Source organism: Chitinimonas sp., from assembly GCF_036568685.1.
Lineage (GTDB): Bacteria > Pseudomonadota > Gammaproteobacteria > Burkholderiales > Chitinimonadaceae > Chitinimonas.
In genome coordinates this window covers 1-55390 of sequence record NZ_DATCSC010000144.1, presented here as the reverse complement: position 1 = coordinate 55390, position 55390 = coordinate 1, and the positions used below count along the sequence as shown (strand labels likewise).

Sequence of the window (55390 nt, the reverse complement as noted above, 5' to 3'; positions counted from 1 at the left end):
GGATGCGCAACGCTCTTGCACACCAAGCTCATGCACAAAGTGGGTGGGTTGCAGCCCAGGCCCGTCCGGCGAATGACGGCCTGAGGCAGAACAAAACCAAAACTAGCTATGCAGGAAGAGGGAGAATATGGACATCACTTGCCCCAAGTGCGCCTACGTGCGCCTGCCGACGGATACCAACCCGGCCTGGCAATGCCCCGGCTGCGGCGTGGCCTACAACAAGGTGCCGGCAAAATCCGAGGGCGCGGCCGCCGAACCCGAGCTCCAATACACCGTGGTCGATGATGGTACCGACAACGGCAAGCGCCGCATCTGGCTGCTACTGGGGCTGCTGCTGATACTGACCGGCATACTGGCCTACCGCCACTTTACCGCCGACCAAGCCACAGAACCGGTCACCAAGGCCGCCAAGGCGCCCTCCGGCAAAGTAGGCGGCACAGCCGCTGCCAATACCAAGCGTGTCGTCCAGAACGACTACGACGCCGACTTTCACACCCTGCAGGTCTTTCTGGATAGCTGGGAAGCCGCACTTGAAGGCGCCTATAAAGCCAGCCGCACCCTACCTCCGTCTGGCCTTGATACCCCAGAATACAAGGCCGCCATGGCGCGGCTGGACGAGCTGCAGCGCGGTTGGCGCACACTGCAATTTCGCAGCCAGTGCTACCGCAATAACCAGGCGCTGTTCTCCGACGTACTGCTGACAGGTAGATCCCATATCAACACCTACGCCACCGCTGCCGTCATCCCCGAGGATGTCGCGTCCGCCCGCATGGTGCAGCACTTCCGCGACAACATAAACGCCTGCCTGCCCAAGAACCAGCAGCTGACGGAATAAGCGCCACCCATCCCTACTACCCAAGCCGGGCCTAGCGCCCAGCCTTGGCCTGGGCGGCCAGCGCATCGATGGCGGCCACCACCGCCTCCGGTTTGTCCCGCTGGATATAGTGGCCGGAGCCCGCTACCGGCTCAACCTGGCGCGCGCCGGTCAGGCGCAGCCAGTCCTGCTCGTCCACCTTCACCATGCGCTCAAAGGCACCGCGCTCGTAGAGGTCGTAGTCGGTGCGGGTCAACACCTTGGCCGGCAGGGCCAGCGGTGCCTGCGCCATCAGCTTGTCGGTGCACTCGGCCTGCTGGTCAAACTCGCGCCGCATCACCGCAGAGAAACGCGTGGCTCGCAGTACCTCCACCATATGCGCACTGGTCGGTACCTCGGCCTGCATATGCTGCCAGTGGCGTGGGTGGGTGGCATCCACCAGCACCAGGCCGGCCACCTCCTGCGGGTAGAGCTGGGCGTAGGCATACTGGTAGAGCCCGCCTAAGGAGTGCCCCACCAGCACATAGGGTGGTGACAAGCCTTCCGCGTGCAGCAGCGCGTGCAGCGCCACCGCCACGCTGCAGGGGTCGCGCGGCAGGGTGCTGTCGGCACTGTCGCCATAGCCGGGCCGGTCGTAGGCCAGCACGGTGTAGCGCGGCGAGAGGCGCGATACCAGCGGCGCCCAGGCCGCCTTGCCATCCCCCAACCCGGCCTGCAGCACCACCGTGGGCTGGCCGCTGCCTATGCGGGTATAGGCCACCGAACCGGTGGTGCTGCGGTAGACGTGGGTGGTGGGGACGCTGGCACAACCAGCGAGCAGGAGGCCAGCCAGCAGCAAGGTGGTTGCCGTTCCGCGCTGTTCGGCGATGGTCGTTTTCCAAGTCATGGCTGCCGATCCAATCAAGTGGGGCTAACAGCGTAGTTGAGGCTGTCCTAAGAGCAGCTTAAGCACCTCGCCACCCTGTATCCCATCAAAGCCGCCGCAGCAGCTCGCGGAACAAATCCTGGTTCAAGCCATACTGCAGGCTCAGCTTGTCGGCTTCGTACCAGTCCTCGTCGGCCTCCAGGTGCGGGCCGACCAGCACCACCTTGCCCTGGCCAAAACGGCTGGCCTGGGCAGCAATGCGGCCACTCTTGCTATAGCGCGCCAGCACTTCAACGCCCTTGCCGGCCTGCTTGCCAAACTGCGGGCCGCTCTGGTTGTAGACCATGCGGCTCAGCTTGCCCCATTGCAGCTTCAGGAGCGAAGGCGCGGCACTGGCCGATTCGGACGACAGCTCGGCATTGTTGATCAGCCCGTAGGCCGGCTTCTTGTCGGCGGCCGAGCTATAGCGCGCCGCGAGGTAGGCCCCTGCGCAGATGCCCAGGTAGCTGCCGCCCTCCTGCACAAACTCGCGTATAGCCTTCACCTGCTCGGTCGAGAGTGCATCCAGGGTCTCGTCGATATCGTCCGAGCCGCCGGGCTGCACATAGACCTCCATATGGGCCAGCTTGTTGGCGGTGAGGGTGTGCTCGTTCAGGTAGACGACCTTATCGCCCTGCGCCGAGAAGAAGGTGGCGACCGTCTCTGCACAGCCATCACAGGTCCCCGCGCCGTTGAAGATGCCTACCGTCCTGGCGTGGGCCAGGCCGGTGGTGAACAGAAGCATGCAAAACAAGCGGCGGAGCATCATGGGGCGCAATCTCATGGAAAGGTATGGTGAAAAGATAGACAGCCCGCAACGCAGGCCCTGGCTATGGATCATGCCGGCCACGCTACGTTCCCGACACATTCACCTTCCAGCACCTTATCGCACCTACCCCAAGGCCAGCTTAAGCACCTGTCTGGTATCCCAGCACTACCTTTACACCCCCAGCCCGCTTCTTTACCCCGTCTTTACCCCGCCCTCCCTAGCATGCAGGCCTTTCCCGAACGCAATACCCGAAAGGTTCTCTCCCCATGCGTACCACCGTCCTCGCCACCCTCGTCACCAGCGCCCTGTTTGCCATACCCACCCTGGCTGCCGATGCACCGGCGCCGGAATACACCTTCAGCGGCAATGTGGCCGTGACCTCGGACTATGTCTTCCGTGGCATTACCCAGACCAACCACCACGCAGCCATCCAGGGCGGGCTGGACTATGCCCACCAGAGTGGCTTCTACGCCGGCCTGTGGGGCTCCAGCATCAGCTGGCTCGCCGATCAGGGCAGCGGCAGCTACCCGACCGAGGTGGATGTCTACGGCGGCTACAAGGGCAGCATTGTGGATGGCGTGGGCTATGACGTGGGCGTGCTGAGCTACTACTACCCCGGCACCCGCAACCCCGGCGTGAGCAGCCCCAACACCACCGAGCTGTACGCGGGTCTGAGCTACCAGTGGGCCTCGTTCAAGTATTCGCGCTCCACCGGCAACCTGTTTGGCTGGGCCGGTAGCAACGGTGCCAACACCCACGGCAGCAGCTACTACGACCTGACTCTGGCCCCGACCATTGCCGAGGACTGGACCCTGCAAGCCCACCTGGGCCGCCAGACCGTGGCACACCGCAAGAGTGCCAGCTACACCGATTGGCGCCTGGGTGTAAGCAAGGACGTGGGCTTTGGCACCCTGAGCCTGAGCTACACCGATACCAATGCCGAAGGCGACGTGGGTCAGGACTACCGCAATGCCTTTGGCAAGGACATGGGCAAGCAACAGGTAGCCGTGACCTTCAGCAAGACCCTTTGATCACTGGCGCACACGCTGTGATCAGCGCAAACGATTAACCGAGTGGCGAAAACCAGACGCCGGCGGCCGGGGCGCCCAAACCCGGGCCGCACTCCCATGGGCCGATCTCACAGGATCGGCCTATTTTTTGTCTCGATCCACGGCCTTGCACAAGCGATATGTCATTCCGGGGCATAAGGCTGCAAGCGCGCATCCAGCAAGCTCCCGGCGGTCTCGTCGGCATGTTGCTCAGCCCAGAAAACGGTGAGCCGGTGCTTCTCCACCACCTCGTCCAGCGCCCTGCCCCGCTCCAGCAGGCTGTAGACCTCCACCCCATCGCCCGGTGCACCGTCCAGTCGAACCAGGTCGTACAGCCCTACAAAGCGCCAGTTCACCTCGGCACCATCGGCGTTCAAATAGCTCGCGTGCTGCGCCTCACCCAAGGTCAGTGCCTTCTGGTAGGCGTCTTCGGCCGTTTCCGCCTCGATCAGCCGTATCTGCCGGTCGAATAGACGCTTGCCCGCAGCCAGGCCCGCCACTTCGCATGCCACCACCAGTACCGCCACATACCAGGCCACGTTTCCCCCTTTAGGGTCATCCCTGCCAAGCTGCTTTCTGCTCAAATCGTCAATTGGCGACAAACCCGTGGCCCACGCATAGGCGCGGGCGCCAGCTTGCACTATGCTGGCTATCGGCCAGGAGCAACAAATCCTTTAGCGCCGTTTCCCACCCGAGGTCCCCGCATGCATTCTCGCCGCTACCTGGCCGTCATGGCCTCCGCCCTGGTCCTCATTGGCGCGCTGGCGCTGGCCATCATCGGTCCCTTCCACTGGCTGTGGATACTGCCGGCCGCGGCGCTCACCCTGCTGGGTACCTACGATCTGCTGCAAACCCGCCACGCAGTGCTGCGCAACTACCCTATCTGGGGCCATCTACGCTATTTCTTCGAGTTTATCCGGCCCGAGATCCGCCAGTACTTCGTCGAGGACGAGAACGAGCAGACGCCCTTCTCGCGCAAGCAGCGCAGCATTGTCTACCAGCGCGCCAAGGGTGAGAACGAAAGCCGCCCCTTCGGTACCGACCTAGACGTGATGGCCGACAACTACGAATGGGTGGGCCACTCGCTCGCGCCCACCAAGCTGGCCGGCTCAGACTTCCGTGTCACCGTTGGCGCCGGTCGGGACCAGCCTTACGCTATTTCGGTCTACAACATCTCGGCCATGAGCTTTGGTTCGCTCTCTGCCAATGCCATCCAGGCGCTCAACCAGGGCGCCGCCATGGGCAAGTTCGCGCACGACACCGGCGAAGGCTCGATCTCGCCCTACCACCGTGCCGGCGGCGGCGATCTGATCTGGGAGCTGGGCTCGGGCTACTTCGGCTGCCGCAACGAGGATGGCAGCTTCAGCCCAGAGCGCTTCGTAGAGCAGGCCTGCACCGAGCAGGTCAAGATGATCGAGATCAAACTCTCGCAAGGCGCCAAGCCTGGCCACGGGGGCGTGCTGCCCAAGGCCAAGATCAGCCGCGAGATCGCCCTTACCCGCGGCGTCAGCATGGGGCAGGACTGTATCTCGCCGGCCAGCCATAGCGAGTTCAGCACCCCGGTGGGGCTGCTCGAGTTCGTCGAGCGGCTGCGTACGCTCTCCGGCGGCAAGCCCACTGGCTTCAAGCTCTGCGTGGGCCACCCCTGGGAATTTTTTGCCATCGCCAAGGCCATGCTGCAGACCGGCATCACCCCCGACTTTATCGTGGTGGATGGCGCAGAGGGCGGTACCGGTGCCGCACCCATGGAGTTCAGCGACCATGTGGGCACGCCGCTGCAGGAAGGCCTCCTGCTGGTACACAACACCCTGGTCGGCATCGGCCTGCGTGATCGCATCCGCATCGGTGCATCGGGCAAGGTCATCACCGCCTTCGACATTGCCCGTACCCTGGCGCTGGGGGCCGACTGGTGCAACGCGGCGCGCGGCTTCATGTTCGCCGTGGGCTGCATCCAGGCGCAGAAGTGCCATACCGACCGCTGCCCTACCGGCGTGGCCACCCAGGACGCCGCCCGGCAGAAGGCCCTGGTGGTGCCCGACAAGGCCGAGCGGGTCTACCGCTTCCACCACAACACCCTGCACGCCCTGCAGGAGCTGGTCCAGGCCGCCGGCCTGCAGCACCCTTGCGACCTGGGCCCGCAGCACATCGTGCGGCGCGTCTCCAGCCACGAGGTCAAGCGTCTTTCCGAGCTGCTGGGCTACCTGGAGCCAGGCGAGCTGCTGACCGACGGCCCCTGCCGGCTGGAGGTCTTCAACCGCTACTGGCCGCTGGCGAGCGCGGAGAGTTTCCAGCAGGTTTACAGCCAGCCCCAGGCCGCGTAACGGAAAGTTCATCACCCCGGCTATCAAGCCGGCTTGCACTTTGACTCCCTGGCAACTAAACCGATCAGCAAACAAGAATGCTGTTCGGTCCAGGGAGGAATCATGCCGCAGCCCATCGCGCGCCCAGGTGTGCGCCCCGCTCTGCCTCCAGGCGGCTAGACCCGTGCCGCCGCTCCATAGCTTGCTGCTCAACAGCCTGCTGCTCATCTACGCCGCCATGCTGGGCGTGGTGCTGTTCCGGCTGTTCAACGGCCGCATCAACCTGCGCGGCATGCTGGGCAGTGGCGATACCGCCATCGACCCCGAGCGCGTGCAATTGCTGATTGTCTGGCTCGCTGGCGTCGCCACCTATGCCGCCAAGGCGCTCGCCACCTTGCACAGCGCACAGCCCCAGCTACCCGACGTCCCCCAGGAACTGATCGCCCTCACCGCCGCCAGCCAAGGCATCTACCTGGTCGGCAAATACACCCGCAACCGGAGGAAGTAGCCTCATGAATACGCCTGCCCATGCAGAGAGCATCCTGCTCTATACCCTGGCCATCAGCTACCTCGCCATTGTGCTGGTGGCGTTGTACAAGGTGCTCTATGTCCCCAACCTCAGCAAGCTCCTGTGCGAGCCGGACGGCAAGGCCTCCATCTCGCGCTTTCAGCTCTTTGTCTTCACCCTGGTGATCTCCGGCCTCTACCTCGCGCTCAGCATCGAGGCCGGCCAATTGATCGACGTGCCCAATGGTGCGCTCACCCTGCTGGGCATCAGCGGCGGCAGCTTTCTGATCTCCAAGGGCATCAAGCCCGGTGACGGCGGCAACACCGGCGGGAATGACCAGGCGGGCGGCCAAGGCGGCAACCCGCAGGGCGGCCAGGGCGGCGCGGCCCAATAGCCTGCAACTTGACTGCTGCTGATCCCCTAGGAGCCTTCCATGAGAATCTGGCTGATCTCACTCCTCCTCTTGCTGGGGGGCGCCGCTACCGCGGCAGATTGCAGCAGCATGTTGCAGGCCATTGGCGAGCCCGTGATCAAAGGCGACCGGGACGAGCTGACCGGGCTGCTATGCCGCGAGGGCTATGTGCTGGTGCACGACAACGCACTCAGAACCCCGGTCTGGGTGGTTGAGCACCTCACCCCGGCGCGCTTTGCCGGCACGGCCGACCGCAAAAAGCTGGGGGAGCCCTTTGCAGCAGACAGCGAGCTGCCCGAGGGCAAGCGCGCCGAGAAGCCGGACTACGTCAACAGCGGCTACGACCGCGGCCACATGGCCCCGGCAGCCGACATGAAGTGGAGCGACAACGCCATGGTGCAGAGCTTTCTACTCTCGAACATGGCTCCCCAGCAGGGGCAGGACCTCAACCGCCATATCTGGGCCGACCTGGAAGAAATGGTGCGTAACTGGACCTGCGAGCGCGGTGACCTGTACGCCATCACCGGCCCCATCTACGACCAGCCGGGCAAGACCATCGGCGCCGACAAGGTGGCCGTACCCAGCGCCTTCTTCAAGATGGTGGTGGACCTGGGCCGACGGCGCGTGATCAGCTTTATCCTGCCCAATGCGCGCGTACCCAAGCAGGGCAAACCGCCGGCCGAGGTACTGCAGCCCTATATCGTCACCGTGCGGGAGGTGGAAGAGCGTAGCGGCATGCACCTCTTGAGCGCCCTGGCCCCACGCGAGCAGCGCCGGCTGGCGACGCTGCGCTCGGTCATGTGGCCTGTACGACAGCCTTGCGCCAGCTAAGGTGCCGCCTGGTGAATAAGGCTGCAGCCCCGTGCCGGCTGAGGCCTTAGCTAGCGAACAGGGTATCCAGGCGCGCAGCACTCTCTGCGCTCACCGGCAGCATGGGTGGCCGTAGCGCGTTCTGGATCAAGCCCTCGCGGGCGAGCACATACTTCACCGGCGCCGGGTTGGGCTCCATAAAGGCGGCCTGTATCCATGGCACCAGCCGCAGGTAGGCGGCGCGGCCTTCTGCCAGCCTACCGGCCTGAATGGCCCGCCAGGCGGCCACAAACTCCTCGGTGCGCACATGGGCGGTGGCGGCAATGGCGCCCTGCCCGCCCAGGCACCAGTTGTTGAACATCTGCAGGTCGTCCCCTGCCAGCACCGCCAATCGCCCGTCGCGCACCAGCGCCAGGGTGCTATCCAGCGATCCGGCGCAGTCCTTCACCGCCTTGATATTGGGGTGGGCCGCCAGCGCCAGCAGGGTGGGTATCTCCAGCCGTACGCCAGTGCGGTAGGGGATGTCATAGATCACCAGCGGGTGGGGGCTGGCATCGGCCAGGGTGGTGAAGAACTGCAGGATGCCGGCCTGGCTGGGGCGCACATAGTAGGGGGCCGGCACCAGTATGCCCGCCAGCGGCAGCGTGCCCAGTTGGCGCAGGCGCGGCAGCATGGCGGCCGGGTCGTTGCCGGAGAGCCCTGCCACCACCGGCAGCCCTTCGGCCGCCGCCAGCACGGTGGCCAGCACGGCATCCTGTTCCACTTCGCTCAGGGTCGAGGGCTCGCCCGTGGTGCCCAGTGCCACCAGGCCGGCCACGCCAGCCTGCCGGTAGCGCGCCACCAGCCGGCGCAAGGCCGCGTGGTCCACCTCGCCTTGGGCGAAGGGCGTGATAAGAGGTACCCAGATACCGGTAAAGACTGCCATGCCATGTACTCCATAAAGACCGCGTAGAACCGGTCAGCGGGACGGCAGGCAAGGCGGGAGAAGGGCGACCTGGTCTGTTCCGTCACATCTGACGGAACAGCGCTCCGGTCAGATGAGCCGCTGTTTTTTCGCTTTTTTTGCTGCGACGCAAGGCCGTGCCAAGCCCGCGCCGAGGGTGGCGCTGGCAAAGAAGAAGGTGGCGTGGGCGGCTTGCATGCATACTACCCTAGCGCAAATTGCTGCAGCGTGCACGCGCTGCCATGCGGTAGCGGTCCCAATCGCAGATCGGCATACACTTTGCTCAAGGTCAGCCCTATGCCAGCCGCGCTCACGCCCGAGGCGCGGCTGCGCAACCGAGTGGAGGCACATCATGCCTGTTCTCCCCCTGCGCGCACTCGCGCTTGCGACCACCCTGCCCCTGCTGAGCGCCTGCAGCAGCCTGCTGCCAGAATCCAAAAGCGTGGAAAAATCTGCCTGGCAAAGTTACGAAGATGCAGAGGCAGCGATGAACCGCATCCAGCCCCGCCGCACAAAGTTGGACGACCTGCGACGCATGGGCTTCGACCCACAGACCGGTACCAATATCGCCACCCTCAGCTATGCAGACATCCTGCGCCGCTTCTCGGCCGGCGACGGCAGCAATGTGCAACTCGACAAGGGGGTACGCAGCTGCCTGGCGCTGCCAGCCGAGTGCAGCGGCATCGAGGTCAACGCCAGCGGCGAGTACCGTGAGCGGATAGGCAGCTTCTGGCCGGACTTCCTCAACTTCCGTCGCGAGTGGCGCACCACCGGCTGGCGCTTCAACGCCATCATCCTGCTCAAGAGCAATGTGGTGGTCTACCGCACCTGGGGCGGTAAGCCCAATATCGACAAGCTGGACAAGACCAACAACCCGCTGGGGCCACTGCAGGGCATGGGGGAACACGCAGCGGAGATCCGGTAGCACAGCGCGTATACACAGTGGTGATTTCCATGCACAATATACACATTGTGTATTGGAGCCCCACCATGTCCCAGCAGATCACCCTGCGCGATGCCATGCGCACCCTCAACCTCACCCGTGATGGCCTAGCCGATCGGCTGGGCGTGAGCAAGCGCGCCATGGATAGCTGGTTGCTACCGGACGATTCCAACGAGCACCGCAGCATGCCCACCGTGGTGGAGCGCTTTATTGCCGAGATCCTGCACAGCGGCCCAAAATCTACACAGAGCGTACAGTCACGCAGCAGCGTCGCCGGCTCGGCCCATTTGCTCTCGGTCGAACAGTTCTCGCGCGATTCGCTCGAAGACCTCTTCCGCCTGGCCGACCAGATGCAGCCCATCGCCCGCCGGCAGAAGATCTGCCGCGTGCTGGAAGGCGCCGTGCTGGCCAACCTGTTCTTCGAGGCCAGTACCCGCACCCGCATCAGCTTTGGTTCGGCCTTTTGCCGGTTGGGTGGCTCGGTGTGCGATACCACCGGCTTTACCTTCAGCAGCATGGCCAAGGGCGAATCGATCTACGACACCAGCCGCGTGGTGAGCGGCTATGTGGACGCCATGGTGGTACGTCACCCGGACCTGGGCGCGGTGGCCGAGTTCGCCCAGGCTACCCACATACCAGTGGTGAACGGCGGCGACGGCCCCGGCGAGCACCCCACCCAGGCCCTGCTGGACCTCTACACCATCGAGCAGGAATTCTCGCGGCTCAACAAGCTGATCGACGGCAGCCATATCGCCCTGGTGGGCGACCTCAAGCATGGTCGCGCGGTGCACTCGCTGGCCAAGCTGCTGGGCCAGTACCGTGGGCTCAAGATATCCCTGGTCGCCCCCGCTGCCCTGGCCCTGCCAGACACCATTGCCAACCTGGCGGCGCGCAACGGCAACGTGATCGAGTCGTTCGACAGCCTCGCCGATGGCCTCGCCGGTGCCGACGTGGTCTACGCCACCCGGGTGCAGAAGGAACGCATGGGTGGCGAGGTGATCGAGGGCTATAGCGCCGACTTCCAGCTCAACCTGGCGGCCGTAGAAGCCTGGTGCAAGCCCGACGTGGTGCTCATGCACCCGCTGCCGCGCGACAGCCGCCCCGGTGCCAACGACCTCTCTACCGACCTCAACCACGACCCGCGCCTGGCCATCTTCCGCCAGACCGACAACGGCATACCGGTGCGCATGGCCATCTTCGCCCAGCTCATGGGCGTAGCCGACCAGATCCCCCACAGCCTGCGCGAGCCGGCCTGGCGCCACCCGCACCAGGTGGGGCCGGATGATGCGGGGTTCCATACGCTGGACTGAGGCCGCGCACCGGGCCGATATACGGCGGAACGGACGCCGAACGGTTGGCTGCCGGGCTGCAAGGCCAGGCCGGCGGCGTCAGTTCACCGGGCTATCGCCACCAAAGGTCGCCTTGATCTGCGCCACCATATCGGCCACCTCATCGTCAGTGCGCCCGTCCAGGCCCTTGTTCCAGGCGTCCAGGATGTTTTGCTGGGCGGCCTGGGCGTGGGCACCACCGGGCATCGGTGCCCCCAATGCGCCATTCTTCAGCTGGGTGCTGGCCTGGGCATGCAGGCCGGCAACCAGGTTGGGGAGTGCACTATTGAGGGCGTCCGAAATGGTTTCGTCTGCAACCGCCGGTGGCAGGGGGCTGATCAGCGTCTTGGGCGTATCGGTCCGCGGTGCATCCAGCCAGATGTCCGCAGTGCCAAAATGCAAGGCCTTGGCAACGCGCTGGCCCAGCAAGGGCTTTTTCTGACTCTGTCCGAATTTGTCGCACAGGAAGGCCAGCAAGGAGGTGTGGTCGTAGACCGGCTTGCCGCCTCCCATCTTGAGCACGCCCGGCTTGATCCAGGGTGAAACCAGCACCGCGGGTACGCGCACGCCCAGCCGCTTGAAGTCAAAGTTCACATCGGCCTGGTCGCTATCGGGCGGGCGGGTCGAACCTGGTTGCACGTGATCGTAAAAGCCGCCGTGTTCGTCATACAGCACCACCAACAGGCTGTTTTTCCATACCTGCTCGTTGGCACGCAGGGTGTTGTAGACATCCGCGATCAAGGCATCGCCACGGCGGGCATCCTCTGGCGGGTGCTGCGAATTCGCCTTGGCGAGGTTGCTGCTGTAGTTGGGCTCGACCCAGCTGAACGCCGGTAGCTTGTTGGCCGCAACATCCGACTTGAATTGGTTCATGGATGCGCGTGGGCTGGCACCCTTCAAGAGCACGCTGAGCGGTACCAGATAGTCGCTGTAGATCTGGTGCATGCCGGCAGGCAGCACCGAGAAGATGCTGTTCTTGCCCAGCTGCGCACCAATCGAGCGTACGGCGGTTAGCCCGCCCAAGGGGCCATCGGGCATCAGCATACGGCCGTGGCAGCTCCCCATCATGGCAAAGAACCGGTTAGGCCAGGTCGGCCCAGGTACCGAAGCATGCCAGCGATCGCACACCGTAAAGGCCTGGGCCAAGCCATGCAGCCCGGGCAGATCGCCCCAGCAGAAGTAGTCCATGACCGTCTGAACCAAGGCCTGTTGCTGCTCGGGGGACTGATCGGAAAACCCCTCCAGCGACCTCGCGGTGGTCAGCGCATCGTGTGCAAATCCGCTCATGTCGATTGCCGCCCCCAACTGGGTCTGGACGTTGGCAAATTCATGCTTGGGGTCGAACGCCAAGGGCAAACGGAAATTGCTGCGGGCGGTCTGTGGGTAAGGTCGACCGCCGGGTTCGATCACATTGCTACGCGCAGGCCCCGCACCATCACAGTCCGCATAGCCCTGCTGCGCCGGCAGCGCGCCCAGCATATGGTCGAACGACCGGTTTTCCAGCATCAGCACAACCACATGCTGAATCTGCTGCACGCTTGGGTGCATCTCCATCATCTTCCTCCTGAAATTTCGCCTCGCCGGCCGCGTACCACGCAGATGCGTGATCGCGGGCGGTCAAAGCAACCAGCCCTGTTTAGCCGCTTTATAGATAGGTACCCAAGCCCATACAACTCACTTCAGGCACAGGGTACCCAGCGTTCGCCATGCAGATCAGCGGTAAGCGGTGCTGGCGGACCGAAGGCGCAGCGCGCTATCGCCAGCGGCCAACGGAGGCGACGCTCAAACCGCCCCTTGCCCAAGGCGCTGGGTCATGGCCTCACCCCAGGCCCGCATGTGCCGGCGGAAACGGGCATCAACCACTGCCACAAGGGCCAGTCATAAGAAGACAGCCCCCTGGTTCTGGTTGGCATACCCGCCTATGCTGGCAGCGTTAAACCGCAGGGCAGACCAACAATGACCAGGCAACAAACCACTACCCGCATCGCCACCCCGCTCCTGCTTGGCCTGGTGCTCTCCCTTGGTGCCGGCCAGCCAACCTTGGCCGATACCGCCACCAGGCCCAGCGCCGGCCTCGATTCGTCCCGCTATAAAAGTAATCCCATCTTTGTCTTCTTCGAGAACTACATCCTCGACGTGATCGGCCAACTGCCGCCCGAGAAGTCCAAGGCCATCCAGGGCATGAATCTGCAGAAGGTCTTCAAGACCAAGGCGAGCGAATGGCACCAGGTCATGCACGAGACCCTGGGCCTCTCCGGCACCATCGATATCGCCATCCTCGACCTCTGGTACCGCAACAAGGAAGCCCTGGCAGCCAAGGGCACGGACTATGCGCCCCAGCAGTTTGCCGTGGAGTTCACCGACGCCTACCTCAAGCCCGGCAGCCAGGTCGATGTATGGCCGCCCGGCGCACTGGACGCAGCCAAGCAGCGCATCGCCGCCTACCGCGCCGCACACTGAGGCAAGCAGGTCCAGCCCACCGCCAGCGGCGCAGGCCACCATTGCCCACTATGCTGCCTACGGTAAACCGCACAACACGAAAGCGAAGTCGCCATGCATGCCGATGAACAAGCTGTCCGCGCCCTGCTGGCCACCTGGATCGGCGCCGTCAACGCCGGCGACCTCAACCACCTGCTCACCCTGATGACCGACGACGCGGTCTTCCTCTGCCCCGGCCAACCGCCCTTTGGCAAGGAAGGCTTCCCCAAGGGCTTCACCGAAGGCCATCGGCTCTACCAATTGCGATGCACCAGCGAGATTGAAGAGCTCTACCTGATCGACGACCTCGCCTACACCGTCTGCCGCGATACCCTCACCCTTACCCCGCGCGAGGGTGGCGAGACCATGATCCTGGCCGGCAACCGCCTTACCATCTACCGCAAGCAGGCAGACGGCCGTTGGCTGCTGGCGCGCGATGCCCATACGCTGACCTGAGCGGCCCTCCTCTACCCCTGCAGCAACAGGCCCCCAGTTCAAAACCGACGAACGGTTAAATATTTAGCTTGCTAATCGTTATCGTCGTAAGTATATTGCAGCCCATGGAAGCGCAACGCAGCAAACAGGGCCACTAACAAAACCCAGCGAAGCGATTCTGGCTAGGCGTGCAAGCGAAGACAGTACAGGTGGTACGGCAAGCTTGCACAACAACGCCAGAAGGGTTTTGTTAGTGGCCGGAGCGAAGCGCGGACTGCTCGGCAGGCTGGACAACAGGAAACGGTAAGCAGAGCGCAGTGCGAGTTAAGAACCAACTTTAAAGTTAGCGCGCAAATAGTTAACGCAGCTGCAAAGTTGGCAACGTGATCCAAGAATTCCACCAGTTACCCACATTGAAAGGAAACATCATGAAAACCATCGCCAAGCTCATCGCCGCTACCGTTGTTGGCCTGACCGCTACCTACGCCACCGCAGCAGAAACCACCTACACCGACACCGTCCGCCACAGCTCGGTCGCCTTCTACGGCGCCGAACAAGTGGGCAACGTGTCGCCGGACAATACCGATGCCTACCGCCGTACTGCTGCCAAACCACGCAGCGGCGAATACATCCTGGTGGCCGGCAAGGCCAAGCACATCAGCCCGGACAACACCGATGCCTTCCGCCGTGCCGGCTACGTGCCCGAGCAAGGCCGCAGCAACAACCTGATCAAGCTGGCCGCTGTTGAACTTCGTTGAGTCACCAGCGCCTGAAGTAAGTTGATTTACCCCTCGGCGGGTCTCACCACCCGCCACCGCTTGGCCCTGCCAGGCATGCTGTCTCACTCCTCCCTGATTCCCCGGCTAACGGCAACGCTAGCCGGGCTTTTTTTGTGCCATTGGCGGATCAATAGAACTGCTCAGCACCAATGAAATACACCTCGGGATACTTGGCCTTCTGTGCCTGCAGGACCAGTAGCACGTCTGCAACCGCTTTGAACGAGGCATCCTTATTTGGTCTGAGGTGGATTGGGTACGCATGACCTTCGGCCGCCATTTTTCTGAGCTTGGCGCTAAAGGCACCAACACCATCCAGCTGCACCCCGTCAAAAAAGATTGAGTCGTCAAAGTGGACGTCAACCTTGTGTACGGGAACACCAAACATGTTCGCCTTCGCCTTGGCAGTTAGCTTCAGTGGCATAAAGACTTGGTCTTTATCAAGGATAAAGTTAATGCCGCGCGCGCCGACGCGTTGCAGTCTCTCAACCACCCTGCCGCTTACTTCATAAGGTATCGCACCAGCAACGCGCAGATTGAACGTGCGTGCAGGTGCCTCCGCTGCCAGCTGCTTTAGCTGCGCATACCATGCCGCCTCGTTCTGCATCGCACTCCCGTTGATAGATACGCCTTCTTGAGCGTCGATATCGATCGTTACGGCGGGTCCGTCTGTGGTGAGCGAAACACCATCAGTAAGGGCCGGCTCGTCATCGAGCATGCTGAAAACTAAAGGGTAGTTCTTGAGCACTCTCACGCCGTTGCCCGTACAAGCCAAACCATATAGTGACTGCGTTATCAGGTTAGTCAGCAGGCGACTCCTAGGGAATTGCTGCAGGACTTCGACATACTCAATCTGCCCGTTGGTACCGATAGTCACCTGAGCCAGAGCAGCAGCCTTTTCAATCTCATCCTTTGCAGCAACGACGAGAAAACGATCTGATAATTTGCTGCCCATCTGGCTGATATTGGTACATGGCACATTTGGGCTCGTTTGCGCGACAAGGCGCGGGGCCTGGGCCGGTTGCGATGCCGGTAGTTTCCTAGCGCTCTCTTTTTGGGCTAGTTGCGCCTTGCTCAGGATGGCGTCACAAGATTTGTTAGCGCTTGGAGGAGCCAGCTGCGAAAGCGTGACTCGCATCTCAGCAGATAGAGACTCTCTTTGCTTCGCGCGCTCGTAATAACAGGTCGCAACCTCGGGGTTACGCACGACCCCCACACCAAATTCATGCAGCATACCTAGCCGGAACAAGGCACCAGCGTGCCCGTTGTCGGCTAAAGCACTATAGCTCGACAGTGCAGCAGCCAGTTGCACATCCGTGCCACGCCCTATCTCCTGCATCTGGGCGACCTGGAATTGCCCATAAATGCTGCCCGCACTGGCCGCCTTCTGATACCAACGGTAAGCAAGCGCAAGGTCGCGTGACCCCGTCTCGTCATAATGCACACCGAGCCAAGCCATAGCGCGAACATCACCCTGCTCGGCCGCGGCCGTAAACCACTTTTCTGCCAGGGCAAGATCAGCCGGCATCTGCTTGCTTAGATAGTAATTGCCTAACCAAGCTTGAGCCTTCATATCTCCCGCTTCGGCGCGCTGGCGATTGTCTTCCAGCAGCTTGGTAGCCGCAGCATCATCTACTGCATCGACAGCAGAGGCTGCCTGGAGAAGCGATGGTGAGATAAAGAGCAAAAGGGCGATGGACAGTATTTTCATATCAGAAGTGATCGTAAACAGGGATGTAAACCAGAACTGGCGAGGATAATATCAAGCTGCTGCCCCGCCGGGGGCTGGCTACCCTATCGTCGTCTCACAGCTGATCTATTCCCGCGAATACGGCCCCGCCGCCAGTGCCGCCTCGCGCATCTGCTCCAGCAAGGTAGCGGTACCCGGCGGCAGCTCGCCGCGCTCGCAGAAGTCCACCAGGCTGCGGAAGGGGCCGTACTGTTCGCGGCTGGCCACCAGCTTGGCGGCGGTGGCCGGGCCCACGCCCGGCAGAGTGCGCAGGTGCTCGGCCTCGGCGGTGTTCAGGTCCAGGGTGAGCGGCAGCTTGTCCTTGCCGGCCTCGATGGGGCTGGCTGCATTGAGCAGCCAGATACTCTCGGCCAGGCCCGCGGTCAGCCGTGCCGGGTCATCGGCGGCTTGGTCCGCCAGCTTGGCTAGCTCGCTGCGCAGGGGTTTCAACCCCGCCACAAACGCTTCCATATCTCCCAGTTGGCCGCGCTCGGCGAGCTGGGCCACCTGTTGGCTCAGGGTCGGCCGTACCGTGGCACCGTAGCTCAGGTTCACCAGCCAATGCGCCAGCGATTTACGCAAGGCGGCGTCCGGCGTGGCCTGTACCAGGGCAGGCAGCAGGTGAGTGCTGGGCTTGAGCGGCTGGCCGTTGAGCTGGCGCAGGGCATCGAAGAGCGGCTGGTAGCGCGCCGGCAGGGTGCTCTCGCCCTCGGCGCCGGTGAGCTGGGCCTGGTAGAAAACCGTGGCGATAAAACCCTCGGAAGCCAGCATCTGGTTGCCATTCTTGAGCCGGCTACGGTCGAACATACTGCTCAGGTCGCGCCGCAGTCGCAGTGCGTCGGTCCCGGTAATCGGCAACTGCGCATGCACAAACAGGTTCTGGCGCATGCCCTGCAGCCGCAGCTCGCGGTCGGTATTGCTCTGCCACAGCGAGGTCAGGGGCTTCCAGCGCAGGCCTTGGTCGAACGCCCGCAACCTGGCGTTGTGGGTGTAGCGCCGTACCAGGCCCTGCATATGGGTGGCAAAGCCTTCGTCGAAGGCAGTGGCTTCGTCGGTCACCACCGGGCTGCCGTGCGGCGTGCGGGAATAGCCCTCGGGCAGATGGGGCAGCAGGCGGCGCAAAAACACGTGGCCCAGCTCGTGGGCAAATATCTCCTCAAAACCGCCGTCCTCCACGCTGGCCTCGTCGACCGGCAGGTCCACATAGGGCTCGGCCTGCCACTGCTCGCCACCCTTGCCACGCAGCCAGAAGCCGCGCCGGGCAAAGCCTCCGTCCTCTTCAGCATTCAACAGCCAGGTGGGCTGGATATTCTGTACCCCGGCCGTGCGCTGTGCGGCGGCATCCATGGCCAAAAGGGTGCGCAGCAGACCTTCATTGCTCTCGCGCTGCAAGCGCTGGTAGAGGGCCCCGCCTGTCACCTCACGTAGCACCGGCGCCGGCTTACCGCCGCCGGGTGGCAGCTTGTAGACCAATTGGCCATCGAGCTGCACGGCCTCCAGCAGACCCAAACGCTGCGCCTGTGCCGGCATACCCACCAGCGCCATGCCCGTTGCCAGCGTCCAAGCTGCCAGCCCTCCCCTGCCTTGCCACCGCATCAACACTGCCTGACCTCCTCTGAATGGATGGCCCATGGTGCCGCTGGCCGCTACCTTGCGCCGCAGGCATGCGACCTTCTGCAATATGGGTGGTACAGACTGCAACTAGCGGCGCCATGCCGTTTACTTATAGACAGGGCTAAACATTAGCGCCCACCTGAGCGCTGGCTATACTCACGCACGCCGTGCCAAGAAGCCGGCCACAACATAAATAGACTAGGAGAAAGCGATGCTTGACCACATTGGCCTGACCGTCAGCGATATCGACCGTAGCAAGGCCTTCTTCGGCCCTGCCCTGGCCCCGCTGGGCATTACCCTGCAGATGGAAGTGACCGCAGAGCAGACCGGCCACCACGCCCACGTGGGCTATGGCGTAGTGGGCAAGCCCTTCTTCTGGGTCGGTGGCGGCCAGCACATCAGCAGCGGTGTGCACGTGGCTTTCAGCGCCAAGACCCGCGCCGAAGTCAACGCCTTCTACCAAGCCGCCATGGCCGCCGGCGGCCGCGACAACGGCGGGCCCGGCCTGCGCCCGCACTACCACCCCAATTACTATGGCGCCTTCGTGCTGTGCCCGGATGGCAATAATGTGGAAGCCGTCTGCCACCTGCCCGAGTAAGCGTTACCTGCTCACCTGACCAAGCCAGTCTGGCGACGTGGACCCGCGCCAGCAGCAGGATTCAACACAGCAAAAGTTGGCCCCAGGATGGCCGCCCCTGTAGCCTTTGGCTCAGGGGCGGCCATCCTGGTTTTCACCGACGAACGGCATATTAATTAGCTTGCTAATTGTTATTGTCGTACCTATATTATCTCCAAGGCAGTGCGCTGCGGAGCAAGCTCCCACAGCGCCCAGCCAAACCGCTCCCACCACCCGTACTTGGTGATGATGAGCTGAAGCATCGCGTGGACCAGCTTAAAAGTTAGCGCATTAATAATTTGCGCAGCAAAGCGATCCAAAACCAGGGGTTAGGCCCAAGGACAAGGAAACCCGCCATGAACACGACCGCCAAACTGCTCGCCACCGCCCTGCTGGGCCTGACCATGGCCCAGGCGCTGGCCGACCCGGTGATCGACGAATACCGCCGCGCCACCCGCGGCGACTTCGCCCGCGTGTTGGAAGTGAAGCAGAACCTGAACCCTGACTACAGCGACGCCCAACGGCGCGGGGTCGAAAACGCCTCGGTCGGTCCCTATATCCGCGTTACCGGCCCTGCCCGCCCCAAGCAGGTCGTGGCGGCGGACTACAGCGGGGCTTATCGCCGCGCAGCACGGTTGAATGAAGACACTGAGGCGGCTGCCCAGCAGCTGGTCCTGAACACAGGCAATAGCGGCGACAGCACAAGCTGGTTGCAACAAGTGCGCGACTAGTCGCCCGCCGCAGCAATGCGGCTTGCCTCCCTAGCAACTCTCCCCTGACTCTCTCCCGGCCTCGCGCCGGGATTTTTTTGTCCGGGCTTACCGGCCCTCGGCAGCCGCCTTCATCTGCGCGAGCCCCCGCTCAAAGTCCTTGCCCACCATCTTGTCCATGCTGGCCACGAGGCTCATGAGCTTGGAGATGAACGGGCTCGGACCATACATGGCCCAGCTCACCTGGGTACCGCCAGTGGCCGGCTCCAGCTGAAATTCGGCCTTGTTGCTGGCTTTGAAGGGACGGAAGAAGTCGAGCTGGATCAGCACCTTGCCGGGCAAGGCTTCGATGATCTCCATGCGGCCCTGCCCCACTTTGTTGTTGCCATTCCACTCGTAGATCGCACCCAGTCCCAGCGGCTGACCGCTGTACTGGCGCTGCAAGGCCGGGTCCAGTTTCTCCCACGGTGACCAGTCCACCCAGCGGTGAAAATCCTCGATCAGCGCCTGCACGGTTTCCTGCGGCGCCGCGACGATAATGCTGCGCTCAACGCGGAAGGTATCGGGCCGGCTGGCGGCCACGCTCAGTACGCCCACCAGGGCGACGACAATAACGATGACCAGCATGGTGACCATGGTGCTATCCCTCTATGTATTTAATGCGTGGCAGACAGCCTAGCGTATCTGGCGCCTTATAGCGGTTTACTTACCCAGACGCTGCCGTCGCCATCGTCACGCTCCTGCGTAAAGCCGGCAGCCAGATACATGGCCAAGGGGCCAAAGTGATTGGCTGCCGGGTTGTCGGTACCGACCCGCGGGTTGGCCTCCACCCGCTGCAAGCCCTGTGCCCGCAAGCCGTCGCAGGCCGCCGTCAACAGCGCTTTGGCAACGCCCTGGCCGCGCCGGCTGGGGGCGACCAGAAAGCACAGAATGGTGCCGCGCTGAGCAGCGTCCGGCAGTGGCTCTTCATCCAGCGCATGCAGCATGGGACGCGGGGCAGCATTGCACCAGCCCACCACCTCATCTCCCAGGTAGGCGAGGTAGCCCTGCATCTCACCGCTTGCCGCGCGCCGCTCGGCGCAGGCACGGTTGTCGGCGCCGCTGCGGTCATTCCAGCGTACCTGGCGGTGATCCTCATAGAAACACTGGCAGTAGCAGGAGGCCCACTTCGGATTGTCGGCAAAGGCCTCGCCTTCAAAGAAACGCAAAAAGTCCGGCCATCGGGCTGGGCTCAGGGCCTGGATATGCAGGGCGGTATCGGGCACGCGGGTCACCAGAACGGAAAAGCTCCAGTCTAGGCGGCCTGCGTGCCTTCTGCCCGGCCAGTCGCTCTAAACCGCTACCGCTCGTTGCCGGGCCATGGCCCGCACGCCGGCACGTTCAGCGCACCAGGAGCCCAGGTCCAGGGCGCCCCGGCAGGGCAGCAACATAGGGTTGCCAGCACCTGCGAGGCGGAAATCCGCCTAGTGCGAGGACCGCCGGCCCGGTTAAGGCGTGAGCGCGAGGCTCCGCGCTGGCCATCCATCAGCCAGCGCGGCGAGCGAAGAGTGGACGCTAGAAAAGACCATGCCCGACCAAGGGCCGGGCATGCGGACAAGCAAGCAAAGACGGTTTACCGTTGCGGTAGGCCATCCAAAAAGGCTGTGCCGGCACCGCTGAAGCGTGCCGCATTGGTGTCTATGCGCTTGGCGCGCAGCAAGGGGCCCTTGATACAGCCAAAGATGGCGGTGATCAGCAAGGCCAGCATGCTCAGGGCGAACAGGCCGGCGCTGTCTTCAACACCACCCACCACCGCCAGCCCCACCGACAAGGCAACCCCAGCCCAAATGCCGAGGATGATGCGGTTACGCCCTGCCTGGTGCGTTTTGCACAGGGCGGGTGACACCTTGACCTTGCGGCGCACGATCATGGCGATGATGGCGTAGATCAGCAGGTTGATCAGCGCGATCAGCAGCAGCCAGGGGCTATGCCAATAGTAGGTGCGCTGCTTGGACGGCGTCGCCACGTCGGCATTGCAGCGCACGCAGCGGTGCGGGAAGTCTGACCCGGCCGCCACCACCACCATCTTGCCCTCGCGCCAGACCATCGCTTCCGAGCGCGGTGTGGTCACGCTCTTTGGGGGGGCATAGGGCTGGTAGTCGTCCTTCGCCACCTTGGCCGCGGCCTTGGGCTGCGGCTTGGCACCAAAGCTGGGGGCGGGGGTAAAGATCGGCGCAGCGGGCTTCTCCTGCTCGCCGGCGGTGGCCTGAACCGACATTACCGGCTCAATCGCAGCAGGCTTGGCCGCTGGCACCGGGGCGGTCAGCTCATCGGCCAGTTGCTTGGCCAGGGCCATGGGGTAGTGCTTGGCCAGCAGGGCTGCGCACAAGGCGGCGGCATCACCATGTTCCGGCAAGAGCTGCGCAGCCTGTTGCCGGAACAGGGGCAAAAAGGCCTGGTCCAACGCCGGCGGGCGGCCATTGGGACGGTAGGCGGTGCCGTTGGCCTGGGCGGCATCGTAGCGGGCACGCTCCTCGGCCGAGCCGAGGATGAAATAGGCATGCACCAGCTGCGCATAACGTTGCTGCATCAAGCCATCGCCCGGGTGCTTGAGCGGGTGGTGCTGCAGCGCCAGGCGCAGAAAGGTGGCGTCGACTTGGGCGGCGGTGGCCTCGGGCACAAGGCCGAGCTTGGCGTAAAGGCTGGGGGGCTGGGCGGAGGTGGGCATAGTAAGCGCTCAGGCAACAGGCGGAACCTGACCTGATGATATTGGCATCTTAAAACTGGCCGCGCAGCATACACGGCAGCAGCCCCTGTCGCCCAGCCCGGCCGTCCAGCCACCCGGAAAGTGCGGCGGCGGCGCGACGCCCCGACCTACCAGCCTGTCCTCCCCCTGCCGGGACAGTGGACATTCGGACTGGTTTTATCCTAGCCAACCGGCCAGGATGACCCACTGGCCAACGCATGCCCAGTCGTCGGTTGGCGGCATACCCCTGGCAACGGCTATAACGAGTGGAAGCGGCCGCTACCCGCCGGGCGCGGCCCAAAGGAGGCAAACATGGCGATCCCCCACGCCAAATCGGGTGACATGGTCAGCATCGACCTCGACCTGAGCAAACCGGTCACCGAACTCTCCCGTACCCTGGTGCGGGATGAGCATATCGAGATCTTCACCCTGGGCGTTGCCGCCGGCAGCCATATGCAGGAGCACCGCGCCGCCGGCCGGCTGAGCTTGCACTGCCTGGCTGGCGAGGTACGCCTGCACTGCCACGGCAAGTTGCACCATCTACAACCCGGCCAGCTCGTCTACCTGCAAGATGGCGAGCCCCACTCGGTCGAGGGAGTACAAACCGCAGTACTGCTGCTGACCCTGGTACTCAACCGCAAGTAGCCGCCCGATCACCAGCCTGGTTATAGTCAGGGCATCTCAATGCAAGCAGGGAAGCTGGATGTCTGCAGCGGCAAATCGGGCAAGACACGGCACGCGGTCAAACTGGCTGGTCGGCCTCTTGGCCGTCTTGTCGATGCTGACCTGCGCCAATGCCGCCGAGCGCCTGGTGCACTACCCCAATGTGAACGGACTGGGCAGCGAAGGGCTGGGTTATAAGGCACTGGCGCTGGCGCTCAAGAAATCCGGCCAGCCCTACCGCTTGGTGCTGCATGACGAGGTTGCCAATATCGACCGCACCCGCGCCATGCTGGAGCAGGGCCAAGTCGACGTGGTGGACTTCGGTACCTCGCCGGACTTCGAATCCCGCTACGGCGCCGTCTACTTCCCCATAGATCGAGGCCTCAACGGCTGGCGCCTCTTATTGATCCGCGCCCAGGATGTACCGCGCTTTCGCGGCATTAGCTCGCTCACCGCGCTCAAGGCCTATACCGCCGGCCAAGGCCAGAACTGGGCGGACATCGCCATCCTGCGCGCAGCCGGCCTCACGGTGAACACCATGCCCACGTTGCCCGACCTCTTCCCTACCCTGGCGGCGCAGCGCTTTGACTTTGTGCCATTGGGGGTCAACGAGATCTACGGCCTGTTGGAGAAATACCGCCCCGGCAAGCAGGACCTGGTGGTGGACGAGCACCTGGTGCTCGTCTACCCCTTTGGCCGACTGTTCTTTGTACGCAAGGACGACACCGACTTACGTGACGCCCTATTGCGCGGCCTGACCGCCGCCTTTGACGACGGATCGTACCAGCGCATGCTGGAGGCCGACCCCGCCTATGCCGAGGCCCTGCACCAGGCCAACCTGGGCCAGCGCGTACGCCTCCTGCTCGACAACCCGGCCCAGACGGCGGCATTTCGGGCCATTCCACGCCGCTACTTCCTGCATTGATCGAATGCACTGCGAGATAAGCTATTGATATCAATAGATTCATAGCTAAACTTGAAAATATTCTTTTATTTTGCTTGCTAATAGTTAGCGCGATACGTATATTGCACCCATGGCAGCGAGACGCAGGTAGCCCAGCTGGGCCGCTAACAAAACCCGGCGTAGCGCTTCTGGCCAAGATGGCAAGCAAGGCAGTACCGCTTGTACGGCAAGGTCAGAAGGGTTTTGTTAGCGGCTCGATGTGGACCAGCTCACGTGGCGCCAGGCTCTACCGACCAGATGGGACAGGCAGAGCGCAGCACGTGGAAGTCCGTTCATATTATTAGCGCGCAAATATTAAGCGCAATTATATGAGCCTAAAAACAACTGAGACCGCTCACATTGAAAGGAATCACATCATGAAAACCGCTATCAAACTGCTCTCCGCCTCCCTCTTCGGCTTGGCCGTGGTTCACGCTGCCGCTGCCGACAAGGCCCCGGTCTTCGCCTTCTCGGAAGACGCCTACAACACTCAGTTCGTCAGCCCCGACCATACCGATGCCTTCCGCACCGGCGCCATCAAGGCCCAGGCAGACGACACCATCGTGATCGCCGGCAAGACGGTACAGGTCAGCCCGGACAACACCGACGCCTTCCGCCGCATTGGCTACACCGGCGCCGACCTGCTGGCCAATAGCCGTACCGGCCGCGAAGCCTTCAAGGTTGCGGCAGGTAGCCCCGGCCCGCTGAAGGTCGCCTCGGTAGCCGTGGCGGCAGACGCCCCCTGGTACAGCGTTGCACCGTAACAGATTGATGAAACGGCCTGCGGTGCGCGATCAAACCTGAACCCGCGCACCCTGCCCAGGCAAATACTTAGCGCACTCAATATTTAATCCCATCCCAAGCGGGGATGGGCAACAGGAAAGGATCACCATCATGAACCGCATCGCCAAACTCATCGCCGCCACCGCCGCCGGTCTCGCCTTTGCACAGGCCGCAGCCGCCGCCCCGGTGTTCGCCTTCTCGGAAGATGCCTACAACAGCCAGTTCACCCCCGAAGCACAAGCCGCCGCCAAGGCAGCCGAGCCGGCCGGCCCGCTGCATATCGACAGCAAGGCGCAATTCTCCTTCTCGGAGGACGTCTTCAACAGCCCGGTTGATCAAGCCGCCAAGCCGGTGGGGAACCAAAGCGACCAGATCGTGATCAAGGCCAGATCCGCCCAACAGGCCGCCATCGGCAGCAAGCTCAACCTGGCCCAGCTCAATCAGGCCAACGAACTGTACCAAGGCACCAATCTGTAAGCGCAAGCCCGCTTTAACGTCTCGAATCGTGGAGTCACTCACCCCGGCAACCGGCAACGGTTGGCCGGGGATTTTTTTTCCCTTTAACGCTGTGGCATGCAACGCGGCGTCCCCCATCCGGAGGGCTACGCCGTGTTCCAACCCCAATTCCGTGGTTCCTACGGCTTTGGCCGCCGCTTCGAGCAGGCCGGCTACAAGCAGTGGGGCATGGCCATGCAGGACGACATCACCGATGGTGTGCAATACCTGATCCGCCAAGGCATTGCCGACCCGCAACGCATCTGCATCTACGGCGCCAGCTACGGTGGCTACGCCGCACTGTGGGGGCTGGTCAAGACGCCCGATCTCTACCGCTGCGGGATCAGCTTTGCCGGCGTGACCGACATCGGCAATATGTTCAAGGACTGGTCCGATACCAATAGCAGCCAGGCAGGCCGGGAATGGAGGCGCTTTCTTGTTGGCAACCCGGACGATGACAAAGCGCGCTTCGACGCAGTTTCGCCGCTGAAGCATGCCGACCGCATCAAAGCCCCCGTGCTACTCATGCATGGCGAGGAAGACGTGCGCGTGCCAATCGAGCACGGCACAAAGATGGTCCGAGCACTCATGGAACTGCACAAGGAATACGAATGGAAGTCCTTCCCCCTGGAAGGTCACGGCCTCTACTACACCGATCATCGCAACGAGTTCTACAACACCCTGCTCGGCTTCCTGGACAAATACATCGGCCCAGCTTCAACGGCGAGCAAACCGCCGACAGGCACACCGCCTCTCGCCGTATATGATACGGCGCCGGTCAGGTGATGAACGAAGCTGACAACACCTCCCGCAAGCGGCCGCCGACGATTCCGGCGAACCATCACCGCTACGGTCAAGCCTTAAGGCCAGCCCCTCCGCGCCGGCTTTGTGCTTAAATGCCGGCCTTGGTACCCGTTCCTGCTCTTGCCGCATTGGCGTGGCAAGAGCGTGAACGGAATCGTTGTTTTTGGGGGTCTACCGGCCCCTAGCTTGCTGTCTACAGGACCACGCCATGAACCGTATCAAAGCCCTGCTGGCCACCTGCCTACTGGTCGCCGCCGCCGTTCTTCCCGTTCATGCCGCCGATGACTGGCAGTCGCTGACTACCCAGGCTGAGACGCTCTACCGCCAGGGTCACTTCGACCAGGCGTTGGCCGTCACCCAGAGCGCGCTCAAGGAAGCGGAAAAGCACAAGAACAATGCCGAGCAGATCTCCGCCAGCCTCAATGGCATCGGCCAGATCTACCAGGACCAGGAGAACTACGCCGAGGCCGAGACCTACCTCAAGCGCGCCCTGGCCGTGCGCGAGAAGGCCTTGGGCCCGAACCACGTGAACGTGGCCATGAGCGCGAACAACCTGGGCGCCCTGTACCAGCAGCAGGGTGACTATGCGCGCGCCGAACCGCTCTTCAAGCGCGCCATTGCCGTGCTGGAAAAGGCACAGGGTGCCGAGCACCCGGCGGTCGCCCAAGCGCTCAACAACCTGGGTGCCATGTACCTGAACAACAAGCAGTTCGACCAAGCCGAACCGCTGTTCCAGCGCGCCCTGGCGATCAACGAAAAAGCCCTGGGCCGCGATCATCCCGAGGTGGCGCAGAACCTGGAACACCTGGGCTTTGTCGCCCTCAACCGCAACCAGGCCAAGGACGCCGTGCCGCTGTTCGAGCGCGCCAACAGCATCCGCGAACGCGCTTATGGCGGCGGCCACCCCGAAGCCGCCATCGGCTACAACAACCTGGCCCGAGCCTACCTGGCCGCAGACCGCAACGACGAGGCCGGCCCCTTGGCCAAGCGCGCATTGGAGGTGGTCGAGAGCACCATGGGGCCCAGCCACCCCTACGTGGTCTCGGTGCTGAAGAACCTGGCGGTCTACTATCAAAAGACCGGCAAGGAGCCCGAGTTCAAGGCCACCGTCGAACGCATCAAGGCCATGACGACCGCGCCTGGTCAATCCTGATGCACACCACCAGCCCGGGCCGTGGAACCCTATGGTGACTTTGCCCAGGCTGGTCCTGCTCCCGGGCATGGATGGGAGCGGCACTTTGTTCGAACCGCTCCTGGCCCAGCTTGGGCCGGATCTGCCCACCACGGTAGTTCGCTACCCACCCGACCAACCACTCGGCTATGTTGAGCTGGAAGCCCTGGTCCGAGCTGTTCTGCCCAAACGCGGCCCCTATTTCCTGCTTGGAGAGTCCTTCTCCGGGCCAATCGCCCTGTCCCTCGCTGCGCAGCAGCCAGGGGACCTGCAGGGTTTGCTGCTGTGCTGCACGTTTGCCCGCAATCCCTACCCCTCGCTGGCCATCGCCCAGGCCCTGCTACCCTTCTTGCGTTTTGGCCACCCACCGCTATGGCTGCTGGAGACCCTGCTACTGGGTAAGGACCGCAGGCCAGCACTCAGCCAGGCGCTGAACCAAGCGCTGGCACCGCTGACTGACCGGACCATGAAGGCACGCCTGAGCGCTGTGCTGAGTGTCAGCCCGCCCCCGCGGCTCGACCATATCCAGATCCCCAGCCTTTATCTGCAGGCCCAATCCGACCGGGTGGTCCCGGCCCGTGCCTACGATGCCCTGCTCGGTTTACTGCCCAACTTGCATAAGGCATCCCTGGCCGGCCCGCATTGCCTGCTGCAAACCCAGCCGGCAGCAGCCGCGCAAGTGATCCGCAACTTTATCAAGCAGCACACCCGCCTGCGCTAAGCGCAATCTCCTGCACGCTTATGCGTAAACAGCAGCACCTCGCTGCCGACGAACGGTAATTTAATTAGCTTGCTAATTATTATTGTCGTATGTATATTGCGCCCATGGCAGCGAAACACCGGTCGCAGACAACAGGAAAACCGGTTTTTGCCCCGGCTCCACCCCCAGACAAACAAGGGCGAGCGGAGCGCAGTACAAGATGTCCGGTTGGTTTAGTTAGCGCACAAATTACTGTTGCGATAACAACTGGCCCCGCATCCGGAACTTCGACATTCAAACTTTGAAAGGAATTACATCATGAAGACCGTCACCAAACTGATCTCCGCCTCCCTCTTCGGCCTGGCCCTGGTTCAAGCTTCCGCCTCCGGCATTGGCTACACCGACGATGTGCGCCGTGCCAACGCGATCAACACCTCGGAAGATGCCTACAACACCCAGTTTGTGAGCCCGGACAATACCGATGCCTTCCGCGCCACCGCCGCCCGCACCGTGCGTGAGGATGTGATCGTGGTCGCCGGCAAGTCCAAGGTCAGCCCGGACAATACGGATGCCTTCCGCCGCAGCGGCTATACCGGCGCCGACCTGCTGGCCAACAGCCGCACCGGCCGCGATGCCCAGGTAGTCACGGTTGCCCAAGGTACGGCCGGCGTAGAAGGCGTCAAGGTCGCCTCCCGTACCGTGCGTGAAGCTGCAATCTGACGCTACGCCCAAGGGCTCTTTCCCTCCCCTCAGGAGCGATTTAGCAGTACCTCTTTCGAAAGATCACTCCCTGATTCCCCGGTAGCCGCGAGGCACCGGGGTTTTTCATATTGTCATTGACGGTTTTTGCACGATTATGCATATTTGTGCACGTTTAAATCTGCACAACCAGCACCATGACCACGCCCTCCCTGCTGCTCACCGAGCGTCAAAGCCTGATCCAGGCCCGCCTCAAGGCCGATGGCCGGGTGCTGGCGCTCGATCTGGCCCGTGACCTCGGCGTATCGGAAGACACCATACGCCGCGACCTGCGGGAGCTGGCCGCCCAGGGCCTGTGCCGGCGGGTCTACGGTGGTGCCCTGCCATTGCCACCCGAACCCGGTGCGCTGCAACAGCGCCAGACCGAGGCGCTGGACCGCAAGGCCAGGCTGGCGCAGGCAGTGGTCACGCTGTGCCGGCCCGGCCAGGTGTGGTTTATCGACGCAGGCTCGACCAATGTCGCGATCGCCCAGGCCCTGCCGGAGATGCCGCTGACCGTGGTGACCAATGCGCCGTCCGTGGCCGCGGTGCTCAGTGGCCGGCAGCAGCTCAGCCTGATCTTGATTGGCGGGGTGGTGGACCCACGGGTCGGTGCCTGTCTGGGCGCGCGAGCGCTGCGCGATATCGAGCAGCTCACGCCCGACCTGTGCGTGCTGGGCGCCTGCGGGGCCGATGCCGAGGCCGGCCTTTCCGCCACCTGGTTTGAGGAGGCAGAGTTCAAGCGATCGATCGCCAACCGCAGCCGCCAAGTACTGGCCGCGGTCACCGACGAGAAGCTCGCCACTGCCGCCCCCTACGCCATCATGCCGGCGCACGAACTCGATTATCTGGTACTGGAACACAGCGGCGATGCCGCCCAGGCCCAGGCCTTTATCCAGCTGGGGGTGCAGGTATTGCACGCCCAGGCTGTCTGATCCCGGAACCCCTGCCATGAACGTCATCGGCCCCCTGCAACAACGCGTCACCCGTCTGATCTTCTTCGTCGCCGGCTTTGGTACCTCCGCCTGGGCGCCCCTGGTACCCTACGCCAAGGAAAGGCTTGCGCTCAGCGAGCACCACCTTGGCCTCTTGCTGCTCTGCCTGGGGGTTGGGTCCTTGATCGCCATGCCGCTGACCGGCGTGCTCTCGGCACGCTTTGGCTGCCGACCGGTGATCCTGATCTCCTCCACCATCCTCCTGCTGGCCCTGCCGGGCCTCGCCCTCGCCGCCAGCCCCTGGCAGCTGGCGGTGATCCTGTTCATCTTTGGCGGTGCGGTCGGCACGCTGGACGTGGCCATGAACATCCAGGCGGTGATGGTGGAGAAGGCCGGCGGCGGCAGCATGATGTCCGGCTTTCATGCCCACTACAGCGTGGGCGGCTTTGCCGGTGCCGGCAGCATGGCGCTGATGCTCTGGTTGGGCATGCCCACGGGCTGGAGCTGCGTGCTGATCTCCGCCGTGGTGGCGGCCATCGTGCTCTATACCCAGGCCCACCACCTGCGCGAACCCGAAGCCGCCGAGCGCGATGCACCGCTGTTCGTGCTACCGCACGGCGCGGTGATCTTTATCGGTTGTCTGTGCTTCATCATGTTCCTGGCCGAGGGCGCCATGCTCGATTGGAGTGCACTCTTCCTGACCGCCGGCCGGGGCCTGGCCGAGAGCCAGGGCGGGCTGGGCTACGCCGCCTTTGCGGTGGCCATGACGGTTGGCCGCTTCAGCGGCGACGCCGTGGTGCGTAAGCTCGGTGGCCGGCGGGTACTGCTGCTGGGCGGGCTGGCTGCCTCGGCCGGTTTTCTGCTGGCGGTCTTTACCGCCTCGCCCTACGCGGCGCTCTTGGGCTTTGTACTGATCGGCCTGGGCGCCTCCAATATCGTGCCCATATTGTTCACCGCCGCCGGTGCGCAGACTGCCATGCCGGCCAGCCTTGCGGTCGCCGCCATCACCACCCTCGGCTACACCGGCATCCTGGCCGGCCCCGCCCTGATCGGCTTTATCGCCCATGCCAGCAGCCTCAACGCCGCCTTTGTCGGCCTCGGTTGCGCCGTGCTGCTGGTAGCCGCCAGCGCCCGCATTGGTGGGCCGGCCAGACAAAGTGCTTGACCCTCACGTAACGGCAGACTCCATCGTGCCCAAACGGAAAGGGGATACGCATGCTGCTCAAGATTGGTGAACTGGCAAAACGCACCGGGCTATCGGTACGGGCATTGCGCCATTACGACGAGATCGGCCTGCTGCCTCCTTCCGCTCGTACCGATGCCGGCTACCGGCTCTACAACCAGCACGACGTGGCGCGCCTGTACCGTTTGCTTGCGCTACGCCAGATTGGTTTGTCGCTGGCAGACATCGGCCCGCTGCTCACGGGGGACGGGATGGCGCTACCGGTCTTGATCGAACGACAGATGCAGCTGCTCGACAGCCGCATTGCCGAGGCCACCGCACTACGCGACAAACTGGGTCAGTTGCACAGCACCTTGGCCCAGCAACGCGACCCCGCTCCCGATGAGTGGTTATCCACCATGGAGCGCATGACCATGTACGACAAGTATTTCAGCCAGGCCGAGCAGGCCGAACTCAAGCAGCGCGCGCAAAACGAAGATGTGCAAGGCGCCGAGGCAGAATGGCCGCAATTGATCGCAGCGGTGCGTGCCCATATGCAGCAGGGCACAGCGCCTGACGCAGTCGAGGTGCAGGCCCTGGCCCAGCGCTGGCGCGCACTGGTTCAGCAGTTCGTGGGCAGCAACCCCGCCCTCTTGCCCAAGCTGCACACCATGTACCAGCAGGAGGCCAAGCTGCAGGCCGATACCGGCATAGACCCCGCCATGCTGGCCTATATCGGCCAAGCCATGGCGCAGAGCCGGCTGGCCATCTACGCGCGCTACCTGGATGAAGACGAGATGGTGCGCCTTCGCGCCAACTACGGCCGCAATATGCAGGCCTGGCCAGCCCTGGTAGCGAATGTACGCAGGCTGATGCAAGCCGGCACCCCGCCCGAACAGACCGAGGCTCGGGCGCTGGCGCGGGAATGGTACGAGCTGACCGCCCAGTTCGCCGGACACGACCCGCGCACCCGCGAGAAGCTGCGGCAGGCCATGGAGCAGGAACCGGCGCTGCTGGAAGGCAGCGGCATCGACCTCGCCATGCTGGACTACCTGCGGCGGAGCCATGCCGCGGCAACACAGGCTGATTCCACCCGCTAGGCGGACAGCGCAGCTAACTCCGAGCGGTACTCCTGGACCAAAATGAACGGTGCCCATACCTTCAACATGAAGGTATGGGCACGGCAATACATCAGAAACTGAGTTTCAGACCCGTACCCAATTTTTGCTGGGTATAGCTACCGGCATTTCCCTTGGTCTTACCGTAATATTCAAACTCCAACACAGCCGAAAGATTATTGGTGATTCGATAATCTGCACCTACACCGACCATGGGGCGGATGGAAGAATCCGTACTTGCCTGACCATCAAAACCCACGGCTTTCAAATGATTTCTCGCCACCCCCAATTTCCCGTAAACCGAGAAATCCGCATTCAATGGCAAGGTCTTTTTCCCAGCGAGATAAAATACATCTGACTTAATACTCGCCCCAGGTAACGAGGCCCCGGCCGGATTGTTGAACTTCCACGAGCCAAAATCACCGTAACCCGCCTCCAGCGCGTAATCATTGCCCAGATTCAAGCCACCATAGAGCTTGAACGCCTTTGGATTGTTGTAGTTATCAACCGTGCCCGTCGCCCCATAACCGATCTTCGCCTCGCCCGGGGTCATGATGGATAACCCTGCATAAGCGTCTTCGGCCATTGCCGTACCAGAAACCAGCAAGGCCAAACCTGCTGCCGTACCAATCCAAAATCCATTCCGCATCTGTATCACCCGATTAATAAGAAAGCTGCGGGTAGACGACACATGCCAAATACAAGTTCCGGACCTTGATTGAAATAATTACCAATAATTTTTCCATAAGCAAAAGTTAATTTAACGGCGCAGTTGGCAGCAAAACCGCCAATTGGTTCCCTTCATCGCAATATTGGCAATGTTTTGAATCAATCGCTTGATGCAACAGCTTCCACTGCCCGTTGCCACCGGTCCGCTCCGGCGGCAAGAAGGCCTCTGCATCGTGCCTGCTCAGCACGGAGCGCAGTTCGACCAGACTTCGCTCCCGCACCGCCGCTTTGCCCAGGTCTGCTCAAAGCGTATGGCATAGGACTCGCACCTGGCCCCCAGGGGTGCCGTTTTTCGTCAACCCTGTGCCTTTTTGCGCAAACCGTCGGTCCGGGCCTTTGCACCGTTTATCCCCGCCAGGCCGCGCCAATACGGCGATCTCGCCATCAGTTCATGCTCTTGGCATGGTGCTTGCGAATACCCTGATACTGGGCCTCGCGCCGTACCAACGAAACCACGGGATACGACCATGACGATGCAAGAGAAGAACGCAATGTGGGACCTGCTGCTCAAACAACGCCGCGAGCAACAGGTCGAGCTGGAAGCCGCCTTCACCAATCGCCTCATGCAGAACTACCTCGGCGGCATGCTGCCCCGCCAGTCGCAGCCTGCATCCGCTTTCGCCAAGTAAGTCTCGCCGCGGTAGAAACAAGCGCAACGCCTCGCGAAGTGCAGCAAATCGTCCGGGATACCCGGACGCTTACCCTGCCCGAAGCCTGATACAGCGGCTCGCCCCTGATTTAGCCCCTCCCCTCCGCCCCTCCCGCCGGAGGGGAACCTCGCTGCGCTCGCATCAGCACAGAACAAGGTCCGCTTTTCACAGCCTTGATGGATCGCTCCCGCCGCTCGCCTGCCTCGCCGCGGTGAATAACAAGCGCAACGCCTCGCGAAGTGCAGCAAATCGTCCGGGATACCCGGACGCTTACCCTGCCCGAAGCCTGATACAGCGGCTCGCCCCTGATTTAGCCCCTCCCCTCCGCCCCTCCCGCCGGAGGGGAACCTCACTGCGCTCGCATCAGCACAGAACAAGGTCCGCCTTTCACTACCTTGATGGATCGCTCCCGCCGCTCGTCTGCCTCGCCGCGGTGAATAACAAGCGCAACAGGTCGCGAAGTGCAGCAAGTCGTCCGGGATACCCGAACGCTTACCCTGCCCGAAGCCTGATACAGCGGCTCGCCCCTGATTTAGCCCCTCCCCTCCGCCCCTCCCGCCCGAGGGGAACCTCGCTGCGCTCGCATCAGCACAGAGCAAGGTCCGCTTTTCACTACCTTGATGGATCGCTCCCGCCGCTCATCCGCCAGCGCGCCACCGGGTAGTGGCGCGCTACAATCAAGGCAAAGAATCGAGATTCGCAGGAGGTAGCAAGACCACGGTCCTGTCATGCCCTCCTGGCTGGAAACCCTGCGCGATGCATTGGATCAGGTCGAGTACGGCATCGTCCTGCTCGATGCCAAGATGACCGCCTGCTTCATCAACAGCGCCTTCCATCGCATGTTCGGCCTGCCGCCCTGCCCGCCGGGCCGCTGCTATAGCTTCCAGGACCTTATCTACCACGGCCGTGACCAGCGGCTCTATCCCATCCCCGACGACCAGTTGACCGAGTACGTGCAGCGCCGTATCGACATGGTGCGCAGCGGCGGTCACGCCCCAGTCCACTTGCGTCTGACCGATGGCCGGGTGCTCAAATATGAATGCATAGAGCTGCCTGGCGGCGGCCGCATGCTGACCTATGCGGACGTCTCAGTCCTGGTGCATGCCCTGGAACAGATGCAGGCCTTGGCCACCACCGACGACCTGACCCGGGTGATGAACCGACGCGCCTTCTACGACGCGGCGCAGGTGGAGGTGGAGCGCGCCCGGCGCTATGGCCATGCGCTGTCCGTGCTGATGCTGGACGCCGACTACTTCAAGCGCATCAACGACCAGCACGGCCACGCGGTAGGCGACGATGTGCTGCGCGGCATCGCCACCACCTGCAAGACCATGATGCGCAGCAGCGATCTACTGGGCCGGCTGGGTGGCGAGGAATTCGGCATGGTGCTGCCCGAGACGCCGCTACCCCTGGCAGTGGGCTATGCCCGCAAGCTGGTGGACGCCATCCAGGCCCAGCCGGTACAGACCTCAGCCGGTTCGATCGAGATCACCGTCAGCGTCGGCGTAACTGAGCTTGGCAGCGATGCAGACGACTTCTGCAGCCTGCTCAGCAAGGCCGATGACGCGCTCTACGCCGCCAAACGTCGCGGCCGTAACCAAGTCTGTTACTAAGCCCCCAAGCAAGACCACAGGTCGCCGAATTCGCATTGAGGAACTATTTCATATTTTCCTAACATACTTCACCGGCCGCTGTCATTGTGGTTACACACAATGCAATCGTCATAAAGTATAGGCATACTGCGCCCCGCAACGTTAGACCTCGCCGGGTCTCCCTGCATAGCCCTCCCTGGGGCACTCCAAGCCTCGTGCCCCCACGGGGCTTTTTCTTTTCCGACTTTATCCACAGGCTGAAGCTAACTGCTCAATAGCGGGACTTCACCCACTTGTAGGGATAGTCCGGCTCCACATAACCCTTGGCTCCCTGCCGCTTGGGCAGCTTGGGCTCCTTGCGCGGTACCGTTTCGTAAGGGATGCGCTCCAAGAGATCGGCGATCACATTCAACCGACCCCGGCGCTTGTCGTCGGAATCGACCACGTACCAGGGAGCGGTGCTGGTATCGGAGGCCAGAAACATGGCATCGCGAGCGCGCGAGAAGTCGTACCAGCGGTTATAGGACTTGAGGTCCATTTCCGAGAGCTTCCAGGTCTTGCGGCCGTCGTTGATACGCGCCAGCAGGCGGCGGGTCTGCTCTTGTTGGCTGACCTCCAGCCAATACTTGATCAGGATGATGCCGGCGTCGACGATGGCCTGCTCATAGAGCGGCACAGCGCGCAGAAAATCCTCGGCCTCCTTTTCGGTGCAAAAGCCCATCACCCGCTCCACCCCGGCGCGGTTGTACCAGCTGCGGTCGAAGATCACGATCTCACCGGCCGCCGGCAGGTGCTTCACATAGCGCTGCACATACATCTGGCTCTTTTCGCGCTCAGTGGGGGCCGGCAGCGCCACCACGCGGAACACCCGCGGGCTCACCCGCTCGGTGATGGCCTTGATGGTGCCGCCCTTGCCGGCACCGTCGCGCCCCTCGAACACCACGCAGACCTTGGCGCCGGTGTGCACCACCCACTCTTGCAGCTTCACCAGTTCCACGTGCAGGTCAAACAAGGCCTTCTCGTAGTCCTCCTCGCCCATGCCCTTGTCCGCTTTGCCCGCCTTGTCGGCTTTATCCTGCTTGGCCACGGTCGCCTCCTGTTGTTTTCATCCCCTACCGTTTGTCAGTGTGGTGAAAAACCAGGCCGGCGGCAAACGGCCGCACCACATGCGAGTGGGGAAAACCTGCGGGGGAGTTGCGCGGGATCAAACCACCGGGCGGTCAGGCGATGTCGGCCCAGCGTAAAATTCGGCCCTAGGCATCACCCGGCTACGAGGAAACACCATGCCTTTCGCGACCCCACACCCAGCGCAGGATCAGCGCTGCCCACTCAACCCGCGAGAAGAGACATTGGCGCTATTTCTGGAAGGGGCCGGCTTTGCCGAGCAGGACCGCTGCGAGGTGATAGGCTGGCTACGCGAGAATGACTATATGCGCTCGGTACGCCGCCAGTTGGGTCGGAAGCTGCAAGCCACCGACGAGCGCGCCGCACTACACTATTACAGTTGCGGCGTATCGCCCGAGCGGGCTGCAGGGCTGATCGCCACTCCGACCTTTTCGCACTAGCCTATCTGGCCTGAACTCAGCTATGGCAGGCGCCGCAAGAGGCGCCGCTACAGTTCACGCCCGACGAAAAGTAGCGGCTACGCTGCCCGCCACAGACCTGCTGGCAGACATTGGGGGCCGCCAGGTAGCAGCCTGAGCCGTCCTTGTTCTTACACCGTATCTCCAGCTTGTCTTTGGCGCCCTGTGCCTTCGTAGCAGCGAGCTCACGTCGCTCGTCTTCGTTCATGTCACGCACATTCGCCACCCGCATCCGTACCACACCAGCCTGCCGCAAGGCCTCCGGCGAGCGGCCGGATTCGGTCGAGGTCTCGATGGTTTCTGTCAGGCTGGTATGGCCATTGATGGTCTCGTAGTGCTTGCTCTGCGGCGAGATGGTCACGTCCCCCTGCTGATCAGGTGCGACAATGAACTGGAGCTCTTGCTTACCCTCCAGGCTCAGTACGCCCATGGCCCCCTCCTGCAGGCTCACTTTCTGGCTGCAACCAGATTGCAGCAAGACCTCCACCGCCACCATGCGATCGGTCTTCTCTGATGCCTCAAAAAACCCGACGCTGGTGGGCACAGGAAGAAACTGCGTCAGCCCCTCCCCTGGGGAAGGGTAGCTGCCTGGCAGCAGGCTGGCGACGAGCACCAGTACGGTTGCAGCGGCGATCTTGAGCATGGTGCCTCGCAGGGCGTCATAGCGACTTATTCATGCTAGCAAGCACCCCGGCAGCGCCGCATCCCTCAAATGGTGGAAAGGCCTGCCATATTTCCGTCATGTTTGCAGTGCAACATACGCCTCGCAACATCCGACCACGCCGGTCTCCGCACAGGCGCAAGCCTGTTGCACCACGCCCCAAAGGCGTGACTCGAAGGCTCCGATCTCCCCGACGGAGCCTTTTTCTTTGGAGATTTCCATGCGACGGGCAGCGACAGAAGGTGCGTGTCACCCATCAACCAAGGTGAACACAACCGGATAAAAGGTGGTCACCGCTTGGCCGGTAGCGGCGCACTTCAAACGACCTGCCCCCTTTACCGCCAATGGTCCAAGCTGCTCATCGGTTGTATTCAGCAGCACAACCTTGGACACATTACCTTGCGGATCGATATCCACTTGGATCAATGCCCTCGCCTCCTTGAAGCTACCGGCGCGTTGCGCGATTGCAGCAACAAACTCCGCCTGCATACTTTTGCCGACTTCCGGCACATTGCCGCATAAACGGGTGATCGGAAAGACGGGACCATCAGTCCGCCATGGGACGCCCACTCGCGGCGGTGGCGCGGTACCGAGCGTTTGCTCATCAGCCTGCCGCATATCCGTCGCCGGGATCTCCGTGGCCCATCCGGTCACTACAGTTAGCTTGAACAATGCTGCTAACGAGCACAACGACCTGCGCGACCACATACTTGCCTCTCTGATTGCAATTTTCGCTAGCTATGACTTGGGAGGATGTCCGCATCCAGGCAATAACGCCGCTGTGCCATCCATCCGTTCGCGCCGGACTCTAGCACAGGCGATTTTCCCGACACCAACTGCAGTAGCACGCTGCAGCCAATAAAAAAGCCCCGAACCGGGGCTGCTGTATCGTCGGTCCGTACCTAGGCCTGCAAGGCACGCCTTAGTGTCTTGATCCCCTGCCTAGCCTCGCCTTCCAGCGCCTGTTCCAGCCGTTGCAGCATGGGCGACAAAGCCAGTAGTGGCAGGTCGCTCCGGGCGAGTTGTTCGCGAAAGAGCACTAGATCATGTAGCCGACCCAGCACATCCTGGGCACGCTTGGCCGCAGCCCCCTCTGCCGCCCAACCGCTACCCGCCGCACGCTGGTAGCCTTCCAGCAGGTAGCGTAGGCGTTTGCAATCGAGCCGCAGCGCATGCCAGCGGTCGCTGTGCCGCAGAGCCCAGGCGGGCCGCCGCGCCACCTTCAATACCCGCTTGCACAGTTGCCGCCGCTGCCGTCGCACCGCCGGCTTGACCTGCCGGGCATGGGCTACCAAGGCGGCACCGGCCGCCTCGCCCAGCTTGCCGATCTGCACCGCTACCGCCGGTTCGGCCAGGCTTAGCAGCAAAGCCCGGCGCGCCGCCGCCTGCTCGGCCGACTTGTTGGCAAACCAGTCGGCATGGGCGGGCTGCCAGACGGGTAGCAGCAGTTCATGCACCAGCCGGGCCTGCACCTCGTGATCGCGCAGCGGGTTGCTGGCCTGAGCCAATTGCTTGAGTACACCCAACGCCACCGCCACCTCGTCGCCGGTCAGCCAGCGCTGTATGGGCCTGAGCCCGCTGCGCAGGCGGCGGATAGACACCCGGAACTGGTGCAGTGCCTCGTCATCCGTAGGCTGATCGAGTAAAAACTGCCTAGCTTGCAACAGGGTAGCCACATCGTGCTGCAGCGATTGCAGCGCGGCTTCGGCCGCTGCGGCGCGTTTCATCATCCCTCCTCGTCTTGCCCTTGGTACCGCGGCAATGTGTCATCAGGCTACGACCTGCTGCGTGCACTCACCAACCAGTCCAACAGCGGCCGCCATTGTTCCCTGTCCAGCCTTACCACCGAGGATGGCAGGTCAAAGAGGCTCATGCCGGCCTGTAGCACCTGTACATAGCGTTGCGCATCGCGCACGCAGGCCAAGAGCGGCAGGTCATACTCGCCCAGGAATTCCACCAGTTGCTGCGCGGAACGGGTACGCGGGTCCAAGCGCATACCCACAGTGCCTATCCTGACCTTTTCCTTTCGCACTGCCTTGATCTCGGCCAATTCCTCGAAGAATGCCTGGCTGGCCCGCATATCGAAGGCCGAGGGCGTAACCGGAACCACCACGTAGTCCGCCACGCTCAGGAGTTGTTTCAGGGGCTTGCCGTGCAGGCCGGCCGGCGTGTCGAGGACGGCCAGCCGGCAGTCGCTCGGTGGCGGCGCGGGCGGTAATTCGTCGCCGAGCTTCCAGCGCCGTATATGGGGCAGTGCCACCGGCCGACTGGCCAGCCACTGCATGGCGGACTGCTGCCGGTCGAGGTCGCCCAGGCACACAAGCTCGTCTTGCTGCGCAAACCAGGAAGCCAGATGAATGGAGACGGTCGATTTGCCACACCCACCCTTGGGGTTGGCCACCATGATGGTTGTTACCACATTGCTCATATAATTAAAACGATATAAATTGTTTATACAGTTTATACACTTCACTCAAGCAGGAGAATGCCCTTATGAAGCAGAAGCCCGCCGCCAAACCCGTAGCCCAGGCTGCCAACGCCGCAGAAATCACTACTGTACCGGCTGAGCAGACTGCACCCAAGGTAGCGAACAAGGTCGCGCCCAAGGCAAAGGCACCAGCCAAGGTGAAGGCTGAACAAAAAACCAAGCCTGCCAGCCGGCCCGAAGTGGCGACCAAGCCGGCGACCAAGGCCACCAAACCCGAGGCGAAGCAGGCAACCAGGACCAAGGCCGAGCCCAAGGCTGCGCCAGCCCCCAAAGCCGAAGCCAAACCGGCCAAGCCGAACGACACGGCCCACAAGAAGACGAAATTGGTGCGGGATAGTTTCACCTTCCCCGAACAGGACTATGCGCTCTTTGCCGCACTCAAGGGCCGGGTGCTCAAGGCCGGGCAGGAAGTAAAGAAGGGAGAATTGGTGCGAGCCGGGTTGGCAACGTTGGCGGCACTGCCGGAAGACGCGCTGCTCGCTGCCATCGGCAAGCTGGAGAAGCTGAAAACGGGACGACCAGGAAAGCGGTAAGCAATTTGCATGGTTACCCCCTCAAGGATGACGACGATGGCGCCGCAGCGATGCGACGCCAGCTATACAGCCGGCACCGTCATGCCGGCTGTCGTCTTATACAGATCTGACGCTCAAGCTGGCATGCTCAAAATTTAGGCAACCTAACAAGACCCTGCTGCCACCGGGGCAATGCAAAGTTATCCACAAAATTGTCCTCAGCTTTTGTGGAGCAGTACGGGTGTGCAAGTTCATTATCGACCGTACAACATGCCCGTCAGTAGGTCATATCACAGCAGCGTTTTGACGACACGGACCATACCGGTATGGTCCCTAGCGCCGATTCCGGCGTGAGGGCGACATCATATTAGTGGACATTAATATCCACAGGCTTTGACCGCCCGGCAGCCCGCGCTCAGCCTTGCACTATCGCCAGCGAAAAGCCGTCGTAGCCCTTGCTCCCCACGGTCTGCAAGGCGGTGGCCGAGAGCCGCGGCTCGGCTGCCATCAGTTCGAAGAAACGCCGCACGCCGATCACATTGGCATCTTCGCTGGTCGGATCTGCCACCGCACCATTGCGCACCACGTTGTCGCCGATGATCACACTGCCCGGCCGGGTGAGCTTGAGCGACCAGTCGAGGTAAAGCGGGTTGCTGGGCTTGTCGGCATCGATGAATATCAGATCGAACGGGCCAGCGCCTTCAGCCACCAGGAGCGGCAGGGTCTCGGCGCCCTTGCCCACGCGTATCTCCACCTTGTGGGCTAGCCCCGCCCGCTCGATATTGCGGCGGGCCACCTCGGCATGCTGCGGGTTGGCTTCCAGCGTCACCACCTTGCCACCCTCGGGCAGCGCCCGCGCGAGCCAGATGGTGCTGTAACCGGCCAGGGTGCCGATCTCGAGCACCCGCCGTGCGCCACACATCTGGGCAAAGAGTTGCAGCAATTTCCCCTGGTTGGGCGCCACATGGTGGCTGGGCATGCCGGCGGCGTCGCTATCGCGCAGGGCGGCTTCCAGTACCGGGTCTTCGGGTAACAAACTCGCAGAGAAATAGGCATCGACAGCAGACCAGACGGCTTGGCTCATTAGGGTCTCGACTCGGCGTGGATGACAGCGCTGGCAAGGTGGCCGACAAGCCATTAGGCTGTGGCACTACCCGACAGGGGAAGCCGATTCTAACAGCGCGAAGAAAGCCCCGCCGATCATGAGCCAGACACCGCAAGTCGCCCTGCTCGCCGCCCTGGCCGAGCACCGCATTCCCTACCTGCGGGTGGACCACCCGGCCGTCTATACCTGCGAGGAGGCGGCCGAGCTGGTGCCGCCCATCGAGGGTGCCGAGACCAAGAACCTGTTCCTGCGCGACGACAAGCGCAGCCGCTACTTTCTGGTGAGCCTGCCGGCCGAGAAGAGTGCCGATCTCAAGGCGCTGGCGGGGGTATTGGGCGTCAAGCGGCTGACCATGGCGTCCGCCGAGGACCTGGCCGACCACCTCGGGGTCGCACCCGGTTCGGTCACCCCGCTGGCCGCCTTCAACGACCAGCAAGGCCGGGTGGAGATCAAGCTCGATGCCGAGCTGGCCAGCCAGCAACGGCTGCTCTGCCACCCGCTGGTCAACACTGCCACGCTGTCGATCACCGTGCCCGACCTAACCCGCTTTCTGGACTTGTACGGGCATGCGCTGGAGGTGGTCGAGGTGCCGGCACGCATGTCTACACCAGCCTGAAGGGGCGTTCCTGCTCATAGCTTTGAATCCAGAACTCACAATCCCAGGTGAGAGGACGAGCGTCAACGAGGCCCCCCGGCCGCCAGCACGGCCAGGAAGACTTACTTCCCCCAGACGCCATGCTGCAGGTTAAGGTCCGGTCTGCCGGACACCGAGGGTGAGATCAGCAATGCTACGGACGAAGTCATGGGCTGGCCTGCGCGCTTGGAGGTGTGCAGCCAGTATCGAAGCCTGCGACAACAGTTTCGTGTCAGTTGACGGCCGAACAAGGCCTTGCGAGCCAGGGCGGCGGCGAGGACAGGGGGCGTGGAATCATTCAAGCAGCGATGACTGGTTGATTTCACGACGCCTTAAGGCGCCTGGGTGAGCGAAGTCGCTGCCACCTCCAGATGGCTTACCACTTCGGCCTACTCCTTGCGGGGATCACCCCGGGCGGAGCCATATCATTCGGATTTGCGACAGCCTCCCCACTTTCGCATGTCATCGCATAGGCGCGCACGGAGCGGGCCAGGCGATAGCTGGGCGGGTCGTGCCCCTCAGCCAGCAGCAGCGATTTATCCACCAGCGCGGCCAGGGTATCGAGCACTACGGCGGCCGGCTCGGCCAGGGGCGAGACCTGCAGTGCCATCTCCAGATTGAAGGTACCGGTGAAGACCGACAGCCGGCCGAGCATGCGTCGCTCGGCCTCGCCCAGCCGCTGGTAGCTCCAGGCCAGCGAGGCCTGCAGGCTGTGGTGACGGTGCAGGCCGGTACGCAGCCCGCCACCCAATATATCGAAGCGCTCCTGCTCCAACCTGTCCAGCAAACCGTGCAGGCCCAGGAGCGGCATGCGCCCGGCGGCCAGCTCCAAGGCCAGGGGCAGGCCGTCGAGCTGTTCGCATAGTTTGACGATAAGCGGCAGGTTATCCCTGCTCAGGCAAAAATCCGGCTGCAGCGCCTGGGCGCGTGCCACGAACAGGCTTACTGCGCCGTCGCACTGCCCGTCGAGCTGGTCGGCCGGCACATGCATGGGGGGCAGCCGCAAGGGACCCAGGCGGTAGCGGTACTCCTCCGGCACCCGCAGCGGTTCCTGGCTGGTGACCAGCAGCCGCCACTGCGGTGCATAGGCCAGCAGCAGCGATGCCAGCTCGGCCACCGCACCGGAGAGCTGTTCGCAGTTATCCAGCAGTAAAAGACCCTCGGCCTCCGGCATGGCCGCCACCAGCCGGGCGGCCGTACTGAGGCCGGACGGCAAGCCCAGTACACGGGCCAGCAAGCCGGGCAGGTCGAGTGGCGCCTGGATGCTGGCCAGATCCACCAGCCAAGTACCGGCCGGGTAGGTCTGGCGGCGGTGCCAGGCAGCCGCCTGTGCCAGCTGCGACTTACCCATCCCTCCCTGACCGGTCACGCTCACCAGCCCATGCCGGTCCAGGTGCCCAAGCAGCTCGCCCAGCTCCAGATCACGTCCGATCAAGGGTGGCAGATGGCGCGGCAGATTGCCCGGTGCCTGGGGGTATGCCCCTTGCGGCATGCCGCGCACCTCGACGGGTAAATTGAAGCGGTAGCCATAGCGAGGAATGGTAATGATCGCATCGGCACCCAGGAGCTTACGCAGCGAGGATATCTGCACATGCAGATTGTTCTCCTCCACCACCACGGCCGGCCAGACCGTCTCGATCACCGCCTGCTTGGAGACCATGTGCTCGGGTGATTCGATCAGGGTCAGCAGCACATCAAAGGCGCGCGCGCCCAGCCTAACCACCTCGCCATGGCGCAGCAGCAAGCGCTGCTGTGGCAACAGCAGGTAGTCGGCAAAACGGTATTCGGGCGCTTGCGGGTGGGTGGTCATGCGCATCACCGCCATCGCTGGAACAAGGCTTTCATAGGAAACACTGCGAACGTATCAGGCCCAGCCACCCCGATATTCTTGCAGCGCTTCCCTGATGCTAGGTCATCCATTACCGCACTCCCCTGCTTGTCCGCCGGGTGGCATGGCGCGCCAAGGACATGACGAGCGGTAGGATCGGCTGCAGCAAGGCTCCATGGTACTTTCAGGAAAGTTTCAGCCTGTTTTCAGCAGGGCTTAAGTACAGCCCGTCCGTCGGCGACCCACACTGATCAGTCGGCGCGCACCCCAATCGGTGCTTCGCAGCCTCTCAACCTGCTGGAGCAAGCCCATGAAAACGCTGATCCTGTCAGCCTTGCTGCTGACCCCTTGGCTGGTCCAGGCCGGCCCCATCGATACCAATGACAGCCCGGTGGAGATCACCGGCTCGCTACGCAACCAGGGCATCGCCCCGCCGGCCAGCTACCGCCCCATGTATGCCACCGACTATCGCGACTATCTGCGCACCTATGAGCTGGCCAACGGCATGCAGCTCAACGTCTATAGCGTGCTCGACAGCGTCTACGCCTCGCTGGGTGACGAGCGCAGCCACCAGCTCGTGGCGGCAAGACCGGGTACCTTCTATGCCAAGGACGGCAGCATGAAGCTCTCGGTACAACTGCTGAATGAATACGACGTAAGCGGCGAGCTGGAAATCGTCCTGCCGGTTGTAGCGCTCGGTGGCGAGCAGGCCGGCAAGAACGTCGTGCTGCATATCGCCATCCAGTAGTCGCAGGGCGTCCCAATCAATTAGCAGCCGCAAGGCGTCCAACGGGTCCCAACGAGGAGGGACCGGCTAGCCGCGTGCCACTCTGGACGCGTGGCTAGTATGGGTGCGCGGCATCGCCTGGCGGCTTAAGAAAAATTTAAGGGCCTTTTCAGGGCTATTTAAGTACGCCCGAGCGGCCAGCGGCAGACACTGCATACGTCGCGGAACCACGCAATGCGGTGAGCGGCACCCCCTAACCCGCTGGAGCAAGCAACATGAAAAAGCTGATCTGGTCAGCCCTGCTGCTGACACCTTTCCTGGCCATGGCCGAACAACCATCCGACACGGATGACAGCCCGGTGCAGATCACCGGCTCGCTGCGTAGCCCGAGTATCAGCCTGCCTGAGGCCTACTCGACCATGCACCCGTCGGACTACTACGACTATCTGCGCACCTATGACCTGGCCAACGGCATGGAGCTGACGGTCTACGGCTACCGCAACCGCGTCTACGCCGCCGTGGGTGACCAGCCCCGGCACGAGCTGGTCGCCGCCGGCCCCAGTACCTTCTACGCCCGTGACGGCGCCATGAAGATGTCGGTGGAACTGCTGGGCCAATACGAGGCCCAGGGCGAACTGCAGATGGTCGTCCCGGCCGTGGCGCTGGGCGGCGAGGCAACGGGCAAGAACGTGCTGCTGCGTATCGCCATCCATTAGCACAGCCCTTGCTGCGGCCGCTGACAGGGGCGGCTGCCGTGGTAGGAGGAGGCAAGTGCAAGCAGGCCACGCTCCCATCGGGGGCGTGGCCTGTTTGTTTGGACGAATTGAGATGCCAACCTTACTTCCGCTCAGTTGCCGCCAATAGCGCTGCCAAGCGCCCTATCCATAGCTTGGCCACCGTATGCGAACCGTGGCCGCGCGTCTCGGGGCTCAGTGGGATCACCACCGCGCTGCCCTTGGCCACACGCTTGATCTCACGCTCCAGTATGCCCAGCTCAGGCGGGTTGATCAGGTCGTCCGCCGTATTCACAGCCATGAGCGGTACCTTGATCTTTTCCAGGCCGGGGCCAGGATCGTAGTCGCGGGAGGCGTCGATCTGGTAGAGGGTGTCGTTGGCATCGGTGCTCTTGGCCTGGGCGGCCACGAAGGCGTCGATGGCTGCGTCGCTCGCCGCCACCGTGGGCATGGCCTGCTGGCGCAGCGGCGGGTTGCTGGACATGAACATCAAGAGCTCACTGGCGGTGGTGAGGCTGGGTGGCTGCTGGACGTAGTCGCCGCCATGCCAGGCCGGGTCGTTGCGGATAGCATCGATGAGGGTACGGCGCCAGATGCGGTTACGGCCGGAGATCTGGGTGGGCAGGCTGGCCAGCGGCATCAGCGCGTCCATGAAGTCCGGGTAGCGCTCGCCCCACAGCCAGGTGTGCATGCCGCCCATGGAGGTGCCCATCACCAACCGCAGGTGGTCCACCTTCAGGCCTTCGGTCAGCAAGCGGTACTGGGCCAGCACCATGTCCTCGTAGCCATAGCGCGGAAAGCTCACCTTGAGGCCGTCCGATGGCTTGGACGACTGGCCGTGGCCTATGCCGTCCGGCAGGATCAGGTAGTAGCGGCTGGCGTCCAGCAGGCCGCCGGCGCGGAATAGCTCACCGGCGAACTCGGGCCGGATGAACTGCCCGCCGGTGCCGCCGGTACCGTGCATGATCAGCACCGCATTGCTGACCTTGCCCTCTGCATCGCGCACCGGCTTGCCCAGGGTGCGGTAGTGCAGCTTGAGCTCGGGCAGCACCTCGCCACTGGTGAACTTGAAGTCCTTGATGCGGAAGTCGCCCTCGGCGGGCGTGGGATAATCGGCGGCAAAGACCTTGCCGAGCAGCAGGCAGGCGGTGAGCAAGGGACGCAGATGGCGCAGCATGGCGGGCTCCAGTTGTATCGGGTAGCGCGGGGCGCGGGGGAGTAGCCAGAGAATAAGCGCGTGGTGATATAGCTCGCAAATTCCTCCGCCGACTACATCGCACCGTCATGCGCCACCGCTACACTAACGTCCTTTCCAGCAAACATCCGTAGCATGCGCCCTGCTCGCTTTCGCTTACTTGCCCTCTCGCTCACCAGCCTGCTGCTGGCTGCCTGCGCCACCACGCCCGCGCCGCTCAGTTGCAAGGCGCCGGCTACACCACTGGCGCCAGCTTCCATCGGCCGCCTGGCCCTCGTCGCCCAGGCCACCCTGCCACGCCAGCCCAACAACCTCATGCTGGACTACGGCGGTATCTCGGCCATCGACTACGAGCCGCAATCCGGCCACTGGTACCTGATCTCGGACGATCGCTCCAGCCGCGCACCGGCACGTTTCTACGAGGCGGATATCCGCTACGGCGCCCAGGGCTTCAGCAGCCTGCAGGTGCTGCGGGTGCAACCCTTCCGCCAGCCGGATGGCAGCTACTACCCACCCAAGTCGGTCGCTGGCGAAGTGCCCGACCCGGAATCGCTGCGCATCGATCCCTGCCAGGGCGGCCTGATCTGGTCCAGCGAGGGTGACCGCAAGCTGGGGCTCGATCCCTTTATCCGCCGCAGCACGTTGGATGGCCGCTATACCGGCAGCATCGCCCTGCCACAGAACCTGCGCATGCACCCCAAGGAAATGCGCGGCCCGCGCGACAACCTCACCCTGGAAGGCCTGGCCTTCACCCAGGGCGGGCGCGAGCTGTGGGCATCGGTAGAAGCGCCACTGTACGAAGACGGCCCACTGCCTGACCTCACGCAGGGCGCCTATACCCGCTTCAACCGCATCGATCTGGCCAGCGGCAAGGTAAGGCAATACGCCTACCCGCTGGATGCCATCCCCCTGCCGGGCAGCTATGGCGAAAAGCGCGCGGATCAAGGCGTGAGCGAGATCCTGGCGATCGACGACACGCACCTGCTGGTGATCGAACGCTCCGGGCGCGAGGTGGGTGACGGGGCCTTCGATTTCGATATCCGGCTCTACGAGGCCACCCTGGGCCAGGCCAGCGATGTGGCGGGCCTAGCCAGTCTGCAGGGTACGGCCTTCGTCCCCATGCAAAAGCGCCTGCTGCTGCACCTCAACGAAGCAGGGCTAGGCCACGTGGACAATATCGAGGGCGCCGCCTGGGGCCCACCCTTGCCGGACGGCCGCGCGGCGCTGGTACTGGTGGCGGATGACAACTTTGCAGCCAACCAACTTAATCAGATGATCCTGCTGGCGGTTGAGCCTGGCAAACCATAAAGCCACCAAGAGAACCCTGCACAGCAGTTCTGTCAGCGGTGCTCAGAATCAGTGCAATACCCCCTGCACCGCCGGGTGCAGGGTGACCTTGAGCGCCCCGCCGCTACCGGCTGCAACATGGTAGGCGTGGCCCAGGCCCACCACGCGCACATGGCCTTGCTCCACGATCAGGGCGGTGTCCTCGTCTATGGCCCAGCCCTCCCCCACCGCACCGGTATCCACCGCCTGCATCAGCCGGCTTACCGTGCCCCACTGGCCGGCATGCACGTCCACCGCAAAAGGCACCAGACCCAGGCCCGGCAGCACGGTCAAGAGGTCCAGGTCCTCGCCCATATCGGGGTGCACCATGGGTACCGGTTTGCCGTGCCGCAGCACCTGCCAGCCGCCCAGAATGGCGTGGTTGGCCGCAATGGCTGCACCGGCCGAGAACCCGCCATAAGCCAGCCCCAGCTGGCGGATCTCATCCAGCCAGCCCATGTCCTGACACAGCGCAGCATGGTAGGCCGGGGTCAGCCCGCCACCCACGAACACCGCGGTGGCCTTGATCTCTTCCAGTATCTCGAAGGTCAGCGGCGTCTTGTCGCCCACCCATACAAAGCGCAACTGCGATGCCGCCAGGCCCGCCGCCTCAAAGGCATGGGCAAAACGCACCTCCATCTCACCGCGCGGGTCGCCCGGCTCACCATGCAGCACCACGGCGATACGCGTTGCCCCAGCGCGGTGCGCCGCCATCACAAAAGGCCCCAGGGTCAGGGGCCAGGCAGCGGGCGTCCAGCCCCCGCCGATCAGGCATACGGTACTCATGGCGTCCTCCCGGGGACAGTATGGTTTTGCTGTGATTGAAGCATGTTTCGTGCGCGCACTTCCATGGCCTTCCATCGTTCTGGCAGCTTAGTTCCATCGCGGCGACCAGCATTGGCGGTGCAGCGTTTGCACCACCCTATTTACCTTTTTTCATACTTTGACTGGCGTTGACGGCAAGGTGTGCTAAACCGTGCGCTTGGACATCCTCGGAGCCCTTCATGGCCGCCACGCTTACCTTGCATCGCTTCTTCCGCCTTTCCGCCTGCAGCGCCCTCTCTGCTGCCCTCCTGTTCATCCCCGCCCACGCCGCACCGGTGCGGGACGACCCGCTGCGCGCCTGGGTAGCCGGGGACGACCCGGCCACCCTGACGCGCTGGGTTGATGCCCGCCTGGCGGCCGCCAAACAGTCGCTGGACAAGCTCAAGGCGGTAAAGGGCCCGCGTACCGTGGCCAACACCCTGCAACCCTTTGACGATGCGCAGAACCAGCTCACCCTCGCCAGCAACCAGGCCTATGTGCTGTTCGCCGTGGGCGGCACCGCCGCACTACGCGACAAGGCACAGGACCTGGGCCAGAAGATTGCCGGCGAACAGACCGCGGTGATGCTGGACCCAGCCGTCTACCGCGCCCTTGCCGCCCTGCCGCTGCCCGACAAAGACGCTGCCACCACCCAGTACCTGCGCCGTACCCTGCTGCAGTACCGCCTGGCCGGCGTGGACAAGGATGACGCCACGCGCGAGAAGGTACGCGCCCTGCAGGACCAGCTCACCGCCCTCTCGCTGACCTTTGCCCGCAATGTGCAGGACGGCGTGCTTACCGTCACCGCCAGCCGCGCCGAGCTGGCCGGCCTGCCGGACGACTACATCGCCCGCCACAAGCCTGACGCAGAGGGCCGCTACACCCTGAACACCGACGAGCCCGATGCCTCGCCGGTCTTCGACTTCGCCAGCGACGCCGGCCTGCGCCAGCGCATGTTCCTGGCCTATACCAACCGCGCCTACCCGGCCAACAAGCCGGTGCTGCTAGATATCCTGGCCAAGCGCCAGGAGCTGGCCGGCCTCTTGGGCTACCCCAGCTATGCCGACTACGGTACCGCGGACATGATGGCCGGCAACGCCGCCTACGTACGCAAGCTGTTCGCCGATGTGGACGCCGCCTCGCGCGAGACCAAGCAGAAGGAATTCGACCAGCTCTTGGCCTTTGCCAAGAGCAAGCAACCGGGCCTCACCGAGATCACCCAGGCCGACGGCCGCTACTGGGTGGAGCAATACCGCCGCGAGCGCTACGCCTTTGACGCCCAATCGGTCCGCCCCTACTTCCCCTACGAGCAGGTGGAGACCGGCATCCTCGCTACCGCGGGGCGCATCTTCAATGTGAGCTTTGTGCCGGTGAAGCAGGCCAAGACCTGGCACCCCTCGGTACACGTCTTCGAGGTGATCGGCCATGGCAAGAAGCTCGGTCGCATCTACCTCGACATGCACCCGCGCGAGGGCAAGGACAAGTGGTTCTCCGCCGCGCCGCTGGTACCGGGCAAGGGCCAGGCCCAGCTGCCCGAAGGCATGCTGATCTGCAATTTCTCCGGTGGCGTGGCCGGTGACCCGGGACTGATGCAGTACGACGAGGTGGTGACCTACTTCCATGAGTTCGGCCACCTCATGCACCACATCCTGGGCAGCCAGCACCACTGGTCCGGCCAGGGCGGCTTCAATGTGGAGGGCGACTTTGTCGAAGCCCCCTCGCAGATGCTGGAAGCCTTCTTTGAAAGCCACGAGGTGCTCGCCCCCTTCGCCCGCCACTACCAGAGCGGCGAGGTGATCCCACAGAAGGTGGTGGACAATATGAACGCCGCCAGCGCCTTTGGCCGTGGCCGCTGGGCGCAGGGCCAGCTCTTCTACGCCGGCTACTCCTTCGACCTGCACGACCGACCCACCAGCCAAGTGGACCTGGACGCCCTGCTGCGCAAGAACCGCGAACAGTTCAGCCCCTACCGCCCGGTGGAAGGTGACCATATGTACGCCAGTTTCACCCACCTCAACGGCTATGCCTCGAACTACTACACCTACATCCTCGACAAGGTGATCGCGATCGACTTCTTCGCCCGCTTTAACCACGACCACCCGCTGACTGGCGACGCCACCCAGCGCTATATCAAGGCGGTGATCGAGCCCGGCGCCACCAAGCCGGCCGCCACCCTGGTCAGCGACTTCCTGGGCCGCCCGACCAATATGGATGCCTTCAAGGATTGGCTGGGGGCGCAGTTCAAGGAACAGGGTAAGCAATAAGCATCACCTTGCTCGGCAAGGCATAAAAGAGGGCAGCGTTGGCTGCCCTCTTTGCATTCAATCCTCTTCCGTATCATTCGCCCACCCATCGCTAGCCTTGGGCAAACACCCGCCAAGAACCGCATTTGTGATGCCCAAAGTGCCCCAGCATCGCTATTTACCGAGATACACACTTTCTTGAACATTCGGCGGCAACGTCTTCAATACCATGCAGTCCCACCCTCCAGTTACGCGCTCAACTCTGGAAGCGACTGCATACCGTGTCCAATCAAAAAACAAACTCGGCTACCCGTAAACGCCGCTGGCTATGGCCGGTATTGATCGTCGCTGCACTGATAGGCGCCGGTGCCTGGTGGCACCACCACCGTAGCGTCACAGCCGAAGGCGGCGATGCTGCTCAGGGCCAGGGGGGTGGTCGCCGTGGGGCCAATGCCAATCGCGTTCAGCCTGTCTCGGCCACTGCGGCGCAGCAGCGCGATGTGCGGGTGACGGTGAGCGCCATCGGCACCATTACCGCCGCCAATACCGCCGTGGTGCGGGCACGGGTAGATGGGGAGCTGAAGGCCATCCACTTCACCGAGGGGCAGCTGGTCAAAGCCGGCGCGCTGCTGGCCGAGATCGACCCGCGCCCCTTCCAGATAGCGCTGGAGCAGGCCCAGGGCCAACTGGAGCGGGACCAGGCGCTGCTGCAGAACGCGCGGCTGGACCTGCAGCGCTACCAGGACCTGATCGCCAAGGACGCCGCCCCCAAGCAGCAGGCCGATACCCAAGCTTCCCTGGTCAAGCAGCTGCAGGGCACGGTACAGGCCGACCAGGCTGCCGTGGCCAATGCCCGGCTGCAGCTCTCCTATACCCGTGTGACCGCGCCCATCTCGGGTATGGCGGGCCTCAAGCAGGCGGACCTGGGCAATATCATCCATGCGTCGGACGCCAACGGCCTTTTGAGCATTGCCCAGATCGTGCCGGCCTCGGTGGTGTTTGCGGTGCCGGAGGCCAACCTGCCGCGCATACGCCAGCAGCTCACGGCCGGCAAGCCGCTCAAGGTCGAAGCCTGGGACCGCGACCAGCGCACCCTGCTGGCCGAGGGCAAGGTGGCCAGCACCGATAACGCCATCGATACCGCCACCGGCACCATCAAGGTCAAGGCGCTGTTCCCCAATACCGACGGCGGCCTCTTCCCCAACCAGTTTGTGAACGTGAAGCTGCAGCTCGATACGCTCACCGGCACGCTGGCGGTGCCCAGCGCGGCAGTACAGCGCGGCGCGCCGGGCACCTATGTGTATGTGGTGGCTGAGGGCCTGGCCAGCCTGCGCAAGGTCAAGGTGGGCGCCACCGACGGCGACTGGACGGCGGTACAGGGCGAGATCAAGCCTGGTGAGCAGGTGGTGACCGACGGCGCCGACAAGCTGCGCGATGGGGGCAAGGTCGAGGTGATCGTGCCGGGCAAGGACAACGCCGGTGGTGGCGGTGGCCGCCACCATGGCAAAGGCGGCAAGGGCAGTGCCGGTGGCGAGGCGGCGGCTAGCGCACCGGCCACTCAAGCGGCTGGCACCCCAGCGGCACAGGGCGAGAAGCAGGAGCGCTGGATGTCGCGCGTGCCGCCCGAGATGGTCGAGAAACTCAAGGCCATGAGCCCCGAGGATCGCCGCGCCTGGCTGCAGCAGCACCGTGGCGAGCAGCAGGGCAGCAAGGCCGAGAACCAGCCGGCGTCCTGATCATGAACCCCTCGCGCATCTTTATCGAGCGGCCGGTCGCCACCTCGCTGCTTATGCTGGCGGTGCTGCTGGCGGGCCTGTTGGCCTACCGCCTCCTGCCCATCGCCGCCCTGCCCGAAGTGGACTACCCCACCATACAGGTGACCACGCTCTACCCAGGCGCCAGCCCGGACGTGGTTACTTCGTCGATCACCGCGCCGCTGGAGCGCCAGTTCGGCCAGATGCCGGGGCTGGCGCAGATGTCCTCGACCAGCTCGGGCGGGGCCTCGGTCATTACCCTGCGCTTTGCGCTCAGCCTCTCGCTGGACGTGGCCGAGCAGGAGGTGCAGGCCGCCATCAATGCCGGTGGCAACCTCTTGCCCAGTGACCTGCCCATGCCGCCGGTGTACAGCAAGGTCAACCCGGCCGACGCACCCATCATGACCATCGCCATCAGCTCCAAGACGCTGCCGGTGATACGCGTGCATGATCTGGTGGAAAGCCGGCTGGCACAGAAGATCTCGCAGGTGCCGGGCGTGGGTCTCGTGAGCATCGCCGGTGGCCGCCGGCCGGCGGTGCGCATACAGGCCAACCCTACCGCGCTGGCGGCGCAGGGCCTCTCGCTCGACGATCTGCGCACTACCATCGGCACGGCCAACGTCAACCAGGCCAAGGGCAGCTTCGACGGCCCCTTGCGCGCCTCCACCATCGACGCCAACGACCAGCTCAAGAGCGCGGCGGAATACGCCCGCCTGGTGGTGGCCTACAAGAACGGCAACCCGGTACGGCTGGAGGACGTCGCCACCTTGGTGGACGACGCCGAGAACCTGCGCCTGGCGGCCTGGGCCAACCAGTCGCCGGCCGTCATCCTGAACGTGCAGCGCCAGCCCGGTGCCAATGTGATCGAGACGGTAGACCGTGTGCGCGCCCTCCTGCCCAAGCTGCAGGCCACCCTGCCCGCCTCGCTGGACGTGCAGGTGCTGAACGACCGCACCGTCACCATCCGCGCCTCGGTCGAAGATGTGCAGTTCGAGCTCTTGCTGGCCATTGCCCTGGTGGTAATGGTGATCTTCGTCTTCCTGCGCAGCGTGCCGGCGACGGTCATCCCCAGCGTGGCGGTGCCGCTCTCGCTGGTGGGCACCTTCGGGGTCATGTATATGGCCGGCTTTTCGATCAACAACCTCACGCTCATGGCCCTGGTGATCTCCACCGGCTTTGTGGTGGATGACGCCATCGTGATGATCGAGAACATATCTCGCTATGTGGAGGAGGGCGAATCGCCCATGGCCGCGGCGCTGAAGGGCTCGGGCCAGATCGGCTTCACCATCATCTCGCTGACCGTCTCGCTCATTGCCGTGCTGATCCCGCTGCTCTTCATGGGCGACGTGGTCGGCCGGCTGTTCCATGAGTTCGCCATCACGCTGGCGGTCTCCATCTTGATCTCGGCCTTGGTCTCGCTCACGCTCACACCCATGATGTGCGCACGCCTCTTGCGGCACGAACCGGCCGAGTCGCACAGCCGCTTCTCGCGCTGGGTGGGGGATGCCTTCGAGCGCTGCATTGCCGCCTATGGCCAGGCGCTGCAGTGGGTGCTGGATAGGCAGAAGGCCACGCTCGTCGTGTTTGCCGCCACCCTGGCCTTTACCGGCCTCTTGTACCTGCTTGTGCCCAAGGGCTTCTTCCCGCAGCAGGATACCGGCGCCATCCAAGCCATTACCGAGGCGGCGCAGTCCACCTCCTTCGCCGCCATGGCCGAGCACCAGCAGGCGCTGGCAAGGGTGATCCTGCAGGACAAGGCAGTGGAGAGCGTGTCGTCCTTTATCGGTGTCGACGGCGCCAACACCACCCTCAATACCGGTCGCATGCTGATCTCGCTCAAGCCGCTGGCCGAGCGCGGTGTGACCGCTGGCGCGGTGGCTTCGCGGCTGGGCCAGGTGGGCGAGAAGGTGCCGGGCATACGGCTCTATGTGCAGCCGGTGCAGGACCTGACCATCGAGGACCGGGTGGCCAAGACGCAGTATCAGTTCACGCTCAGCTCGCCAGATACCACCGAGCTATCGCAGGCGACCGCCGCGCTGCTGGCCAAGCTGCGCGAGCTGCCGCAGCTGGAAGATGTGGCGAGCGATTTGCAGGAGGAAGGCCTGCAAGCCTACGTGGACATAGACCGCGATGCCGCCGGCAGGTTGGGCGTGAGCGTGGCCACCATAGACAGCGCGCTCTACAACGCCTTTGGCCAACGGCTGATCTCCACCATCTTTACCCAGAGCAACCAGTACCGCGTGGTGCTTGAAGTACCACCGCGCTTCAAGCTGGGGCCGGACGCGCTGGCCAGCCTCTATGTGCCCGGCACCGGCGGGGTGCAGGTACCGCTGACTTCGGTGGCCAGGATCAGCGAGCGTACCGCGCCGCTGGCGGTCAACCACGTGGCGCAGTTCCCGGCCGCCACACTCTCCTTCAACCTCGCGCCCGGTGTATCGCTGGGTGAGGCGGTGGACGCCATCAAGACTGCCGAGCAGAGCCTGAAGCTGCCGGCCAGCGTGGAGACGAGCTTCCAGGGCGCGGCGCTGGCCTTCCAGTCCTCGCTCAGCAGCACCCTGCTGCTGATCCTCGCCGCCATCGTCACCATGTATATCGTGCTGGGGGTGCTGTACGAGAGCTATATCCACCCACTCACCATCCTCTCCACCCTGCCCTCGGCCGGCCTCGGTGCCCTGTTGGCGCTGCTGGCCTTCCGACTGGACCTGGGCATCATCGCCATCATCGGCATCGTGCTCCTGATCGGCATCGTCAAGAAGAACGCGATCATGATGATCGACTTCGCCATCGACGCGCAGCGCGAACAGGGGCTGCCGCCGCGTGATGCGATCTACCAGGCCTGTTTGCTGCGCTTCCGGCCCATCCTCATGACCACCATGGCGGCCCTGCTGGGCGCCCTGCCGCTCATGCTGGGCACCGGCGTGGGGAGCGAATTGCGCCACCCGCTGGGCGTGGTGATGGTGGGCGGGCTGATCGTCAGCCAGCTGCTCACGCTCTTTACCACCCCAGTCATCTACCTCGGCTTTATCGGCCTGGGTGAGCAGCTGACGGCATGGCGCGCTGCGCGGGCTGCCCGGGCGCTGCAGCCATGAACCTGTCCCAGCCCTTTATCGAGCGCCCGGTCGGCACCGCGCTGATCACCCTGGGGGTGGCGCTGGCGGGCATGATCGCCTACTTCCTCCTGCCCATCGCCCCGCTGCCGCAGGTGGAGTTCCCCACCATCTCGGTCTCGGCCTCGCTCCCCGGTGCCAGCCCCGAGACCATGGCAGCGACGGTGGCGACGCCGCTGGAACGGGCGCTGGGCAGCATCGCCGGGGTGAACGAGATCACCTCGTCCTCCTCGCTCAGCAGCACCCGCGTCACCTTGCAATTCGATCTGGACCGCGATATCGACGGCGCCGCGCGCGATGTGCAGGCCGCCATCAACGCCGCCCGCTCGCTGCTGCCCACGGG

General features: G+C 63.5%; 56 protein-coding genes. 36 read left to right on the top strand and 20 right to left on the bottom strand.

Features of this window, described 5'->3' with window-relative positions; all coding sequences use genetic code 11:
* Positions 1-127: 127 nt before the first annotated feature.
* The gene (locus VIM95_RS20995) at positions 128-835 is read left to right on the top strand and encodes a hypothetical protein (RefSeq protein WP_331989643.1); all 708 of its coding nucleotides are present in this window, start codon (positions 128-130) and stop codon (positions 833-835) included.
* A 31-nt stretch (positions 836-866) separates the two neighbouring features.
* Here VIM95_RS20995 and VIM95_RS20990 read toward each other — a convergent pair whose 3' ends face one another.
* Together VIM95_RS20990 and VIM95_RS20985 are read right to left on the bottom strand one after the other, a co-directional pair.
* Positions 867-1700 carry an alpha/beta hydrolase gene (locus VIM95_RS20990; protein ID WP_331989641.1) on the bottom strand — a complete coding sequence of 278 codons (834 nt, stop codon included), beginning with the start codon at positions 1698-1700 and terminating at the stop codon, positions 867-869.
* 85 nt (positions 1701-1785) lie between these two features.
* On the bottom strand, positions 1786-2463 hold the full coding sequence (locus VIM95_RS20985) for a BPL-N domain-containing protein (RefSeq protein WP_331989639.1): 678 nt from the start codon (positions 2461-2463) through the stop codon (positions 1786-1788).
* A 290-nt stretch (positions 2464-2753) separates the two neighbouring features.
* Here VIM95_RS20985 and VIM95_RS20980 point away from each other — a divergent pair, with 290 nt between their 5' ends.
* The gene (locus VIM95_RS20980) at positions 2754-3518 is read left to right on the top strand and encodes a TorF family putative porin (protein WP_331989637.1); all 765 of its coding nucleotides are present in this window, start codon (positions 2754-2756) and stop codon (positions 3516-3518) included.
* A gap of 161 nt (positions 3519-3679) precedes the next feature.
* On the opposite strand, the gene VIM95_RS20975 is transcribed toward VIM95_RS20980, so the two are convergent.
* A complete protein-coding gene (locus tag VIM95_RS20975) occupies positions 3680-4075 on the bottom strand; it encodes a DUF4288 domain-containing protein (protein WP_331989635.1) in 396 nt (131 codons plus the stop codon).
* Between the two features lie 165 nt (positions 4076-4240).
* On the opposite strand from VIM95_RS20975, the gene VIM95_RS20970 reads away from it, so the two are divergent.
* The 4 genes from VIM95_RS20970 to VIM95_RS20955 all read left to right on the top strand — a co-directional run bounded on the left by VIM95_RS20970 (position 4241) and on the right by VIM95_RS20955 (position 7587).
* The gene (locus tag VIM95_RS20970) at positions 4241-5857 is read left to right on the top strand and encodes an FMN-binding glutamate synthase family protein (RefSeq protein WP_331989633.1); all 1617 of its coding nucleotides are present in this window, start codon (positions 4241-4243) and stop codon (positions 5855-5857) included.
* Between the two features lie 163 nt (positions 5858-6020).
* On the top strand, positions 6021-6344 hold the full coding sequence (locus tag VIM95_RS20965) for a hypothetical protein (RefSeq protein ID WP_331989631.1): 324 nt from the start codon (positions 6021-6023) through the stop codon (positions 6342-6344).
* 4 nt (positions 6345-6348) lie between these two features.
* Positions 6349-6738 (top strand): hypothetical protein, encoded by a 390-nt coding sequence (locus VIM95_RS20960; protein WP_331989629.1) that lies wholly within the window; start codon positions 6349-6351, stop codon positions 6736-6738.
* A 39-nt stretch (positions 6739-6777) separates the two neighbouring features.
* Positions 6778-7587, top strand: a complete 810-nt coding sequence (locus VIM95_RS20955; RefSeq protein WP_331989627.1) for a DNA/RNA non-specific endonuclease — start codon at positions 6778-6780, stop codon at positions 7585-7587.
* A gap of 46 nt (positions 7588-7633) precedes the next feature.
* Here VIM95_RS20955 and dapA read toward each other — a convergent pair whose 3' ends face one another.
* Positions 7634-8491 carry a 4-hydroxy-tetrahydrodipicolinate synthase gene (gene dapA / locus VIM95_RS20950; protein WP_331989625.1) on the bottom strand — a complete coding sequence of 286 codons (858 nt, stop codon included), beginning with the start codon at positions 8489-8491 and terminating at the stop codon, positions 7634-7636.
* A 370-nt stretch (positions 8492-8861) separates the two neighbouring features.
* Between dapA and VIM95_RS20945 the strand changes: the two genes are divergently transcribed.
* A complete protein-coding gene (locus VIM95_RS20945) occupies positions 8862-9434 on the top strand; it encodes a hypothetical protein (protein ID WP_331989623.1) in 573 nt (190 codons plus the stop codon).
* A 65-nt stretch (positions 9435-9499) separates the two neighbouring features.
* Positions 9500-10762 (top strand): aspartate carbamoyltransferase, encoded by a 1263-nt coding sequence (locus tag VIM95_RS20940; protein ID WP_331989621.1) that lies wholly within the window; start codon positions 9500-9502, stop codon positions 10760-10762.
* Between the two features lie 78 nt (positions 10763-10840).
* On the opposite strand, the gene VIM95_RS20935 is transcribed toward VIM95_RS20940, so the two are convergent.
* On the bottom strand, positions 10841-12337 hold the full coding sequence (locus tag VIM95_RS20935; RefSeq protein ID WP_331989619.1) for an alkaline phosphatase family protein: 1497 nt from the start codon (positions 12335-12337) through the stop codon (positions 10841-10843).
* A gap of 399 nt (positions 12338-12736) precedes the next feature.
* Between VIM95_RS20935 and VIM95_RS20930 the strand changes: the two genes are divergently transcribed.
* From VIM95_RS20930 to VIM95_RS20920, 3 genes are all read left to right on the top strand, one after another.
* A complete protein-coding gene (locus tag VIM95_RS20930) occupies positions 12737-13240 on the top strand; it encodes a hypothetical protein (RefSeq protein WP_331989617.1) in 504 nt (167 codons plus the stop codon).
* Between the two features lie 93 nt (positions 13241-13333).
* Positions 13334-13714: an SgcJ/EcaC family oxidoreductase gene (locus VIM95_RS20925; protein ID WP_331989615.1), complete on the top strand. Its 381-nt coding sequence runs from the start codon at positions 13334-13336 to the stop codon at positions 13712-13714.
* A gap of 407 nt (positions 13715-14121) precedes the next feature.
* Positions 14122-14451: a hypothetical protein gene (locus VIM95_RS20920; protein ID WP_331989613.1), complete on the top strand. Its 330-nt coding sequence runs from the start codon at positions 14122-14124 to the stop codon at positions 14449-14451.
* Between the two features lie 148 nt (positions 14452-14599).
* Here VIM95_RS20920 and VIM95_RS20915 read toward each other — a convergent pair whose 3' ends face one another.
* Both VIM95_RS20915 and VIM95_RS20910 read right to left on the bottom strand, forming a co-directional pair.
* Entirely contained in the window at positions 14600-16180 is a 1581-nt protein-coding gene (locus tag VIM95_RS20915) for a hypothetical protein (RefSeq protein WP_331989611.1), read from the bottom strand.
* Positions 16181-16285: 105 nt separating this feature from the next.
* Positions 16286-17794: a ComEA family DNA-binding protein gene (locus tag VIM95_RS20910; protein ID WP_331989609.1), complete on the bottom strand. Its 1509-nt coding sequence runs from the start codon at positions 17792-17794 to the stop codon at positions 16286-16288.
* A gap of 229 nt (positions 17795-18023) precedes the next feature.
* Here VIM95_RS20910 and VIM95_RS20905 point away from each other — a divergent pair, with 229 nt between their 5' ends.
* Positions 18024-18410: a VOC family protein gene (locus tag VIM95_RS20905; RefSeq protein WP_331989607.1), complete on the top strand. Its 387-nt coding sequence runs from the start codon at positions 18024-18026 to the stop codon at positions 18408-18410.
* Positions 18411-18784: 374 nt separating this feature from the next.
* Positions 18785-19159, top strand: a complete 375-nt coding sequence (locus VIM95_RS20900; protein WP_331989605.1) for a hypothetical protein — start codon at positions 18785-18787, stop codon at positions 19157-19159.
* An 87-nt stretch (positions 19160-19246) separates the two neighbouring features.
* Here the strand turns inward: VIM95_RS20900 and VIM95_RS20895 are convergent, their stop codons facing one another.
* The 3 genes from VIM95_RS20895 to VIM95_RS20885 form a co-directional block, all read right to left on the bottom strand.
* Positions 19247-19774, bottom strand: a complete 528-nt coding sequence (locus tag VIM95_RS20895; protein WP_331989603.1) for an SRPBCC family protein — start codon at positions 19772-19774, stop codon at positions 19247-19249.
* Between the two features lie 56 nt (positions 19775-19830).
* A complete protein-coding gene (locus tag VIM95_RS20890; RefSeq protein ID WP_331989601.1) occupies positions 19831-20403 on the bottom strand; it encodes a GNAT family N-acetyltransferase in 573 nt (190 codons plus the stop codon).
* 347 nt (positions 20404-20750) lie between these two features.
* On the bottom strand, positions 20751-21845 hold the full coding sequence (locus VIM95_RS20885; protein ID WP_331989599.1) for a J domain-containing protein: 1095 nt from the start codon (positions 21843-21845) through the stop codon (positions 20751-20753).
* A 330-nt stretch (positions 21846-22175) separates the two neighbouring features.
* Between VIM95_RS20885 and VIM95_RS20880 the strand changes: the two genes are divergently transcribed.
* The 11 genes from VIM95_RS20880 to VIM95_RS20830 all read left to right on the top strand — a co-directional run bounded on the left by VIM95_RS20880 (position 22176) and on the right by VIM95_RS20830 (position 31357).
* Positions 22176-22508, top strand: a complete 333-nt coding sequence (locus VIM95_RS20880) for an AraC family ligand binding domain-containing protein (RefSeq protein WP_331989597.1) — start codon at positions 22176-22178, stop codon at positions 22506-22508.
* Between the two features lie 58 nt (positions 22509-22566).
* Complete coding sequence (locus VIM95_RS20875) at positions 22567-23451, top strand: transporter substrate-binding domain-containing protein (RefSeq protein ID WP_331989595.1); 885 nt, start codon at positions 22567-22569, stop codon at positions 23449-23451.
* A gap of 395 nt (positions 23452-23846) precedes the next feature.
* Positions 23847-24233, top strand: coding sequence for a hypothetical protein (locus VIM95_RS20870; protein WP_331989593.1), 387 nt, complete (start codon positions 23847-23849; stop codon positions 24231-24233).
* A gap of 130 nt (positions 24234-24363) precedes the next feature.
* Positions 24364-24729 carry a hypothetical protein gene (locus VIM95_RS20865; RefSeq protein ID WP_331989591.1) on the top strand — a complete coding sequence of 122 codons (366 nt, stop codon included), beginning with the start codon at positions 24364-24366 and terminating at the stop codon, positions 24727-24729.
* A gap of 132 nt (positions 24730-24861) precedes the next feature.
* Positions 24862-25533, top strand: coding sequence for a S9 family peptidase (locus tag VIM95_RS20860; RefSeq protein WP_331989589.1), 672 nt, complete (start codon positions 24862-24864; stop codon positions 25531-25533).
* A gap of 226 nt (positions 25534-25759) precedes the next feature.
* Positions 25760-26704, top strand: a complete 945-nt coding sequence (locus tag VIM95_RS20855; RefSeq protein ID WP_331989587.1) for a tetratricopeptide repeat protein — start codon at positions 25760-25762, stop codon at positions 26702-26704.
* A gap of 31 nt (positions 26705-26735) precedes the next feature.
* Complete coding sequence (locus tag VIM95_RS20850; RefSeq protein ID WP_331989585.1) at positions 26736-27443, top strand: alpha/beta hydrolase; 708 nt, start codon at positions 26736-26738, stop codon at positions 27441-27443.
* Positions 27444-27740: 297 nt separating this feature from the next.
* The gene (locus VIM95_RS20845; protein ID WP_331989583.1) at positions 27741-28142 is read left to right on the top strand and encodes a hypothetical protein; all 402 of its coding nucleotides are present in this window, start codon (positions 27741-27743) and stop codon (positions 28140-28142) included.
* A gap of 176 nt (positions 28143-28318) precedes the next feature.
* On the top strand, positions 28319-29095 hold the full coding sequence (locus VIM95_RS20840) for a DeoR/GlpR family DNA-binding transcription regulator (RefSeq protein ID WP_331989581.1): 777 nt from the start codon (positions 28319-28321) through the stop codon (positions 29093-29095).
* Positions 29096-29111: 16 nt separating this feature from the next.
* Positions 29112-30260 (top strand): MFS transporter, encoded by a 1149-nt coding sequence (locus tag VIM95_RS20835; RefSeq protein WP_331989579.1) that lies wholly within the window; start codon positions 29112-29114, stop codon positions 30258-30260.
* 50 nt (positions 30261-30310) lie between these two features.
* Positions 30311-31357 carry a MerR family transcriptional regulator gene (locus tag VIM95_RS20830; protein WP_331989577.1) on the top strand — a complete coding sequence of 349 codons (1047 nt, stop codon included), beginning with the start codon at positions 30311-30313 and terminating at the stop codon, positions 31355-31357.
* A gap of 91 nt (positions 31358-31448) precedes the next feature.
* Here VIM95_RS20830 and VIM95_RS20825 read toward each other — a convergent pair whose 3' ends face one another.
* The gene (locus VIM95_RS20825; RefSeq protein WP_331989575.1) at positions 31449-32024 is read right to left on the bottom strand and encodes an outer membrane beta-barrel protein; all 576 of its coding nucleotides are present in this window, start codon (positions 32022-32024) and stop codon (positions 31449-31451) included.
* Positions 32025-32571: 547 nt separating this feature from the next.
* Between VIM95_RS20825 and VIM95_RS20820 the strand changes: the two genes are divergently transcribed.
* Both VIM95_RS20820 and VIM95_RS20815 read left to right on the top strand, forming a co-directional pair.
* Complete coding sequence (locus VIM95_RS20820; RefSeq protein WP_331989573.1) at positions 32572-32733, top strand: hypothetical protein; 162 nt, start codon at positions 32572-32574, stop codon at positions 32731-32733.
* Between the two features lie 749 nt (positions 32734-33482).
* Positions 33483-34367 (top strand): diguanylate cyclase, encoded by an 885-nt coding sequence (locus VIM95_RS20815; protein ID WP_331989571.1) that lies wholly within the window; start codon positions 33483-33485, stop codon positions 34365-34367.
* Positions 34368-34617: 250 nt separating this feature from the next.
* Here the strand turns inward: VIM95_RS20815 and ppk2 are convergent, their stop codons facing one another.
* A complete protein-coding gene (ppk2, locus tag VIM95_RS20810) occupies positions 34618-35433 on the bottom strand; it encodes a polyphosphate kinase 2 (protein WP_331989569.1) in 816 nt (271 codons plus the stop codon).
* 196 nt (positions 35434-35629) lie between these two features.
* Between ppk2 and VIM95_RS20805 the strand changes: the two genes are divergently transcribed.
* Positions 35630-35911 carry a hypothetical protein gene (locus tag VIM95_RS20805; protein WP_331989567.1) on the top strand — a complete coding sequence of 94 codons (282 nt, stop codon included), beginning with the start codon at positions 35630-35632 and terminating at the stop codon, positions 35909-35911.
* A 16-nt stretch (positions 35912-35927) separates the two neighbouring features.
* Here the strand turns inward: VIM95_RS20805 and VIM95_RS20800 are convergent, their stop codons facing one another.
* The 4 genes from VIM95_RS20800 to VIM95_RS20785 all read right to left on the bottom strand — a co-directional run bounded on the left by VIM95_RS20800 (position 35928) and on the right by VIM95_RS20785 (position 39018).
* Positions 35928-36572 (bottom strand): hypothetical protein, encoded by a 645-nt coding sequence (locus tag VIM95_RS20800; protein WP_331989565.1) that lies wholly within the window; start codon positions 36570-36572, stop codon positions 35928-35930.
* 267 nt (positions 36573-36839) lie between these two features.
* Positions 36840-37208, bottom strand: coding sequence for a hypothetical protein (locus VIM95_RS20795; protein ID WP_331989563.1), 369 nt, complete (start codon positions 37206-37208; stop codon positions 36840-36842).
* Positions 37209-37492: 284 nt separating this feature from the next.
* Positions 37493-38320: a CHAD domain-containing protein gene (locus VIM95_RS20790; RefSeq protein WP_331989561.1), complete on the bottom strand. Its 828-nt coding sequence runs from the start codon at positions 38318-38320 to the stop codon at positions 37493-37495.
* Positions 38321-38364: 44 nt separating this feature from the next.
* Positions 38365-39018 (bottom strand): ParA family protein, encoded by a 654-nt coding sequence (locus VIM95_RS20785; RefSeq protein WP_331989559.1) that lies wholly within the window; start codon positions 39016-39018, stop codon positions 38365-38367.
* A 65-nt stretch (positions 39019-39083) separates the two neighbouring features.
* Between VIM95_RS20785 and VIM95_RS20780 the strand changes: the two genes are divergently transcribed.
* Positions 39084-39611 (top strand): hypothetical protein, encoded by a 528-nt coding sequence (locus VIM95_RS20780; RefSeq protein ID WP_331989557.1) that lies wholly within the window; start codon positions 39084-39086, stop codon positions 39609-39611.
* A 394-nt stretch (positions 39612-40005) separates the two neighbouring features.
* On the opposite strand, the gene VIM95_RS20775 is transcribed toward VIM95_RS20780, so the two are convergent.
* Entirely contained in the window at positions 40006-40674 is a 669-nt protein-coding gene (locus VIM95_RS20775; protein ID WP_331989555.1) for an O-methyltransferase, read from the bottom strand.
* Between the two features lie 118 nt (positions 40675-40792).
* Between VIM95_RS20775 and VIM95_RS20770 the strand changes: the two genes are divergently transcribed.
* Positions 40793-41311 (top strand): prolyl-tRNA synthetase associated domain-containing protein, encoded by a 519-nt coding sequence (locus tag VIM95_RS20770; RefSeq protein WP_331989553.1) that lies wholly within the window; start codon positions 40793-40795, stop codon positions 41309-41311.
* 394 nt (positions 41312-41705) lie between these two features.
* On the opposite strand, the gene VIM95_RS20765 is transcribed toward VIM95_RS20770, so the two are convergent.
* On the bottom strand, positions 41706-43145 hold the full coding sequence (locus tag VIM95_RS20765; protein WP_331989551.1) for a winged helix-turn-helix domain-containing protein: 1440 nt from the start codon (positions 43143-43145) through the stop codon (positions 41706-41708).
* A gap of 322 nt (positions 43146-43467) precedes the next feature.
* On the opposite strand from VIM95_RS20765, the gene VIM95_RS20760 reads away from it, so the two are divergent.
* Positions 43468-43905, top strand: coding sequence for a hypothetical protein (locus VIM95_RS20760; protein WP_331989549.1), 438 nt, complete (start codon positions 43468-43470; stop codon positions 43903-43905).
* Between the two features lie 254 nt (positions 43906-44159).
* Complete coding sequence (locus VIM95_RS20755) at positions 44160-44600, top strand: hypothetical protein (RefSeq protein ID WP_331989547.1); 441 nt, start codon at positions 44160-44162, stop codon at positions 44598-44600.
* Positions 44601-44721: 121 nt separating this feature from the next.
* Here VIM95_RS20755 and VIM95_RS20750 read toward each other — a convergent pair whose 3' ends face one another.
* The gene (locus VIM95_RS20750; RefSeq protein WP_331989545.1) at positions 44722-45795 is read right to left on the bottom strand and encodes an alpha/beta fold hydrolase; all 1074 of its coding nucleotides are present in this window, start codon (positions 45793-45795) and stop codon (positions 44722-44724) included.
* Positions 45796-45948: 153 nt separating this feature from the next.
* Here VIM95_RS20750 and VIM95_RS20745 point away from each other — a divergent pair, with 153 nt between their 5' ends.
* Positions 45949-47121: an esterase-like activity of phytase family protein gene (locus VIM95_RS20745; RefSeq protein ID WP_331989543.1), complete on the top strand. Its 1173-nt coding sequence runs from the start codon at positions 45949-45951 to the stop codon at positions 47119-47121.
* A 48-nt stretch (positions 47122-47169) separates the two neighbouring features.
* On the opposite strand, the gene VIM95_RS20740 is transcribed toward VIM95_RS20745, so the two are convergent.
* Positions 47170-47925 (bottom strand): Type 1 glutamine amidotransferase-like domain-containing protein, encoded by a 756-nt coding sequence (locus VIM95_RS20740; protein WP_331989541.1) that lies wholly within the window; start codon positions 47923-47925, stop codon positions 47170-47172.
* A gap of 218 nt (positions 47926-48143) precedes the next feature.
* Here VIM95_RS20740 and VIM95_RS20735 point away from each other — a divergent pair, with 218 nt between their 5' ends.
* From VIM95_RS20735 to VIM95_RS20720, 4 genes are all read left to right on the top strand, one after another.
* A complete protein-coding gene (locus VIM95_RS20735; protein WP_331989539.1) occupies positions 48144-50207 on the top strand; it encodes a M3 family metallopeptidase in 2064 nt (687 codons plus the stop codon).
* Positions 50208-50467: 260 nt separating this feature from the next.
* Positions 50468-51922, top strand: a complete 1455-nt coding sequence (locus VIM95_RS20730) for an MdtA/MuxA family multidrug efflux RND transporter periplasmic adaptor subunit (RefSeq protein ID WP_331989537.1) — start codon at positions 50468-50470, stop codon at positions 51920-51922.
* 2 nt (positions 51923-51924) lie between these two features.
* Positions 51925-55029: an MdtB/MuxB family multidrug efflux RND transporter permease subunit gene (locus tag VIM95_RS20725; RefSeq protein WP_331989535.1), complete on the top strand. Its 3105-nt coding sequence runs from the start codon at positions 51925-51927 to the stop codon at positions 55027-55029.
* Positions 55026-55390, top strand: a 365-nt coding sequence (locus VIM95_RS20720; protein ID WP_331989533.1) for an efflux RND transporter permease subunit, incomplete at its 3' end; no start/stop codon positions are given. The genes VIM95_RS20725 and VIM95_RS20720, both read left to right, overlap by 4 nt.

What these genes read in the sequence shown, in the direction of transcription:
- VIM95_RS20995 (WP_331989643.1), top strand. Translation starts at nt 128, where the DNA reads ATGGACATCACTTGCCCCAAGTGCGCCTACGTGCGCCTGCCGACGGAT.
- VIM95_RS20970 (WP_331989633.1), top strand. Translation starts at nt 4,241, where the DNA reads ATGCATTCTCGCCGCTACCTGGCCGTCATGGCCTCCGCCCTGGTCCTC.
- VIM95_RS20910 (WP_331989609.1), bottom strand. Translation starts at nt 17,794, where the DNA reads ATGCGGTGGCAAGGCAGGGGAGGGCTGGCAGCTTGGACGCTGGCAACG.
- VIM95_RS20820 (WP_331989573.1), top strand. Translation starts at nt 32,572, where the DNA reads ATGACGATGCAAGAGAAGAACGCAATGTGGGACCTGCTGCTCAAACAA.
- VIM95_RS20955 (WP_331989627.1), top strand. Translation starts at nt 6,778, where the DNA reads ATGAGAATCTGGCTGATCTCACTCCTCCTCTTGCTGGGGGGCGCCGCT.
- VIM95_RS20850 (WP_331989585.1), top strand. Translation starts at nt 26,736, where the DNA reads ATGGTGACTTTGCCCAGGCTGGTCCTGCTCCCGGGCATGGATGGGAGC.
- VIM95_RS20945 (WP_331989623.1), top strand. Translation starts at nt 8,862, where the DNA reads ATGCCTGTTCTCCCCCTGCGCGCACTCGCGCTTGCGACCACCCTGCCC.
- VIM95_RS20920 (WP_331989613.1), top strand. Translation starts at nt 14,122, where the DNA reads ATGAAAACCATCGCCAAGCTCATCGCCGCTACCGTTGTTGGCCTGACC.
- VIM95_RS20935 (WP_331989619.1), bottom strand. Translation starts at nt 12,337, where the DNA reads ATGATGGAGATGCACCCAAGCGTGCAGCAGATTCAGCATGTGGTTGTG.
- VIM95_RS20990 (WP_331989641.1), bottom strand. Translation starts at nt 1,700, where the DNA reads ATGACTTGGAAAACGACCATCGCCGAACAGCGCGGAACGGCAACCACC.
- VIM95_RS20830 (WP_331989577.1), top strand. Translation starts at nt 30,311, where the DNA reads ATGCTGCTCAAGATTGGTGAACTGGCAAAACGCACCGGGCTATCGGTA.
- VIM95_RS20915 (WP_331989611.1), bottom strand. Translation starts at nt 16,180, where the DNA reads ATGAAAATACTGTCCATCGCCCTTTTGCTCTTTATCTCACCATCGCTT.
- VIM95_RS20980 (WP_331989637.1), top strand. Translation starts at nt 2,754, where the DNA reads ATGCGTACCACCGTCCTCGCCACCCTCGTCACCAGCGCCCTGTTTGCC.
- dapA (WP_331989625.1), bottom strand. Translation starts at nt 8,491, where the DNA reads ATGGCAGTCTTTACCGGTATCTGGGTACCTCTTATCACGCCCTTCGCC.
- VIM95_RS20770 (WP_331989553.1), top strand. Translation starts at nt 40,793, where the DNA reads ATGAGCCAGACACCGCAAGTCGCCCTGCTCGCCGCCCTGGCCGAGCAC.
- VIM95_RS20875 (WP_331989595.1), top strand. Translation starts at nt 22,567, where the DNA reads ATGTCTGCAGCGGCAAATCGGGCAAGACACGGCACGCGGTCAAACTGG.
- VIM95_RS20805 (WP_331989567.1), top strand. Translation starts at nt 35,630, where the DNA reads ATGCCTTTCGCGACCCCACACCCAGCGCAGGATCAGCGCTGCCCACTC.
- VIM95_RS20985 (WP_331989639.1), bottom strand. Translation starts at nt 2,463, where the DNA reads ATGCTTCTGTTCACCACCGGCCTGGCCCACGCCAGGACGGTAGGCATC.
- VIM95_RS20795 (WP_331989563.1), bottom strand. Translation starts at nt 37,208, where the DNA reads ATGCGGCAGGCTGATGAGCAAACGCTCGGTACCGCGCCACCGCCGCGA.
- VIM95_RS20765 (WP_331989551.1), bottom strand. Translation starts at nt 43,145, where the DNA reads ATGCGCATGACCACCCACCCGCAAGCGCCCGAATACCGTTTTGCCGAC.
- VIM95_RS20785 (WP_331989559.1), bottom strand. Translation starts at nt 39,018, where the DNA reads ATGAGCAATGTGGTAACAACCATCATGGTGGCCAACCCCAAGGGTGGG.
- VIM95_RS20760 (WP_331989549.1), top strand. Translation starts at nt 43,468, where the DNA reads ATGAAAACGCTGATCCTGTCAGCCTTGCTGCTGACCCCTTGGCTGGTC.
- VIM95_RS20815 (WP_331989571.1), top strand. Translation starts at nt 33,483, where the DNA reads ATGCCCTCCTGGCTGGAAACCCTGCGCGATGCATTGGATCAGGTCGAG.
- VIM95_RS20905 (WP_331989607.1), top strand. Translation starts at nt 18,024, where the DNA reads ATGCTTGACCACATTGGCCTGACCGTCAGCGATATCGACCGTAGCAAG.
- VIM95_RS20885 (WP_331989599.1), bottom strand. Translation starts at nt 21,845, where the DNA reads ATGCCCACCTCCGCCCAGCCCCCCAGCCTTTACGCCAAGCTCGGCCTT.
- VIM95_RS20845 (WP_331989583.1), top strand. Translation starts at nt 27,741, where the DNA reads ATGAAGACCGTCACCAAACTGATCTCCGCCTCCCTCTTCGGCCTGGCC.
- VIM95_RS20855 (WP_331989587.1), top strand. Translation starts at nt 25,760, where the DNA reads ATGAACCGTATCAAAGCCCTGCTGGCCACCTGCCTACTGGTCGCCGCC.
- VIM95_RS20725 (WP_331989535.1), top strand. Translation starts at nt 51,925, where the DNA reads ATGAACCCCTCGCGCATCTTTATCGAGCGGCCGGTCGCCACCTCGCTG.
- VIM95_RS20740 (WP_331989541.1), bottom strand. Translation starts at nt 47,925, where the DNA reads ATGAGTACCGTATGCCTGATCGGCGGGGGCTGGACGCCCGCTGCCTGG.
- VIM95_RS20735 (WP_331989539.1), top strand. Translation starts at nt 48,144, where the DNA reads ATGGCCGCCACGCTTACCTTGCATCGCTTCTTCCGCCTTTCCGCCTGC.
- VIM95_RS20750 (WP_331989545.1), bottom strand. Translation starts at nt 45,795, where the DNA reads ATGCTGCGCCATCTGCGTCCCTTGCTCACCGCCTGCCTGCTGCTCGGC.
- VIM95_RS20775 (WP_331989555.1), bottom strand. Translation starts at nt 40,674, where the DNA reads ATGAGCCAAGCCGTCTGGTCTGCTGTCGATGCCTATTTCTCTGCGAGT.
- VIM95_RS20940 (WP_331989621.1), top strand. Translation starts at nt 9,500, where the DNA reads ATGTCCCAGCAGATCACCCTGCGCGATGCCATGCGCACCCTCAACCTC.
- VIM95_RS20925 (WP_331989615.1), top strand. Translation starts at nt 13,334, where the DNA reads ATGCATGCCGATGAACAAGCTGTCCGCGCCCTGCTGGCCACCTGGATC.
- VIM95_RS20745 (WP_331989543.1), top strand. Translation starts at nt 45,949, where the DNA reads ATGCGCCCTGCTCGCTTTCGCTTACTTGCCCTCTCGCTCACCAGCCTG.
- VIM95_RS20880 (WP_331989597.1), top strand. Translation starts at nt 22,176, where the DNA reads ATGGCGATCCCCCACGCCAAATCGGGTGACATGGTCAGCATCGACCTC.
- VIM95_RS20800 (WP_331989565.1), bottom strand. Translation starts at nt 36,572, where the DNA reads ATGCTCAAGATCGCCGCTGCAACCGTACTGGTGCTCGTCGCCAGCCTG.
- VIM95_RS20870 (WP_331989593.1), top strand. Translation starts at nt 23,847, where the DNA reads ATGAAAACCGCTATCAAACTGCTCTCCGCCTCCCTCTTCGGCTTGGCC.
- VIM95_RS20900 (WP_331989605.1), top strand. Translation starts at nt 18,785, where the DNA reads ATGAACACGACCGCCAAACTGCTCGCCACCGCCCTGCTGGGCCTGACC.
- VIM95_RS20930 (WP_331989617.1), top strand. Translation starts at nt 12,737, where the DNA reads ATGACCAGGCAACAAACCACTACCCGCATCGCCACCCCGCTCCTGCTT.
- VIM95_RS20780 (WP_331989557.1), top strand. Translation starts at nt 39,084, where the DNA reads ATGAAGCAGAAGCCCGCCGCCAAACCCGTAGCCCAGGCTGCCAACGCC.
- VIM95_RS20825 (WP_331989575.1), bottom strand. Translation starts at nt 32,024, where the DNA reads ATGCGGAATGGATTTTGGATTGGTACGGCAGCAGGTTTGGCCTTGCTG.
- VIM95_RS20755 (WP_331989547.1), top strand. Translation starts at nt 44,160, where the DNA reads ATGAAAAAGCTGATCTGGTCAGCCCTGCTGCTGACACCTTTCCTGGCC.
- VIM95_RS20835 (WP_331989579.1), top strand. Translation starts at nt 29,112, where the DNA reads ATGAACGTCATCGGCCCCCTGCAACAACGCGTCACCCGTCTGATCTTC.
- VIM95_RS20960 (WP_331989629.1), top strand. Translation starts at nt 6,349, where the DNA reads ATGAATACGCCTGCCCATGCAGAGAGCATCCTGCTCTATACCCTGGCC.
- VIM95_RS20865 (WP_331989591.1), top strand. Translation starts at nt 24,364, where the DNA reads ATGAACCGCATCGCCAAACTCATCGCCGCCACCGCCGCCGGTCTCGCC.
- VIM95_RS20840 (WP_331989581.1), top strand. Translation starts at nt 28,319, where the DNA reads ATGACCACGCCCTCCCTGCTGCTCACCGAGCGTCAAAGCCTGATCCAG.
- VIM95_RS20895 (WP_331989603.1), bottom strand. Translation starts at nt 19,774, where the DNA reads ATGGTCACCATGCTGGTCATCGTTATTGTCGTCGCCCTGGTGGGCGTA.
- VIM95_RS20790 (WP_331989561.1), bottom strand. Translation starts at nt 38,320, where the DNA reads ATGATGAAACGCGCCGCAGCGGCCGAAGCCGCGCTGCAATCGCTGCAG.